We start from the raw sequence: 57,671 nt of genomic DNA, 5'->3' as shown, positions 1-57,671 counted from the left end.
TTTTCATTGATCTCTATAAGTGTTTTTTGTAATTCGGCTACCTTTTCGTAATTTTTTAATCCCGAATAAGCCATAATTTCTTTTTGCAATACCCCGGTATACTGGTGGTTTATGGTATCTTGTTGTCGTAACACTTTTTTGAAGTCTTCACAGTTGTCAAGAACCTCCTGAAATCTTTTTGTTATAAGTAGGTAAGGAGTGGCATCATATTTTCCGTCGGGAGTTGAAGCCATTTTGGTTTTCCGGTATTGATCGAAATATTTTTCAGCCTGGGAATATTGCTGGGTCATAAAGGCCGCATATGCCATTTTTGAATAAGTGTAAGCATATTGTTGGTCGGTATAACCGACCGGAATATTTGATAAAGAATGGATTTTATCGATTAATTTTTTTCGGTTCGTACCTATGGATAAAGCTTCTTCGTACTCTGAATCATCTATTAAATATCCCATTTTTACCCCATAGAAGTAAGATAACATGGCCATTTCTTCAATATCCTGTGTTTTTTGTAACAATTCGATGGCCTGGTTGATATATTGGTAACCTTCTTTTTTTAAAGACAGTATTCTTTTATTTTCTCCGATACTGAAAAGCAATTTACCTTCGGCTTTTCTGTCTCCTGTTTTTTGAGCCAGTTCTATACCTTGTGAAGCATATCTGAGACTTTCCTCATATTCGCTTAGCAAATAAGATAATTCAGCTAGTGATACAATCATTTTTAGCAAATGCTGAGGGTTATTATTGGATATAGAATCGCTGATATAAGATTTTCTTGCGTATTCGTATGATATTTTGTTCATATATAAAGTACGGTAGGACATACTCCGCAGGTCATTAATTGTTGATAAGGACATCGTTCCCAGAGCTTCGGCTTTGTTTAATAGTGAAAGGGCTCTTTCCGGTTCGGATATATAGATACTCATTATGTAAGGTTCTGTATAAAAAGAGAGACTATCGTCGTCTTTATTTTCTTTGGCCGATAGGGGAGATTGGAATATAGACGATAGGAAACAAATGAAAGAACACACGAGAAAATATTTCATTTTATAATTTTAATATGATGATATTCAAAGATAAATCAAATCCGGCGAATGACAAAATGGATAATCTCGTTGTTAGTGCGCTTTATGATTTTTTTAATAGAATAATATTTAGGAAAGCGGAAAAAGTAAATGAAGCTTATTTATTTCATAAAAACGAAATAAACCGCCAGGATGAGACAAACGAAAGCTGCTAAATGGTTCCAGTGCAATACTTCTCCCTTAAATAATAAAGTGGAAAATAAGGTAAAGATAATGAGAGTGATAACTTCCTGTATGACTTTTAACTGCATAAGACTGAAAGGTCCTCCGTTCCCCTGAAACCCGATTCGGTTGGCTGGTACTTGTGCGCAATATTCAAATAAAGCGATGGCCCAGGAAAGAAGGATTACCCCGAAGAGAGGCCAGTTCCCTATGACCTTTGTTTCTTGCAATTTAAGATGTCCGTACCAGGCAAATGTCATAAAAATATTCGATACTATAAGCAATAATATGGTATAAAGTCCCGACATAGTTTTCTTTTTTGGCTGCAAAAATACAACATTTGTAATGATTCTGGTCGTTTGTGCAGGAATTTATTATATGATGTTTTAAGGTAGCTTTTTTATCCTTATCTTTGATGGTATGATTACGACAGAATCTTATAAGCTTACAGGGAGCGAGTACTTTAAAATAATAATAAAGATGTGGCTGGGTAAGACCTGGTGGGCCATTGCTTTGATATTTCTTTTGCTGTTTGCTCTTTTGCCATACGATATGAACATAGTATATGTCATATTGATGGTTATATTTTTAATAATTCCTTCTGCCGTTTTTTACCTGTGGTTTGTTTATGCCCTGCGGCCTATGACACGCCTGATACTGTTAGATAAGCAAGTAAGAATAGATACGGACGGTTTTACCTGTTTGTTTGAAAACGTCCCTTCCCGTTTTATCCCCTGGGAATCGGTAATACGTTTGCGCACAACTTCGCGCTATATGCTTATTTATACCGGAAAACAGGATTTTTTCTATGTACCTTATTCCGCTTTTCGTTCACCGGAAGATAAAAAATGGTTTTTTTCCCGGGTCTTGCCGCATATAACCCGTTAATTTTGGGCAGTGGCTGTTCGTGTTTTTAAAAAATAATGTTATATTTGAATCTCTTAAAGTAAGAATGTTTATTAGTTTATAATAAGATGATGAGGACTAATATAAAGAAATATTTGTGCGCGGTATGGATTATGGCATTATCGTTTCCTGCTTTCGGACAAACGCTGAACGAAGCAAGAGAATTGTATAAAGCTGGAAAATATAAAGAAGCGGCTCCCGTATTTAAAGCTGAACTGAAAAAAAAGCCTCGTGACGGATCATTGAACCACTGGTACGGCGTTTGTCTTTTTGAAGAAGGAAAATATGAAGAAGCCGAGCCTTTCCTTAAAATAGGGGAACAGAGAAAAATTCAGGAATCTTCCCGTTATCTGGCGGAAGCATACATGAATCTCTATCGTTTCGATGAGGCGGTAAATAAGTTCGAAGCCTATAAAACGGCCCTTACTAAAAATAAAATGCAAATTCCGGAAACGTTAAACGGAAGACTGGAATCTGCCCGGAAAGCCGCTTCCATGATTAACCGGGTGGAGGCCGTACAGATTATAGACAGTCTCGAAGTAGATGCTGATGATTTTTTCCGGCACTATAAACTATCGCCTGAGTCAGGTACATTCTATAATTATAATGATCTGAAGAATACGGCGAAAAAAGTAAGTACGGCTGTATATATGCCCCAGCGCGCCGATAAAATGCTTTACGGGTATCCGACCGATACTGCCGGATATGAATTGTACCAGCAAAATAAACTGGTAGGTGACCAATGGAGCGAACCGGTTGCTTTGCCTTCTAATATAAACGGAAAAGGTGATCAGAATTATCCTTTCCTGATGTCCGATGGCCTGACATTGTATTATGCATCGAATGGTCCCGGATCTATAGGAGGATATGATATATTCGTGACACGTAACAGTCTGGATAAGGAAGCCTATTTATTACCTGAGAATGTAGGAATGCCTTTCAATTCTCCATATAATGATTATCTCATGGCCATTGACGAAATGCATAATGTGGGATGGTTCGTTACGGATCGTAAGCAAATACCGGGTAAACTTACAGTTTATCTTTTTATTCCTAATGAAGAAAAAAACTACTATGAAGGAAAAACCGCTGAAGAACTCCGGTCTTTGGCTCGTATCAATTCTATAAAAGATACCTGGCGTCCCGGCGCTGATTATTCGGCTTTGCTCGAAAGTATCCGGAATATGGATATCGAAAGTGTACAAAAAAAAGCGGATTTTTACTTTCCTCTCTATAATGGTATGATGTACCATTATTTGGATGATTTCAGAAGCAATGAGGCACGTAATTTGTATGTAAAAGCTCAAGAAACGAATAAGACTATCGATTCCCTTAATGAAAAACTTCGGGAATTGCGTCGCAGGTATATGAAATTTTCCGGATCGAAAAAACAGCAGACCGCTACGGAAATATTGACATTGGAAAATTCGCTGATACAACTTAACGGTGAGCTGGCCAGATATGAAAATGAAGCCCGAAAAGCCGAACAGAAATATATTATGAACAACCGTAAAAAGTAAATCATGGCACTTGATATCGTTATTGTAGCGGTACTTATCGCGTTGGCTGTGTTTCTTGTAGTGCTGGAATTGTTTTTTCTGCCCGGCATTACGATAGCAGGGATAAGTTCCATTTTGTTTTTCGGAGGAGGTATCTATTATGCTTTTGTGCAATTTGGCAGTAACGGAGGCTTCCTCACCCTCATTCTCTCGGCGATAATCACGCTCGTAGCCATTATATGGCTTATGCGTTCCCGGAGTCTCGACCGTATGGCTCTTCATACCGATATAGACTCTGTGGCTCCTACTCTTGTCAGCGACCAGATAAAAGAAGGAGATGAAGGTATTACCCTTTCCCGTGTAAATCCCATGGGGACGGTACTGATTAATGGTGTCACGGCAGAAGCACGTTCGAGGGACGAATTCATTGACGAGCAGACGCCCGTGGTCGTGGTACATGTGGATAAAACAACAGTGACTATTCGTAAAAAATAAAGGTAATTTTTTGTCGGATATTATGGATTAAAGGTGTGGTACAAATTATTTTTTTAGAAAAGAAAAATTAGATCATTAATAATAGTAATAAAAGAGTAGTATGGAAATCAGTATTTTTCTGTTAGCCGGTGTCATTATATTGATTACGGTGTTCTTTTACTTCGTTCCGTTCCTGCTGTGGATATCGGCGCGGGTATCGGGAGTGAGAATATCGCTCCTTCAATTGTTCCTTATGCGTATACGTAAAGTGCCGCCCCAAATTATCGTGAGAGCGATGATAGAAGCCCATAAAGCAGGCCTTAAGGCGGTTACCCGAGATGATCTGGAAGCTCATTATCTGGCAGGGGGACATGTAGAAAAGGTAGTGCATGCGCTCGTTTCCGCTTCAAAAGCCAATATCGATCTGGACCTGAAAATGGCAACCGCTATCGACCTGGCCGGGCGTGATGTTTTCCAGGCGGTGCAGATGTCCGTTAATCCTAAAGTTATCGATACTCCTCCTGTAACGGCTGTTGCAAAAGACGGGATTCAGCTTATCGCCAAAGCTCGTGTAACGGTTCGTGCCAGTATCCGCCAGTTGGTCGGAGGAGCAGGCGAAGACACTATCCTGGCTCGTGTGGGAGAAGGTATCGTTTCTTCTATAGGTTCTTCTGAGTCGCATAAACACGTATTGGAAAATCCCGATTCTATCTCTAAACTGGTATTGAAAAAAGGCCTCGATTCAGGTACGGCTTTTGAAATACTTTCTATCGACATCGCCGATATAGATATAGGAAAGAATATCGGTGCTACATTACAGATAGATCAGGCACAGGCCGATAAAAATATCGCCCAGGCTAAAGCTGAGGAAAGACGTGCGATGGCAATTGCCCTCGAGCAGGAAATGAAGGCCAAAGCGCAAGAAGCGCGTGCGAAAGTGATCGAGGCCGAAGCCCAGGTTCCCCAGGCTATGGCCGAAGCCTTCCGTTCGGGTAATCTCGGCATTATGGATTATTATAAAATGAGGAATATTGAAGCCGACACTTCCATGAGAGACGCTATTGCCAAACCGATGAAGAAAGATGATAAATAAAATGTAATATCGGAAAATATGAGGCCTCGTTATCTTAAACGATAACGAGGCTTTACTTTTGTAAAATTAAGAATGTCGGTGCCGCTGAATATGCTTATTTCTAAATAATTAACCGGAAATAAGATTCGCAAAAACTATATATGGTTTTATTCAGGACATGGAAAAATTATCTTTTTACTTTGTGTGACACTATAAAGTTCCCAAGGTTTTGCGTCTGTTTATTTCATCGGAAATTTCGCCGGGTACACATATCTTGTCGATCGGGTCGAATATCGCCGGTAATGATTTCGCCCACACCAGTGCACAGGGAATTCCTATGATCGAAAGAAAATCACTGACGATGGAAAATAAGAAAAGTATGGACAAGATAAGGCCTATCGGAAAATAAACGATACGCAACAGACATGAGTAGGTAACGACCAGAATATTACGGTTTTCTCCTTTCAAGCGTGCCAGATCGCCCCGGCTTACCAGAGCGTTACCGAACGGGCATAGCAGGAACCGGCCCATTTGTAGCAATCCTAACCCCAAAGGCATTCCGATAATGGTCAGGCATAAGATCAGTCCGCATAAAGCGTAAATGCCGGCGTAGATAAAGCCCAGAAACGGAATATGCCAGATAATATTCAATAATGTATTCATATATACACAATTTTATAGTCTGTTTGTTCCTAAATATAAAACATTGTGGTGAATAAATCAAATCTTCATCAGTCAGGCCCGTGAAGAACTATATCCACTTACGGGAGTATAAAACAACAAAAGCCCACGTACGAAGGCTTTTGTTGTAAAAAAATAAATATGTCAGATTATTTTTTCTATGCTCTCGAGGTTTTTGGCAACGTCTTCGTCGGTAACCTCATAGTTGGTCAGGTCGCCTGCCAGATATTGGTCATAAGCGGCCATATCGATAAGGCCGTGTCCCGAAAGATTGAACAAGATACATTTGCGTGTACCTTCTTCCTTTGCTATCAATGCTTCCTTAATCGCAGCGGCGATGGCGTGCGACGATTCCGGAGCAGGGATAATTCCTTCACATTGGGCGAATAAAGTCCCGGCTTTGAACGTGTCGAGTTGCTGTATATCCATAGCTTCCATCAGTCCGTCTTTCTTCAACTGGCTTACGATAGTCCCGGCCCCGTGGTAGCGCAGTCCGCCCGCGTGTATATTTGCCGGGGCAAAATTATGTCCTAACGTGTACATGGGCAGTAACGGCGTATAACCGGCCTCGTCGCCGAAGTCGTACTGGAATATTCCCCGGGTCAGTTTAGGACAGGAAGCAGGTTCTGCTGCGATCAGGCGTATATCTTTACCTTCGTTCAGCTTATGCCGCAGGAAAGGGAATGTAATTCCGGAAAAGTTAGATCCTCCGCCGAAACAGCCTATAACGATGTCGGGATATTCCCCCGCCATTTCCATTTGTTTTTCAGCTTCCAGCCCTATTACGGTTTGGTGGAGCGATACGTGGTTCAGTACGCTTCCCAGGGTATATTTACAATTGGGTGTACTCATTGCCAGCTCTATCGCCTCGGAGATAGCCGTCCCCAGGCTCCCCTGATAATTGGGATGGTCGGTCAGGATTTTGCGGCCCGCTTTCGTAGACATACTGGGAGACGCTATAACCTGTGCGCCGAATGTTTGCATAATAGAACGGCGGTACGGTTTCTGGTGATAACTCACTTTTACCATATATACGGCCAGTTCCAGACCGAAATGTTTTGCTGCCATCGACAAGGCTGCTCCCCACTGTCCTGCTCCGGTTTCGGTCGTGATATTGGTAACCCCTTCCTTTTTGCAATAGTAGGCCTGTGCTATCGCCGAGTTCAGTTTGTGGGAACCTACGGGGCTTACGCTCTCGTTCTTGAAATAAATATGTGCAGGAGTATCCAGCGCCTTTTCCAGTCCTAAAGCACGCACCAAAGGAGTGGGACGCCATATTTTGTACATTTCCCTTACTTCATCGGGTATCTCAATCCAGGCGTCCGTCATATTGAGTTCCTGACGTGCCAGCTCTTCGGCAAAAATAGGATACAGGTCTTCTGGTTTAAGCGCTTTTTTCGTGCCCGGATGCAATGGGTTCATGGGCTTGTTTTTCATGTCCGCCATTACATTGTACCAGGCTTGTGGAATATCTTTTTCCTGAAGGATAAATTTCTTTGTGTTCATGATCGGTATATATCAGATGTTTTGTAAAAATGTAATCGTTCTGTAAATTTGGATATTTATGTGATAGCAAAGTAAACAAAATTATTTCGGAAATTCAAAAAAAGCAATAAAATGCTTTTGGTATATATAACCTGATTATATATGTTTTCTGTCATATACTTAAAAAGACAAAGAGAGGGACCGCTCACGCGGCATGCCTCTCTTTTAGAATTCATCACATTATGCTTATTTTAAAGTGCTAGATAGAGTTACGCTCACGCGCGACTATTAGAAAAGTGCGAATTATAAGTATCTTGACTCGACTACTTTCCAGTCTACGATATCCCACAGTTTGTGGAGATGGTCGGCCCGCCGGTTTTGGTAGTCGAGGTAATATGCATGTTCCCACACATCAAAAGTCAGGATAGGAGTAAGTCCCTTTGTCATAGGATTACCGGCATTACTTTCTTTACTGATAACCAGTTTTCCGTCTTTATCTTTCGAAAGCCATACCCATCCCGAACCGAAGAGACCTGTTCCGGTTTCTTCAAATTCTTTTTTGAAGTGGTCTATACTTTCCCATTGCTTCTCGATGGCTTCGCGTAGTTTCCCTTCAGGTTCGCCTCCGCCATGAGGAGAGAAAGTAAAGAAATAGAAAATATGGTTCCACGCTTGTGACGCGTTATTGAATAATGCCCCTTCCGATTTTTTAATAATCGTTTCTATATTTTCATCCTCGTACGGAGTACCTGCGATCAATTTGTTCAGATTATTGATGTAGGTCTGTTCGTGACGGCCGAAGTGATATTCGATCGTCTCTTGGCTGATGACAGGAGCAAGTGCGTCGGCAGCGTAAGGAAGTTTGGGCAATTCGTATGTCATAATTTCTACACTTTTATTTTGTTTATATTATTAAAACAAAGATGTGCTTGAAAAGTTCAGCAAAATATGAAATTTTTTTTATTTAAGCACCAATTTTTGCTTTTAAATAAAACACATTAGCATTTTTTTTGTTCATTATTTATTCATTATTTTTTCTCGGTTCCGACGATAGGTTTAATAATCAAATAATTATCCTTATTTTTGCGTTCTTAAAATAAATTGAATGGAAAAAATAAAACCGTCATTCTGGGCATTAAGTCCTTTGCTCGTATTTTTAGTATTATATCTGGTCACTTCGTTGCTGATAAACGATTTTTATAAAGTACCCATATCGGTTGCCTTTATTATTTCATCAGTATATGCGGTATGTATTACCCGCCGGAAAAAGTTTAGCGAACGCGTCGCCCTGTTTTCCGAAGGAGCTTCCAATCCCAATGTCATGCTTATGATATGGATATTCATTCTCGCCGGAGCTTTTGCCAAATCGGCCGAAGCTATGGGTGCCATCGAAGCCACTGTAAACGCTACCTTGCATTTCCTGCCCGGTGAATTGCTTCTGGCGGGAATGTTCGTAGCCGCCTGTTTTATCTCCATGTCGGTAGGAACCTCCGTCGGTACGGTGGTCGCTCTTGTTCCGGTAGCCGTAGGACTGGCTGCCCGTACAGGTACCGAGATACCCTATATGGTCGCCATTGTGGTCGGAGGAGCTTTTTTTGGCGATAATCTATCTTTTATATCCGATACGACGATAGCTTCCACCCGTACGCAGGGGTGTGAACTGAGGGATAAATTTATAGTCAACAGCCGTATTGTTTTTCCTGTCGCCGTCGTTATGCTCGTATATTATATGCTGGCAGGTGTGCAGGTCGATACGGTGGATGCTCCGCCTGTGGACTGGATACGGATATTGCCCTATATATTGGTACTGGCGACGGCTATCGCCGGAATGAACGTGATGAAGGTGCTGACACTGGGCATCCTCTCGGCGGGAATCATAGGAATAGCCGACGGCGTAATAGATGTGTTCGGATGGTTCGGAGCAATGGGTGAAGGCGTTTCGGCTATGGGAGGGCTTATCATTATTACCCTGTTGGCAGGAGGAATGCTCGAGCTCATCCGGTATAATGGAGGAATAGATTATATCATTAACCTGCTTACCCGTCATGTCAGCGGGAAACGGGGAGCCGAATTCAGCATCGCCGCTTTGGTGGGGATTGCCAATATATGTACGGCGAACAATACCATCGCTATCATAACCGTAGGACCGATCGCCAGGAATATATCCGGGAAATTCGGGCTGGATTCCCGCAAGGTCGCCAGCCTCCTCGATACCTTCTCCTGTGTGGTACAGGGTATTATTCCTTACGGCGCCCAGCTCCTCATGGCTTCAGGTCTGGCAATAGTCTCTCCGCTCAGCATTATCCGGTATCTTTACTATCCTCTCGTACTTGCTTTGTTCGCTATATTGGCTATACTGTTCCGCTATCCTAGAAAATACTCATGATATTCCTGTTTTTAATGCGGAAGATGTTCGTCCTCATTTTCCGGTTTGTTTTTCGTTTTCAGCGATAACAGCCATTCGCGGTACATTTTTTCCGGCATTTTACGATATCCCAGTTTATGGATATGTGCATATAATTTGTCGATTTCCTTACGCAGGGACTCCGGCTTCTCTGCATTATGTTCATAGCGGAACCGTAACCCTTCCGCTTTTATCAGCAGGGCGTTGATATAATGAGGGAAATATTCCAGTGCTTTGTCACAACACCACAGGACGAAGTCGTCATATCCCGTTTCGGGAAATTTGTGGAGGTAGCTGTCTGCCAGATCGGTGAGGCACAGAGCAATGGATTCCTGTAAGGACAATGTATCCAAGTACATTTCGTTCTTGACCGCGTCGGTATGGATATATCCGCTCGCCATCAGCCATGCATCTGTTGGAAATACACCCGAAGTCAATTCTGTATTATACCAGCCGTTGGTTTTATTGTGCAGTTTGATATACAGGTGGTTGGGAGCCAATGCCAACCATGCCTTTACTCCCATTTCCCCGGCTATCAGTTTGTATAATATGGGCAGGGAGCGGCAGTTTCCCCGGTGGGTAACGAGCAGAGACGTTACCGATGTACGTCCCCAGTCTTTATTCTCCATAATATTTTCTTCTCCGTAAATGAAAGGAGGGTGGCTGACAAAGGTGGTATCGTCGATATATATCAGGGTAGTATCTGTCATAAAAGAGAATAAAGAAGCATGATTCCTGAAAGAGCGGATGTCGTCGAAATCATAGCGGATATCCATCATTTTTCCCTTCTCGGTACATAGCAGCGCGTAATTCCTGATGACGGAATAAAATTCGGTTTCGTCCAGCTTCCCGTCGTACCATGCATTTTCTACCTCATAAACTGCTTTTTTAAAACTGGTATCCTTCGTACCGTCAAGCATCGAGTCGATAATGTTGTAACATCGGATATAGTTCTCCCGGCCGGCTGAATATCCACAGAAATATCCTGCGAATAAAATGAAGAACAATATATTTATTTTTCTCATAAGCTTTGTTTGCAAGTTCCTTCCGTAAGTTCAATTTTATTTTTAACTACATATCGGTTATTTAAAATATCTACTTATTCGTCTTCGAGATAAGTCAGGGCTAATACCGTCCGTATCCTTTTTCTCCAGACCCAGATCATTAAACCTAAATCTTCAAAATCGTATACGTCGTAATTGCGTCCCCTGATTTTCGGTCCTACGGAATATAAATTATCATGTTTATCGGCTTTTAGCCCGAATGTTTCCAGAAATTCCGCATACGGCATCCCGATCAGTTCCGTTCCGTTCCAGATACAGGAGTCATCACATCTGATCGTTTCTATTTTTTTACCGGTCTCTTCGTCAGTCCAGATAATAACCGGAATTTCCCAGAAGTCATAAGAATCTGCGTCATATTCCAGATTCTTGTCTTTGGGCGTATAGTCATATTTTAGCCAGAAGTAATTGGAAATATCGTCACCTAGTTTAAACACAGAAACCGATTTATTCGGGACCAATATGGGTTTCAGGAGGCTTTTATCGTCTGTTGCCTCTTCCGTGTTCTTCCCCTTTGTTTTTTCTTTGTCCATCTCTACGTAAATTTTGAATTCTAGTTTTGATTTCTTTTTTCTCTTTTTTTGTTTTTGCGTTCTTTAACTGCTCCGACAGTTCCCCTATTCTTTTTTCACTCTTTGCCTGCTCCCTGCCCCCGTCCCCGTGCTTTTCGTTTTTACTGCTGTCCGAAGCCTGATCCTGTGACTGCGATGCTTCCGTCTGTTCTGGAATAAAGGTTACAAAAGGCGATAAATTTAAAGCCGCAGAAAACAAAAGCGCATCTTTAGACTGTTTTATTAGTTCTTTTACCTGAACAGATAAAAGCTTAATGTCCGGCAACGAACCCTCTTTGGGCGGCGAAGGCAGAACGACCGGAACGGGAATAGGCCCGGGTGCCGGCAAGACCACCTGTTTCCCGTCCTTATCCACATATTTCAAGGGATTGTTTGCGCAATAGGCATACGGGCTGATGGAGTAGTAGCGTTCCGCCTCGGGGTCGATGGATATATAGCGGCAGATGGCACGGGGAGGCGGAGCACAGGTATCGGTGCCGGCCCTTCCGGCCACTGTTTGCGTTTCCGTATCGAACAATACGGAGCCGATCACGACATATCTCTCCGTATCATGGAACTCTTCATATTTCCCGTTACTCATCGTAGCCACTTTTACCGGATATCCGTACCGGGCGAACGGGTTCTTTCCTTCGCCGGTACCGATGCAGGCCAGTATTATCCATAACAAAAAGATTCTTCTCATAATTCTGTTTTTTAATTTATTTTCTTTTTGTTTTTTTCGGTTTAGGCTTTTGAAACATCTTCTCAAGTTCCAGTCTTAGTTCGGAAGAGGTATCAAAGCGTTCGTTATTAATATCGGTGTATCTGTAATCAAGGCATATTTGTATAGTATCCTTACAACTGTATAAAAATAATTTTCCTCTGGTATCTAATATTCTATCGAAGTATTTATTTTCTGTATCTGCTTTATTTAGCCTGTTTAATATTCCTATCCATTTGATTATGGCTAAAGAATCAGTTAAATCATTATGTTGAACAATACTTCTGTGCCTGTTTTCAAAATTTTCGCAAGGAACATCGCATATTTCCATAATTGAGAAATTTTCGTAATAAATATCAACCTTCTCAAAATTATTATTTAATATTTGAGCCTGCAAAAGATTCATATAAAAGAAAGCCGTAATGAGTAATGTTATAAATCTTTTTTTCATAACGGATAAAATGAATATGGAAATTTATTTTCTATTGTTTTTTTTATGTTTATATGGTTTAGGCTTTTGAAAAGTCTTTTCCAAAGCTTGTTTCAGTTCGGAAGAAGTATTATAACATTGGTTGCAAATATCCGTATTCCAGTTATCGATGCAGATCATTATATTTTTATTATCTCCGTATAGAAATAACTTAGCCCTGGTATCTAATTTGTCTTTGCAACTTTCATTTACAGTATCTGTTTTTTTCAATCGGTTTAATATCCCTATCCATATCTCAATATCTAAAGAGTCTGTGATTGTTTTATGTTCATCACTGAATGCGATAAAATCGTGGCAAGGGATATTTACAGCAGTCATGATACTAAAATCGGCATAATAAATATCAATCTTCTCAAAATTATTATTTAATATTTGAGCCTGCAAAAGATGTATATAAAAGAAAGCCGTAATAAGTAATATTATAAATCTTTTTTTCATAACGGATAAAATAAATATGGAAATTTATTTTCTATTATTTTTTTTATGTTTATATGGTTTAGGCTTTTGAAACATCTTCTCAAGTTCCAGTCTTAGTTCGGGAGAGGTATCATAACGTTCGTTATTAATATCGGTATATCTGTAATCAAGGCATATTTGTATAGTATCCTTACAACTGTATAAAAATAATTTTCCTCTGGTATCTAATATTCTATCGAAGTATTTATTTTCTGTATCTGCTTTATTTAGCCTGTTTAATATTCCTATCCATATCTCAATATCTAAAGAGTCTGTGATTGTTTTATGTTCATCACTGAATACGATAAAATCGTGGCAAGGGATATTTACAGCAGTCATGATACTAAAATCGGCATAATAAATATCAATCTTCTCAAAATTATTATTTAATATTTGAGCCTGCAAAAGATTCATATAAAAGAAAGCCGTAATGAGTAATGTTATAAATCTTTTTTTCATAACGGATAAAATGAATATGGAAATTTATTTTCTATTGTTTTTTTTATGTTTATATGGTTTACACTTTTGAAAAGTCTTTTCCAAAGCTTGTTTCAGTTCGGAAGAAGTATTATAACATTGGTTGCAAATATCCGTATTCCAGTTATCGATGCAGATCATTATATTTTTATTATCTCCGTATAGAAATAACTTAGCCCTGGTATCTAATTTGTCTTTGCAACTTTCATTTATAGTATCCGTTTTTTCCAATCGGTTTAATATTTCTATCCATATTTCAATATCTAAAGAGTCTGTGATTGTTTTATGTTCTCTGCTGTAAGATAAGAAATCATCACAAGGTAGATTTATTACGGACATTATGTTGAAATCAGTATAATAAATATCAATCTTTTCAAAATTATTATTTAATATTTGAGCCTGCAAAAGATGCATATAAAAGAAAGCTGTAATAAGTAATATTATAAATCTTTTTTTCATAACGGATAAAATGAATATGGAAATTTATTTTCTATTGTTTTTTTTATGTTTATATGGTTTAGGCTTTTGAAACATCTTCTCAAGTTCCAGTCTTAGTTCGGGAGAGGTATCATAACGTTGGTTACAAATATCTGTATTCCAATAATCCAGACAGATAGATATGGTGTCGTTTATTCCATGTAAAAATAACTTTGCCCTGGTATCCAAACGTTTATTGTAATTTTCATCTGCAGTATCCGTTTTTTCCAATCGGTTTAATATTCCTATCCATATCTCAATATCTAAAGAGTCTGTGATTGTTTTATGTTCTCTGCTGTAAGATAAGAAATCATCACAAGGTAGATTTATTACGGACATTATGTTGAAATCAGTATAATAAATATCAATCTTCTCAAAATTATGATTTAATATTTGAGCCTGCAAAAGATTCATATAAAAGAAAGCCGTAATAAGTAATATTATAAATCTTTTTTTCATAACGGATAAAATGAATATGGAAATTTATTTTCTATTATTTTTTTTATGTTTATATGGTTTAGGCTTTTGAAACATCTTCTCAAGTTCCAGTCTTAGTTCGGGAGAGGTATCATAACGTTGGTTACAAATATCTGTATTCCAATAATCCAGACAGATAGATATAGTGTCGTTTGTTCCATGTAAAAATAACTTTGCCCTGGTATCCAAACGTTTATTGTAATTTTCATCTGTAGTATCCGTTTTTTTCAATCGGTTTAATATTCCTATCCATATTTTAATATCTAAAGAGTCTGTGATTATTTTATGTTCATCACTGAATGCAATAAAATCGTGGCAAGGGATATTTACAGCAGTCATAATACTAAAATCGGCATAATAAATATCAACCTTCTCAAAATTATGATTTAATATTTGAGCCTGCAAAAGATACATATAAAAGAAAGCTGTAATAAGTAATATTATAAATCTTTTTTTCATAACGGATAAAATGAATATGGAAATTTATTTTCTATTATTTTTTTTATGTTTTTTTTGGTTTAGGCTTTTGAAACATCTTCTCAAGTTCCAGTCTTAGTTCGGGAGAGGTATCATAACGTTGGTTACAAATATCTGTGTTCCAATAATCCAGACAGATAGATATAGTGTCGTTTATTCCATGTAAAAATAACTTTGCCCTGGTATCCAAACGTTTATTGTAATTTTCATCTGCAGTATCCGTTTTTTTTAATCGGTTTATTATTCCTATCCATTTGATTATGGCTAAAGAATCAGTTAAGTCTTTATGTTGAACAATACTTCCATGCCTGTTTTCAAAATTTTCGCAAGGAACATCGCATATTTCCATAATTGAGAAATTTTCGTAATAAATATCAATCTTCTCGAAATTATGATTTAAAATCTGAGCCTCTGTAAAAAAAGGAAAAAATCCCAGAACAGCCAGCGCAATTATAATTTGTTTTTTCATGTTTTTGATTGTTATTCTATTTATTTTAATCTGGGTGCGGTAACTATGATTTTGTTTTTCCTTTCCGTGGAAATGGGAGATGTCGTTTCGTATAAACTTCCGTAGTGGTCGGTGCGGGTGACTTCTCCTTCTTTTATTTCTCCTAAAGCCTTAGCCGTTTCTTGTTCCGAACCGGTTATGACTCTTTCTTCTTCCTTATTGCCGTAAGGAGTGTCTGTATTATTTTGATCTAAAGCTTGTTGCTTGGCATCGGTTTCATGCCGCACCGCATGGTCGAATTCATGGTTCAACAATGTAGCCGGCGATATTTCCGTACCGTTGGTGGTGATCATGGTCTGGCTGGGGTTCCATTCGATTGTTTGTATATCAGCATGGAAACGACTTCCATTGTCTGGAGATTCCTTGATATAATATATATTTTCCGTATCGTTTATTTTTTTAATTAATCCGCTGGCTCCATGTCGGTTCAGGTGTCGTACGGCTATGGAAAGTTCTTTCATAAATTGCTGAGACGTGCCCGGAGCCGGATATATTTTTTCCCGTCCTTATCCACATATTTCAAGGGATTGTTCGCGCAATAGGCATACGGGTTGATGGAGTAGTAGCGTTCCGCCTCGGGATCGATGGATATATAGCGGCAGATGGCACGGGGAGGCGGAGCACAGGTATCGGTGCCGGCCCTTCCGGCCACCGTCTGCGTTTCCGTATCGAACAATACGGAGCCGATCACGACATATCTCTCCGTATCATGGAACTCTTCATATTTCCCGTTACTCATCGTAGCCACTTTTACCGGATATCCGTACCGGGCGAACGGGTTCTTTCCTTCGCCGGTACCGATGCAGGCCAGTATTATCCATAACAAAAAGAGTCTTCTCATAGTTTATGTTTTTAAATTTATTTTCCGATCTGTTTTATGGGGGAAGGCCGGTTTTCCCGGTTGTCTTTTTCCGATTCCGTTTGTTTTATCCAGTTCCGGTACACCTCGTCCGGTATATCTTCATATCCCAGGCTGTCGAGAACGGCATAGGATTGCAGCATCGTATTGTACAGTTCGTAAACTTGCGGATAAAGCGGGAGCCTTTCTTTCGGGGGAGAACCGCAACAGCGGATGGCATGAAGCGCTCTTGCGGTATGGTAGTTGGACTCTATAAGCCGGGCATCTATATTATTGGGATGCCATTTCAGGACGGTGCCGAGGCTTTCTTTTACAAAACTGTCGAATCCGTATTTGCGAACGTAATAGAGAGTCAGGTCCGTGAGCATTTGTGCCGTAAGTTGTTTTTTATCCAGGGGCTGGAGGTATAGCCCGTTCCGTAAAGCTTCGGACTTGATGAATCCGCTGCTCATATAAAAATCGTCGCTGACTATCGCTCCTTGCGTAAGCTCCGCGTTATACCAGGTATTCCCATCCCTGAATTTCACAAAGAGATGGGAAGGAGAGGACGACAGATACGCTTCGGTTCCCAGTTCTTCCGCCAGGATGAGGAAGAGGAGGGGGAGTGAATGGCACTGTCCCGTATTTACAGATAATAGCTTGGATACCATATAATTTGTCATGTCGTTCCGGCAACGGTAATCTTCGAAATCGTATTTCATGGGGTAATGTACGAGTTGTTTTTCCGTCCCGGGTTCTTTTATCCGTACGACGTCGGTCATGACGCGGAATATCATCATAATTTTCGCCAGCGGGTCGTCGCTGTCCAGTTTTTCTTCTTTCATCTTGAGCAGGCATATCCTTTTCAGATTTTGTATTTCACTGTCGAACCGGTTATAGTCCAGCTTGTCTTCCAGATAAGCGTTCTCAATCAGATATACGGCGCTCTTCAGGTTCACCGGTTGTTCTCCCACGAGCATCTGTTCCAGTTTTTCCCGTACCGTTCGGAAATATTCGGTTCCGGGTATGCCGGAGAATTCAGGAAATGCGATTACTTCCCGGAAGTATAACAGTTCTTGCTGCTGTATCCTTTGCTTCCTTTCATGTTGCTCCATATCCCGTCGTACCATTTCATCGTTTCTGCGGTAGTTATCGTCCCAAGAGTGCCGACGGGACGGAGGCGGAGTATGGGGATTGAAATTGAGGTTAGGATTAAAAGATGCGGGAGCCGGAACGGGAGGCCGGAAGGAGGGTAGTTGCCCGGATAAAGGAAATGGAAGAAAATAAAAAATTATTCCCGTAATAAAAACGACAGTCCGTGACTGTACATATCTTATTTTCGGCATTATCATCAAGGTTTGAAATTATAAGTATTACAAATATATTTATTTATTTTTATTAACAAAACTATTCGTGTAATTTTTATGGAAGAAATTTTCTTGTGCTATGTTGCAATCAGGATTATTTCCGGATTACTTGCAGATATTTTTAAAAATACTTGTTCGTTTCGTCGAAAGCTGTTATTTTTGCATCGCTTTTCAAGAGAGTACGCATGGCGGTTTAGTGTAGTGGCCTAGCACGCAACCCTCTCACGGTTGAGACTCGGGTTCGATTCCCGGAATCGCTACAACGAAAGCAGGCAATGAACAAATTGTCTGCTTTTTTCTTTATATATAATTATTTAACTTCAATTGAAAAACGAAATGAAAAAAGTATGGTTTTCGCTTCTCGCAGCATGTGCGTGTATGATGTTTTCCTGTAATTCGAAAAAATCCGTATCGGTCGGAGACCTGGAAGGAGAATGGATAATTTCCGAGGTAGATGGTGCTCCTGTAACTTCATCGGGCGATATGCCGGCCCCTTTTATCGGATTCAATCTGGATGAAGACCGTTTGTACGGGAATAGCGGTTGTAACCTGATGATGGGCGCCTTTTCTGTAGATTCTCTTAACCCGGGCGTTATCATTCTGGGACCTGTAGCAACTACCCAGATGGCTTGTCCCGATATGGAGACGGAAGGAAAGGTATTGGGAGCGTTGAACAAAGTAAAATCGTTCGAAGATGCCGGAAAGGGGCGGATCGCCTTATGTGACGAGAACGGATCGCAGGTGATTATCCTTACCCGAAAAACGGAAAAAGACAGTACGGCTCAATGATTTTTCAGCTTCGGCAGATATACTGAATGTAAAAAGGCACCCGAATCCCGGGTGCCTTTTTTATTATGAACCTATAGATGTCAGATATTACTTCTTAATAATCTGTATCGTTTTCAGGTTATTTACTTTAAGGAGATATACTCCGGCAGGCAGGCGGCTTACGTCTACACTGGCACTGTTGGCTTCCATTACCAGAGATCCGGTAGCACTGAATATGCGTACAATAACGATTTCTTCAGGAGCGTTGATATGGATCATATCTTTAACAGGATTAGGATATGCGCTGACTTTGGTATTAGCAACGATATTATCCTCTAAAGATGTATCTAATGTGGAAGTTGCGGCTTCCGATTCGTTTTCTCCTATGTAAACGGCTGTTACTCCGAATACATGTCTACCGGCGCCGGGTGCTGCGAAATCATAAGAAGTGGCTGTAGCTTCGGCAGTTCCTACTTTCTCGTTATCGAGGTACAGGTTATAAGTGTACTCGAGATCGGTAACAGGTGCATCCCAGGTAAGAGTAACGGTTCCGTCTTCATTTTCAACAGCTGCAGCATTAGTCGGGGCAACGGCGGTTACGGTCCGTCCCTCGATAGCCATAGATTTCTTGGCAGGTACTGTCGTCTGGTTCTCGCTTGTAGGCAAAGAATAAATACCCAGATAAGCGCCTACGGCATACAAGTTTCCGGCTGCATCGCATGTCATTTGGTAAATATTGCCTGAACCTTCTCCTATGTCATGTTTGTATTTGTATTTGTAAGTCAGTACAGGCACACCTTCGTTCCAGGTAAGATCGAAGAACATGAATTCATTTACTTCGTTGTTGATGATCAGGGTCTTTCCATCGTTCGTGATCGTGAAACCGGAACCCCAGCATCCGTTCAGTTCTGCAGCCAGAGAAATACCTGAATTGTAAACCACGTTGCCTTCGGCGTTTACATAGATAAGAACCGGTACGGCATCCGTGTTGTTTCCGGAGCTACGCGTTTGTGCTACCCATACACCGCCGTTTTCGTCGGCGATAATATTACCGTTGGTATTAGCTTGCAATTTGCCGATAGGATAAACCTTATTGGGTGCTTCGTCCCAGGCATTTTTGTCGGTTCCTATATTATAAGTAACTACGTTATTTCCGTTACCGTTGACGATAATATCTTCGCTATAGCAGTACAATGTGGTATTTTCACCGGTTCCGAGAACATAAACGCCCGGAGAAGAACCACCGACAGCTACACCGTTGGTATTGGTAAATAGACCGTTCCCGTCACGGGTATTGTTGCGGAACAGGTTCAGGAATTCTCCTTCCAGATTAGCCGGGTCGGCGATATAAATACCGGAATTAGGATCGGACCAGTCCGGTATGTACACTTTACCGTCAGGACCTATACCTATACGATAGTTGGTTCCCAGGTATGAGCTTCCGTAAGCTACGGTGTTGATCGGTGTCCAGTCTGCGTTGAAAGCGAAAATACCGGAATTTGCACCATTGCTTTTATCATAATTATTGACATAGATTCTTCCGAAATAGTCCGATTCGGGAGAATTATCCACTACGACACCGGTTCCACGTACCAGTTTATAAGCATCGGATTTTTCGTTCAGTTTAGCAATTGTCGGTATGGCATTGCCTTCCAAACGAACCGCCCAGTTCAGCTTATTACCGTAAGGCAACTCGTTTTTGTTTACTGTTACGGAGTTCTCACCTTTTACAGGAGCAAACGATTTGCTGCCTGCTTCTTTTCCGGTTACAGCATCGGTAAATATGATCGCTCCGTTATGGGCGTTGTCGTTGGCTGTAAACTTGAATGTGTAAGCATCGGCTGTCGATTCTACGGAAAGTCCGTAAGCATACACACCTTTAACTACCGGCTGAGCTACGGATTTGGTCGTGTATTTAGCCATTTTTGTAGTGGCGCCTGCATTTACCAGGTATAAACTGATGTCGGCGTTTTCTACCTTAGCGGCTCCCATCGTGTAGTTTACTCCGTGAACTGCATTGAAATCCGGTCCTTCTATTTCGATGGAAATAGCATTATCCAGTCCGTTGGTGATATCGAACAGCTTAATGCCTGTGTTGTAGAATCCTGCATTTTCCTCAGCTTCTTTCGTATTGGACGGAACTACCATTAAGGCATGTTTACCATATTTGAAGTAATTAGCCCCTGTGGAGGTCGCAATCAGTTCGGCATTGTTCCAGTCTCCTACTTTTTCCATGGGAGCTACGTCGGCCGGAGAAGTTTTGAACTCGATAGGCGTAGTATTGGAACCGTCTACGATAATGTTATCATCGGCGCGCGGCGATACGGTGAAAGAGAAATCGGTACCCCACAGTACGGCAGTGTATTCGTTTGCATTCTGGTTACGTACGTCGACGGTATTCACACCGTCCTCAATTGTATATATAAGGACGCGTACCTGGAGAGAAGAACCGGTAGTAACGGCAGACGTGATAAGTTTACCGTTCTTAGATGTGCCGGTGTAAGCGATCGTTTGTCCGGTATTTGCATTATTGAAATTACCGCTCTTTTGAGAAGTAAACCATACGGCGGGAGCAGCGTCCAGATCATTCCATTTGTAAACGCGGAATGTTCCGGCAGGAGTAAACTGGGTTTCTTCCATGTTACAGCCGATGAGTACGTTGTCTGCTGTAAAGGTTATGTCGGAAATTGCGTATATACCGCCTTGTGTCCCGGTTGTATTGAGCGTCTTGATAACTGCCTGTGTTTCCGGATTGATGATATAAATATACGGAGCTTTTTGCGCATCTACAGCAAGCACGTATAAAGAATCGCCGCGAAGGATGGAACGACGTACGGTTTTATCGGCAAGTACATCGATAGCGTTGCCGTCGAACGCCGTTGTCATGTTGTATTGCGTTGCGGGTAAAAGGTATCCGTCCTGTACAGGATCGGGATAGTTATAATAAGTTATAGGATCGGGTACGGGAGGAACATAATTTTCCGATTCGAGAAATGCTTTTACATAAGTCGTTTCGTTCGCTTTAACGGTAACCGGCTTGGTATAGTCTTCGCCCGGAGCTTTGTATTCGTTAGCGATATAGTTGAGGGTATATTCCCCCGGTTCCAGGTTTTCAAATACGAAGATACCGTTATAATTGTTATCCACATTATAAGTATCCACTTTGGTTCCGTTCTTGTAGAGTTCAACAGTAGCTCCGTTGATAGGAAGCCATTGATCGTCGGAACCAACAGAATATTTGAACAAAGGATTATCGATCTTTTCATGCAGGTCTTTTACATACCCCATGATATAACCGGTATTTTCACCCGTAGCACCGAAATATTTGGCTATGCCCCGGGCATATCTTATACCTTCTTGTCCGCAATAGTCGCTGTTCAGAGCACGGTGGCGGGCCGGTTGGTATGTGTGAAAATATCCTTCGCTCAGGAATCCCGGGCATCCGTGTTTCAGTACGCCCAGATAACCGGTATAAGTTACTCCGTTGCTGCCTGTGCGATCGGATGAATCATGATAAAAATCGATATCTCCGCGTATGTTCATCGAGGTTGCATAAGCCGTCATCGGATCGAGCTCGTTGCTCTTGAGATAAGGCCACACTGTAGTAGCTTTTTCATAGCTGCTTTGCGCATATTCATCGGCATGACTGTCATAGCCGCGATACAGGAAAAGCGGGTAGTTTGTGTTCGTACCCTCACTGGCGGCATTGGAGTGAACCGACAGGAAGAAGTCCATATTGTTTGCATCTACTTCTTCGCATATCTCGCTCAGGTTACGGTTATATTTTTCTGCGTCGGCAGCTCCTTTAACGTAAGGGAACGGTCCGTTTGCAGTACGGGAGTACATGATATTCTCGTGTCTTGCGCCCATTTTTTCCAATGTCTTACCGAGCTTCAGTACCTTCCACAGGTTAGTATTGGATTCATAGAAACCGCATGTATCAGGCATTCCGGTCTCTGCCAGGTTCGGGTAGGGGATAGTAGCCATCGGGCGGTCGTTAGGTCCCCAACTGCCGTGCCCCGGGTTCAGGTATATTCTTGCTTCGTCAAGATTCTTGGCACCAAGGCTACCTGCAGCCATGACCAAGGCAATTGCTGAAATAAATAGTTTCCTCATAGCTGTTATTTTTTGACGTTTACGTTAATGATATAAGTTTTACCTACAGGAGTGGTAAAAGAGATTTTATCTCCTTTTGCCGATGCGGTAGGATACATGGCGATTACGGAAGGACCGGTAAGAGTCTGGCGGGTTTTTCCGTCGGCAGTTACCGCTACGATAGAAGATTCTATCGTGTCGTATTCGCCGTCTTTATCGTTCATCCCGATGATAATGCCATTGTTATACCATTTCGGGGCGCGAACGATTCCTAAAGAAGTAATGTTGGAACCGTCGAGGTTACATACATACGCGCCCACACCTGTTACATAATAGAGGACTTTCGTTCCGTCAGGCGAAACGGACGGCCAAATGTAACGAACATTTGTTCCGTTGGGAGAGAACGTTTTAGTTTGTCCGTTCCGGGTCATCATAAGCTGTCCGTTGTTAATGGACATAACCGGTGTAGAAGATACCCCTCTTTGTTTGGAAGTAACAGCTTTGGATGCCAGTTTTCCGTTCTCAACAGTATAAACAGCTCCGTCTTTGGCCGTAACACCTTGTAAATCGCGGGTCGCTTTAACGATAGTGGATTTAGCTCCGGTGTTCAGATTTGCCGATTTCAGGGTTGTTTTTCTCAGGTTATCCTTCGTAAAGGACGCTTCTCTATATACGACAGTATTGCCGTCGTCCATGATTTTTACATCATATCCGGCTCCGGGAGCGGATGAGATAGTTTTTACCTCACCGGTAGACAGGTCGTACCTATGAAGTCCTTTTTTACCGAAATCAGTTACCAACAGATAATCACCATTGGGACTGATTGTGGAAAATCCGGCACTTATGTTAGCCGGGATGTTCACTTCTTTGACAGAAGCTACATCAATTACCTGCGCAAATCCAATAGAACTGAAGCAAATTGCAAATGCGAAAAGTACTTTTTTCATGCAGTCTAGATTTAAAATTAGTAATTGGGTTAATTTGATATTAATAATATATTTTTCAAAGTGTATATAGAATGACGAATCTATTTCTCTCATAAGCTTCTGTACCCTTGATTAATAATGCTCTATAGTTTAAGATTAATGCGTGGTAAAATTAAAAAAACATTTTATTGTAACAAAAAAATATTGGATAAAATATAAAATGAATGAAATTTTTCGGGATGTGTTTATTGTTTTTTAATGGTTTGAATATAACTTTCCGAGTTTAAAGAAGATAGATTAAAAAAATGATAAAACAGAATAAATATAGGTTATTGACAGGAAAAATAATCTATTGTTTTTGTTGTAAATTAGTATTGTGAATTTTTAAAATATGTTGTAATAATTTATTTTTCTTTTATTATATATTGTATATATAATTTATGAATTTCATTTTTGGTGATGATAAACACCTGCATTCAGAGAAGTAAATATACAGGAGGTCTCCAACCGGGAAATCAATGAATTTTTAGTTTTCCCGGGTATCAGGAATTTTTATGAGTCATAATGTCCAGAACCAGACGATCTGTTTCATTCATTCCGTTAGAGCCTATGAGTGTGAGATTCCGGATGCACTGATCTACGTCTTCGTCGATAATACCTTCTACCGAAGTGACGAACTTATTCTCCATAGCCATGATAGCCGATAATACAGCCGTGGAAACTCCGCTGCTCAATTTTAATGCGCAGCTGGGTTTGGCTCCGTCGCATATCATGCCGGTGAGATTGGCGATCATATTTTTAACGGCATAGGATATCTGGGTATAGTTTCCTCCCATCAGATAGGTGATACCGCAACTTGAACCGGTTGCAGCCACTACGCAACCACATAAGGCGGACAAACATCCCAGGCTTTGTTTAATATAAATAACGGTCAGATGGCTGAGCATAAGTCCGCGTATGAGTTCTTCTTCACTTTTGTGAGTTTCTTCGGCATAGATAGTCACGGGTAGAGTCGCCGCAATACCCTGGTTGCCGCTGCCCGAATTGCTCATGACGGGTATCATGGCTCCTGCCATGCGGGCGTCGCAGGCGGCAGACGTGTAAGAAAGGATATGTGAAAAAACACTGTCACCCATAATGAGTCGTTCATATTTTCCTTTCATCGTTTTACCCAACTGGTGTCCGTATGTTCCGCAAAAAGATTGTTCAGCAGCGGCCTTGTTCAGGTGTGCTGTTTCCAGGATAAAAGATATTTCTTCCAGAGGTGTATTCATAGAAAAATCATATATCTTCTTTAATGTAAGTTCCTGTTTTACTTCCGTATTTTTAAGGGTATGGCCTTCGTTTTCTTCCAGCAGGATTTTATCGTTCAGACTCATATGAGTGAAGTGGGTATGAGTTCCCGTGATAACTGTACGGCTTTTATCCTGTCCGTGTTCACATATGGTTTCTATATAAAGTTTTTCTTCAGTGTTATATTTAAGTTTTATATCGATACGTTTTTCTTCTAAATATCGTTTCCCTTTTTCTACGGCTTCGGGTGTACATTCTTTGAGAACTTCCAGCTTATAGGCCGATTTGCCGATAAGAGCCCCTAAAGCCACTGCGATAGGCAGTCCTATCATACCGGTACCCGGAATACCAACTCCCATGGCGTTTTTCAGAATATTGGCACTTAAATAGACATGGATATGTTCCGGTTGGTTTCCCAGAATTTCGGTTGCCTTGGCAACGCCCAGAGCGACAGCGACGGGTTCGGTACAACCTATTGCCGGTACGACTTCCTGGCGGACGAGTTCGATAATCTTTGTTCTTTCCTTCCGGTTCATGAGTTATTTGAAGTTTTCATAATTTGTTTTTCCAGGTATTCCAGATAAAGCAGGGCACATCCGCGTGCGTCCGAAAGGGCTTCGTGATGATTCAGGGGTATGTTCATTTTTTCACAGCAGGCGTTCAATGTTGCCGGTTTGAAGCCTATAGAACGGTATATCCGGCATGTACATTGCCATTTTTCTGCGATCATCAGTTCGTCGTAATCGAGTTGATACATGCGCATGGTTTTTTTTAGGACAGTGCGGTCGAAAGATTCGTTGTGAGCCACAACAGTTCGACCGTACAAGCGTTCTTTTATATCGGGGTATATAGCATGGAAGCCGGGAGAATGCTGTGTCATTTCCGGAGTGATTCCATGTACTTTGATATTTGAATTCCAATATATGTTTTCGGGAGGCTGTATGAGCGTATGATATTCGTCTGTGATCCTGCCGTTTTCCACTGTTATTATACCTATTGCACAAGCGCTGTCCATATACCCGGTAGCTGTTTCAAAATCGATGGCTGTGAACGTGTTCATATATCTCTCTCTTTTTCAGTTTGCAAAATAACGGTTTTATCCTGATTTTGCAAATACGGACCGGTTTTATTTTTTATGTGTTTTTAGAGTCTGCGACAGACAAAATGCAGATTAAAGATAACTCGTTCCGAAGTTCTGGTATTTGGTTTTCTATCATTACAGGCTTTTTCGTAGCGTATGGTTGGAATACTTACGGATTTTGTTCCTATCTTTGCCGTTCAAAACGAAAACCGAAACGAATAGAACATGGAATGGCTATATAGTTTATTCTGCGAACACTCCGCTTTACAGGCAGTCGTCGTTATTTCCCTTATATCGGCCCTGGGGCTCGGGTTGGGAAAGATACGAATTTTTGGTATATCATTAGGGGTTACCTTTGTCTTCTTTATCGGTATTATGGCCGGACATCTGGGACTTTCGGTTGATACGCAGATGCTTAATTATGCTGAAAGTTTCGGTCTGGTAATGTTCGTGTACGCATTAGGACTGCAGGTCGGTCCGGGCTTTTTCAGTTCATTCCGCTCCGGAGGAGTACGTCTGGTAGAATTAGCGTTAGGCGTAGTTTTTCTGGGTACGTTGATGACGGTTATATTTCATCTGACTACAGGAGTCAGTATGCCTGATATGGTAGGTCTTTTGTGCGGAGCGACTACCAATACACCTGCATTGGGAGCCGCCCAGCAGGCTATGAAGCAATTCGGATTACCTGTAAGCGGGCCGGCCCTTAGTTGTGCGGTCGCCTATCCGTTAGGCGTCGTAGGAGTTATCCTGGCAATAGCGTTTGTACGCAAGATATTCGTTCGTCCTTCCGACCTTCCTAATCCGGATAAAGAGCATAAGAACCAGGCTTATATCGTAAGTTTCCAGATAACCAATCCGGCTATATACGGAAGAAGCATTCGTGATGTAGCACATCTTACTACGCATAAATTTGTTATATCCCGGTTGTGGCGTGACGGTAAAGTGAGTATTCCTACTTCCGAAATGACTTTGCGTAAAGGTGATAAATTGCTTGTAATCACGACGTCCGAAAAGGATGTCAGCGCTTTGACCGTTATTTTCGGAGAGCATGAGGAAAAAGACTGGAATACAGATAGTATAGACTGGAATGCCATAGACAGTCAGTTGATCTCACAGCGTATCGTGGTGACAAGGCCTGAAATAAATGGAAAAAAATTAAGCTCGTTGAGGCTGCGCAATCATTACGGCATCAATATAAGCCGGGTATACCGCTCGGGGGTACAATTGCTGGCGACCCCGGATCTGACACTTCAGATGGGCGACCGGCTGACTGTTGTGGGAGAAGCGGCTGCTATTCAAAATGTATCTAAGATACTCGGGAATGCGGTGAAAAGCCTGAACGAACCGAACCTTATATCGGTTTTTGTAGGTATTATACTGGGGCTTGCCGTAGGAGCGGTTCCTTTCAGCATACCGGGCATAAGCGTACCGGTTCGTCTCGGCCTGGCGGGAGGCCCTATTATCGTAGGTATTTTGATAGGGACATTCGGTCCCCGCTTACATATGATTACTTATACGACCCGGAGTGCCAATCTTATGTTACGGGCTTTGGGTATATCTATGTATCTGGCTTGTCTGGGACTGGATGCCGGTGCTCATTTTTTCGAAACCGTAGTGCGTCCCGAAGGCCTGCTTTGGATTTTACTGGGTTTTTCTATCACTTTTGTTCCTGTGGTTATTATGGCCTTGTGGGCATTGAAAATCAATAAACTCGATTTCGGTTCCGTATCGGGAATGCTATGCGGCAGTATGGCCAATCCGATGGCGCTCGATTATGCCAATGATACGATAGAAGGAGATAATCCTTCGGTTTCCTATGCTACGGTATATCCGGTGTGCATGTTCCTGCGCGTGATTATCGCACAGGTCATCCTGATGTTTTTTCTGTAATGATAAAATATAAAGAAAAGGGATGACATTTTGTTATCCCATTCTGTTTTTGTAATCTTCATATCCGAATTCCCTCCATATTTCTATTTCCCCGTTTTGACGAAGAAGGGCAACGGCCGGGTGAGGAATTCCGTTAAACATGGTAGTCTTTACCGTGGTATAATGTATCATATCTTCAAATACGATACGTTCACCTACTTTTAGTTCATGGTCGAAATACCAGTCTCCCATGTAGTCTCCGCTCAGGCAGGAATTGCCTCCCATGCGATAAGCATGCAGCCCGGTAGCCGGCTCTTTTGAACCGCGTATGGCAGGTTTATACGGCATTTCAAGACAATCGGGCATATGGCACGCGAAAGAAACATCCAAAATCGCAGTACGTATACCGTGATTTTCTACTATATCGGTAACCGTTGAGACCAGTACACCGGTTTGCCAGGCGAAAGCACTTCCCGGTTCCATAATGATTTCGAGATTAGGATGTCTGAGTTTGAATGTCGTGAGTAACTCTATAAGATGCTCCGTATCATAATCTTTACGGGTCATCAGATGTCCTCCTCCCATGTTCAGCCATTTTACCTGGGGGAGAAGGTGACCGAATTTTTTTTCGACTTGCATTAATGTCTTTTCCAGATCGTAGGAAGAAGATTCGCATAGGGTATGAAAATGCAGACCTTCTATTCCGGAAGGCAACCGTTCGCCAAGCAGGTCCGAAATAACACCCAGGCGTGAACCCGGCGCACAAGGATTGTACAAGTCTGTTTCCACCTCCGAAAATTCCGGGTTGATTCTAATGCCGCATGAAACTTTCTTTCCGTTTGCTTTTACCAATGGATAGAACCTCTCAAACTGGGATAAGGAATTGAACGTAATGTGGCTGCTGTATTTAAGAAATACAGGGAAATTCTCTTCTGTATAAGCCGGAGAGTAAGTATGTGCCGGACTGCCCATTTCTTCGTAGGCCAGTTGTGCTTCGTTTACCGAACTTGCGGTAGAATAAGGTATATATTCCCGTATAATGGGAAAAGCATGCCAGTTGGCAAAGGCTTTGAAAGCCAGTATGATGTTGACTCCGGCACGTTCCTTAACCGATTTTATCAAAGAAAGATTTTTTCTTAATAGCCCTTCATCCAGCAAATAGCAGGGTGAGGGAACCTTTTGTATGGGGGTATTCATTTTTTGACAAATTATTTGATGATAGTAAAACGGGCGAACTTCAATAAAAGTTGTTTACGTCCGACATGTTGAAACTCTACTCCTATTTTGCAATTGTCACCGTTTCCTTCTATACTGACTACTTCTCCTGTACCGAAGCGTTCGTGTCTTATATGACATCCGACGGTAAGATCTCCTACGCTTTGCAGGGAAGGTGCCGGATCGTTTGTTTTCGTTATGCGTGTCAGCCGTTTTTTAGGTTCGGGAGAATATATTTCAGGTTTGGGCTGTCTGTGTTCCCGTATGGGATGTTCCGCCGGAGTCGTATAGCTGCGGTCACTATGTTCCCAAGGGGGAACAATAGTTTCTTCTTTGCCGGTGGAGCCGGGTCTTAAACGTTCGGGCATAGTGATATATTGCGGATCGAGGTCTTTCAGGAATCTGCTGGGCGGACATGCCGTGGTCTGCCCGTTACGGAAACGGGTAGATGCGTATGTGAGGATACAATTTATTTCGGCTCTCGTAATAGCTACATAGAGTAATCTCCTTTCTTCCTCTATCTCTCTTTCGCTATTCTTACTCATGGAAGAGGGGAACAGGTCTTCTTCCACTCCTACGATAATTACATTTTTGAATTCCAGACCTTTTGCCGCATGCACGGTCATCATGGTCACTTTTTCACTCTCTTTATCATCTTCGCTGTCCTGATCGGTCGCCAGAGATATTTCGGCTAAAAAATCGTTTAATGACACATGTTCTTCTCCCTCTTCTTCCCGCAAAGAACAAAATTCGGAAATACCGTTCAGTAACTCCTGTATATTTTCCTGGCGGCTTATATTTTCAGGGGTGTTGTCGCTATGTATATCTTGGAACAAGCCCGATTGTCTGATAATTATTTCTGCCAGTTCTGTCGCGGTTTTTGTCTGCATCTCCGACCGGAATCCTTCAATAAGATCCCTGAATCGCAGTAATTTGCTTATAGTTCCGTTATTGACCGGCAACGCGTATGACACTGGGTCGGAAACAACTTGCCAAAGGCTTATCCCCTGAGTTATGGCACATTGAACGATCTTTTTTATGGTCGTATCCCCAATACCTCTGGCAGGATAGTTGATAACCCGTTTCAACGCTTCTTCGTCGTCCGGGTTAATGGTGATACGAAAGTATGATACGGCATCTTTGATCTCTTTACGTTGGTAAAAAGACAGTCCGCCGTATATGCGGTAGGGTATATTTCTTTTTCGCAGCGATTCTTCCAGAATACGGGACTGGGCATTGGTACGGTAAAGGATTGCGAAATCGTTGAAAGAAAATCCTCCCAGGATACGCATTTCCGATATCTGGTTCGCGACGATAAAGCCTTCTTCAAAATCTGAATAAGCATTTAAAATTGCTACTTTACTGCCCGGTTCCTTTTCTGAGAAAACATGTTTGCGGATTTGTTCTTTATTCTTACTGATAAGGCTGTTGGCGGTATTTACTATATTTTGGGTAGAACGGTAATTTTGCTCCAGTTTAAAAGTTTTCAGTCCGGGATACTCTTCTTTCAGATTCAGTATGTTATTGATGCTGGCTCCCCGGAACGAATAAATGCTCTGTGCATCGTCACCTACCACGCAGATGCGGCCGTGCCCTTTGCAAAGTTGGTTTACGATAAGGTGTTGAGCGAAGTTGGTATCTTGGTACTCGTCTACCAGGACATACCGGAAAATTTCCTGATAACGGTGCAACACATCTTCATGATCCCTGAATAATATATTGGTATATAACAGTAGATCATCGAAATCCATCGCTCCCGATATGAAACAGCGATGCCAGTATGTACGGTATATCTCGTGTATCAAAGGACGTTTGGACCGGGCATCCGTTTCGCGTATCTCTTTATTGGATTCGTATGAGGAAGGAGTGATAAGCGCGTTCTTTGCATTTGAAATGATCGCCTGTACCGTGGCCGGTTTATATATCTTATCGTCCAATTGCATTTCTTTGATAATGCTTTTCAGTAAAGAGCGGGAATCGGATGTATCGTAAATGGTAAAATCGGATTTGAATCCCAAGCGCTCGGCATTGGAGCGCAATATACGGGAGAAAACAGAGTGGAAAGTTCCCATCCACAAGCGAGCTGCAGTAGGTACGTCAATCAGACGGGCAATGCGTTCTTTCATTTCCCGGGCAGCTTTGTTGGTGAAGGTCAGAGCCAGCAATCGATACGGTTCATATCCCGATTGTAACAGATATGCAATTTTGTAGGTGAGTACGCGGGTTTTCCCCGAACCTGCTCCTGCGATAACCAAAGACGGTCCGTCGTTATAGGTTACGGCGGCCCGCTGAGGCTCGTTCAGGTTTTGTAATATTTCTTCCACGTTCCGTTGTTTCTTCTTTCCTGCAAAATTACACATAAAAACAGAGATAGCCAATATGTATATACTATACTTCTCGAATGTGAAAATCGTTATTGATTTGCCGGATGGTTATAAGGAGGGTGATTATTGAATAATGTTTACTGCATAATTATGAAGAGCTATTTATAACATTGGAGCGATAAGTATTAAAAAATAACACAGTCCGGTTATAAATTAGAACTGTGTTATTTTTTATGAATGGAATGATTAGTTTTGTTCTGCTATCGGACTTATTCCTTATAAAGACGTTTTCGGGCTTCCTGTACTTTTTCATCGGTAATATAGTCGTCATAGTCCATCATTTTGTCGATTATACCATTAGGAGTAAGTTCTATGACCCGATTACATACCGTTTCAATAAATTCGTGGTCATGCGACGACAGCAGGATATTTCCTTTAAACGTGCGCAGCGTATTGTTAAATGCCTGAATGGATTCCAGGTCAAGATGATTGGTCGGTGAATCCAGGATAAGAGTGTTTGCATTTTTCATCATCATCCGGGCGATCATGCAGCGCATTTTTTCGCCTCCCGAGAGAACCGATGCGCTTTTAAGAAGCTCTTCTCCTGAGAATAACATTTTACCCAAGAAACCTTTCAGATAAAGCTCGCTTGTGTCTTCGGAAAATTGAGAGAGCCATTCCAGCAGATTCATATCGGTATTGAAGAAGTTCGAATTATCAAGGGGAAGATAAGCCGTGGTGATGGTTTGTCCCCATTCGAATGTACCGGCATCCGCTTTTGTTTGTTCATTGATAATGTCGAACAATGCCGTCATAGCCCTCGGATCCCGTGAAATGAAAACGACTTTATCGTCTTTTTCGATAGCGAAATTCACATCCCGGAATAATAATTTTCCTTCGATAGATTTTTCCAGTCCTTTTACTTCCAGAATTTTATTACCCGGTTCCCGTGACGGAGTGAATATAATACCCGGATATCGGCGCGACGAAGGTTGTATCTCTTCGATATTCAGTTTTTCGAGCATCTTTTTCCGGCTTGTCGTTTGTTTCGATTTTGCTACGTTGGCACTGAAACGCCGGATAAATTCCTGTAATTCCTTTTTCTTTTCTTCTGCTTTTTTATTCTGTTGTTGCTGTTGGCGCAGGGCTAGCTGACTGGATTCGTACCAGAAACTGTAGTTACCTGCGAAAAGCTGTACTTTACCGAAGTCGATATCAACGGTATGGGTACATACGGAATCCAGGAAGTGACGGTCGTGCGACACGACCAACACGGTATTTTCAAAATTAGCCAGATAGTTTTCCAGCCACATTACTGTTTCGAGGTCAAGGTCGTTTGTGGGTTCGTCCAGTAGTAAATTATCCGGTTTTCCGAAAAGGGCTTTTGCCAGCAGGACACGTACCTTTTCTTTTCCGCTCAAATCTTTCATGAGCATATAATGTTTATTCTCTTTGATTCCTAACCCGCTGAGCAGGTTGGCAGCATCACTTTCGGCATTCCAGCCTTCCAATTCCGCGAATTTCTCTTCCAGTTCCGAAACCCTTATGCCGTCTTCATCGCTGAAATCCGGTTTAGAATAAAGCCGGTCCTTTTCTTCCATGATATCCCACAGTACTGTATGCCCCATAAGTACGGTATTGATAACGGTGCACTCGTCAAAAGCGAAATGGTCTTGGCTTAATACGGAAAGGCGTTCACCGGAACCTAACGTAATTGTTCCGTGCGAAGGATCGAGCTGATTACTGAGGATACGCATCAGGGTGGATTTTCCCGCTCCGTTCGCTCCGATGATTCCATAGCAGTTTCCCGGTGTGAATTTTAAATTTACCTCTTGAAAGAGAACTCTTTTACCAAATTGAATACCTAAATTATTAACCGTTATCATAACCTTTTATTTTTCGAGGTGCAAAGGTAGTGATTTTTACCGATAAAAAGAATTTTGCGGTCATATCCGTGCATATAAAGAATTTGTTTGCCCTGTTTAATATGTTTCTTACCGGACAGGTACGGATGCTCAGGTAGTCTTATACAAAGAATATATTTTACTTCCGGTTAAAAAATATCGTGTTTTTGTTACTTGTAATCTTTGTTAATACTATTTTTGTAAACGCAATGAATGATTAAAAATATAAATTATGATCAAGCACATAGTACTGTTCAAATTAAAGGAGATGGAAACGCCGGAAGCGAAACTGGCTGTTATGAACCGTTTTAAGTCCGCATTGGAAGCGTTGAAAGGAAAGATAGAGGTTTTGCGGTTTATCGAAGTAGGGCTGAATTGTAATCCTAATGAAGATTTCGATATTGCTTTGACAACAGAATTCGATAATATGGAAGACTTGGCATTCTATGCAACCCATCCCGACCATGTGGCTGCGGGTGGTATTATAAAAGATGTAAAAGTTGCCCGTTCCTGTGTGGATTACGAGTTTTAAAAAGAATGTTTTAATAGCTCATTGAATAAACCAGAAGAGAAAAGGCTCTCAGGATGAATTCATCCTGAGAGCCTTTTCTCTTTATTTATAGGTAAATATTGAATATTAAATTATTTTAAATATATGTTTGACCCCATACTGAAATAGTTCTGTAATATCTTTATCTGTACTATATTCTATATTTGCAGTTTTAACCGATAATTTTAAGCGATAGATAACAATATGGAATATGTTCAGTTCCTTTTCGATTTCATTATTCATATAGATGTGCATTTGGCTCAATTGGTTTCTGAGTATGGGATTTGGATATACGCTATACTTTTCATTATTATTTTTTGTGAGACAGGTCTGGTGGTAACTCCTTTTTTACCCGGGGATTCACTTTTGTTCGTGGCAGGGGCATTATGTGCGTTGCCGGATAATGGAATGAATGTGCACCTGATAGTTCTGTTACTTGTTCTGGCCGCTATATTGGGTGATTTGTCAAACTATTTAATAGGACGTTTATTCGGCCGAAAATTATTTTCTAAGCCTGATTCTAAAATATTTAAACAAAGTTATTTGGAAAAAACTCATCGCTTTTATGAAAAGTACGGGGGCAAGACAATAATTTTGGCCCGTTTTGTCCCTATAGTCCGTACATTTGCTCCGTTTGTGGCCGGAATGGGACATATGAGTTATCGACATTTTTCGTTATATAATGTGACAGGAGGAATCGTGTGGGTAGCTTTGTTTATTTATGCCGGTTATATCTTCGGAGGAATGGATCTTGTACAAGAAAACCTGAAACTACTCATAGTAGGTATAATTTTTGTCTCCATTTTGCCTGCCGTGATAGAGGTATGGAGGAATAAAAGGAAAGCGGCCCGTCGTTCTTAGAAAAACAGCAGGACCGGTTCGTATTTTACAGATTATAAGTCTTTCTATTTATTCTTTTGCATAGAGTATTTTTCAATACCCAGACTTTCATAAGTTTTTTTCAGTTCTTCATCGTTATCCGATATGACAAGCAGTTTATCTGCCGGTTCCAGCCTGGTATGGCCTTTCGGGACGAAGTAACGGTTTTCCCTTTTTACCATGACTACCAAAGTATTGTCTGGTAGTTGCAGATTCATGAGTTTATTGCCTTCTCTTAGTACGGAGGGGGTAACTTCTATCTCGCTCATGGCCGATTTTATTTCATCGGGGAGATCTACATTGAATTCTTTTTTCCGTTCGCATTCTTCCGAAAGTCCCAACCAGTTTGCCATAGCATGGACGGTCGTGCCTTGCACTATTAAGGAGATGATCGTAATAAAGAATACGATATTGAACATGAGGCGGGAGTTTTGTATCTCAGGGGAAATAAGAGGGTAAGTGGCGAAAATAATAGGGACAGCCCCCCTTAATCCTACCCATGAAATATAGGTCCTGGCTTTAGTAGAGAATTGACGAAAGGGCAGCAGACAAAAAAAGACGGTTACCGGCCGGGCTATGATTATCATAAAGAAGCCTATCAATAATCCCATGCCTGTTACGTCCAATAATTCTTTAGGGTTTACCAGTAATCCCAGAGTAAGGAACATGACTATCTGGCATAACCACGTAAAACCGTCGAAAAACGTTGTGAGGCTTTTCTTGTGGACAAGTTTGTGATTCCCTACGACAAGTCCGGCTATATATACGGCCAGGTAACCGTTCCCGTGTAAAATGTCGGTAAAGGCGAAAATAAAGAAAACGAATGCCAGTAAAAGTACGGGATAAAGTGACTCGTTACTAACATTTATCCGGTTAATGATCCATACACCGCAATATCCCATAATAAGTCCCGAAATGGTACCTATACTCAGTTGCATGAGCAGTAACATGACCGATTGCGCCCAGTTTACCTCTCCCATTCCTATGATTTGTATCAACAATATCGTTAACATGTAGGCCATAGGATCGTTACTGCCGCTTTCGAGTTCCAGGGTGGGACGTAATTTCTCTTTCAGGCAAATCCCTTTGGAACGCAGGATGGAAAAGACCGACGCAGAGTCGGTAGAGGACATGACCGCCGCCAGAAGCATGGATTCTAATAGACTAAGAGTCCAGCCGTTCGGAAGAAGTCCCGATATATAATATATGAACAATCCGGTAATGACCGTAGTCATGAGCACGCCTATTGTTGCCAGTACGATACCGGGACCCATAATAGGCCTTATTTCTTTGTAGCTGGTATCCATACCGCCCGAAAAGAGGATGATGCTCAAAGCTATCATACCTATGAACTGGGCTATTTGAGGGCTGTTGAATTGTAATCCGAAACCATCGCTTCCCGCCAGCATTCCTACTCCCAGGAACAGAAGGAGGGCTGGCATCCCGTATTTGGCACCGGCTTTTCCGACAAGGACGCTTATAAAGAGTAACAATGAACCTATTAATAGAATATTTCCTCCGTTTATTTCCATGAGTATATTATATAGTTGGTCTTTTAATTGTGAATATTACCTTATTTTATCCCATAAAGGTACAAAAAAATATCGAATTTGAAAAAACTTCTTACAACCGCTCCGGATGTATCTTTTGTCTCCGAACAAATAAGCCGTTCGCTTGGTTTTATAGGACAGACTAAATGTATTGAATAATATGGAAAAATCGAATATAGGATTAATAGGACTGGCAGTTATGGGAGAAAACCTGGCGCTCAATATTGAAGGTCATGGTTATCAGGTGAGTCTGTATAATCGTCCTCATAGGTCGGGACCCGAGATGGTGGATGTCTTTTTGGAAAACAGAGGAAATGGAAAAAAATTTGTTGCGACGTATACTATATCCGACTTTGTCGGTTCATTAGAACGTCCCCGTAAAATCATGATGATGATTAAGGCCGGAGAACCGGTAGAAGAGATGATTGAACAACTTATTCCTTATCTGGAACCTGGCGATGTTATTATAGATGGGGGAAATTCCGATTTCAGAGACACGGAGCGACGGTACAGGTATCTTTTGTCGAAAGGAATATGGTTTGTCGGAGCAGGCGTTTCGGGAGGTGAGACGGGTGCATTGCACGGGCCGTCCATAATGCCTGGAGGAGCACCTGAAGCCTGGGAAATTGTTCGTCCTTTTCTACAAGACATAGCTGCACATCTCGATGACGGCACACCGTGTTGCAGCTGGATGGGGAGCGGAGGGGCCGGACATTTTGTCAAGATGGTGCATAACGGGATAGAATACGGTGATATGCAACTGATAGCCGAAGCATATATGATATTGAAAAGCCATGCAAAAATGAATAATGAAATCATGGCCGATATTTTTGAACAATGGAACCGGGGAGAGCTTAACAGCTATCTGATAGGTATCACTTCACATATACTTCGGTTTAAGGATTCGGACGGCTCTTTCCTGATAGAACATATCCGGGACAGCGCCGGGCAGAAAGGAACCGGAAAATGGAGCGTGGAAGCTGCGCTGGATGTGGATGAACCTTTGTCCCTGATTAGTGAGGCTGTTTTTGCACGGTTTATATCCCGGTGGAAAGAAGTAAGGGAGAAAGCTTCCGTATTATATCCTCCCGAAAAAAAAGAGGGAAAAGAACACGACCTGCCATCCGAATCGGTAAGACAGGCTCTTTTTGCTGCCAAACTGGTTTCTTATGCCCAGGGATTTTCTTTGCTGAAAAACGCCTCCGAATTATATGGATGGAATATAGATCTGTCATCCGTTGCTACGATATGGAGAAAAGGTTGTATTATACGTGCCGGTTTTTTGAAAGAGATAGCACATGCTTACTCGGGGATGGAAAAACCCGAAAATTTGTTGTTTAACGACTGGTTCCGTGACCATGTGAACAATGCTTTGCCTGCCTGGCGTAAAATTGTTTCCCGGTCGGCTATGTCCGGTATTCCGGTACCGTGCATGAGTTCGGCTTTGGTTTATTTCGATATGCTTCGGCAGAAACGCTCCGGAGCTGCCCTTATACAAGCCCAGAGAGATTATTTCGGGGCTCATACTTATGAAAGAACAGATGCTCCTCAAGGCGAATTTTTTCATACCGATTGGACCGGTACCGGAGGAAATACGGTATCCGGTTCCTATACGGTTTAATGTAATTGTTATGAATAAAATACCTGAGAATCAGATTTTAGTAATCTTTGGAGCATCCGGCGATCTGACACGCCGTAAATTATTACCCTCGCTTTTCGAGTTATTCTTAAGAAAATTATTACCGAAGCGTTTTCTTATCGTAGGGGTTGCCCGTACCAAACAAAATACCGAGGAATATCGGACAAAACTTAGGGAAGCTATAATCGACAGCCGTAAATCCAGTGTGGTAGACGGCCCTGCTATGGATGGTTTTCTCAAGCATATTTATTATATAAGTATGGATACCACGACCCCTGGCCAATATCCCTGGCTGGCCCGGCAGATAGACCAGATGAGGGTTGCTTCCGACATTGACGATAATATACTCTATTATCTCGCAACACCTCCTACGATGTATGCACTCATTCCCCGGTTTATCCAGGACGCCGGAATGAACCGTTCTTCCAGGGGCTGGCGGCGTATCATCGTAGAGAAGCCTTATGGCAGGGATGAAGAAAGTGCGCGGGAACTCGATCTTGTATTACGTTCGGTCTTTCCCGAAAAAGAGATTTATCGTATCGATCATTTCTTGGGAAAGGAAACCGTGCAGAATATTTTGGTTCTTCGGTTTTCCAACGGGATATGGGAGCCTTTGTGGAATCACCATTATATAGATCGGGTCGAGATTACGGCGGCTGAAACACTGGGAATGGAGGGTCGCGGAGGTTATTACGAAACGGCCGGAGCTTTACGGGACATGGTACAAAACCACCTGATGCAGTTGATGGCTTTTATAGCGATGGAACCGCCCTCGGGATTTGATACCGAAGCGATAAGGGATGAAATCGTGAAGGTATTCCGCTCGTTACGTCCCCTGACCCCCGGAAGCGGTGCTGTAGAGGCTGTTCGTGCACAATATAAGTCCGGTACGCTGAACGGAAAGAGAGTGGGTGCATACCGGGAAGAGCCGGGGGTTGCATCCGATTCTTCAGTAGAGACTTACGTAGCTCTGAAGTTCTTTATCGATAACTGGCGCTGGAGCGGGGTTCCTTTCTATTTCTATACCGGAAAACGGCTTTGTTCCAAACGTTCGGAAATAGTAATTTATTTTAAGAGCACTCCCCAGCATTTTTTCGAAGGGGAGTGTGAAGGTACTTCCTGTAATCGCCTGACCATCACGTTACAGCCAGACGAAAGTATCCGGCTCAGCTTCGGCTTGAAACAGCCGGGAGAAGGGTTTGTCGTGCGCCAGGTGAGTATGGATTTCTTTTATAATTCATTGCTCAGGGTCAGGCTTCCCGATGCCTATGAACGCTTGCTGCTCGATGCTATGATAGGCGATTCTTTGTTATATGCGAGGAGCGATTCTCTGGAAGCGAGCTGGCATTTTCTGGCTCCGTTGCTACATTACTGGGAAAAACATCCTCAGGAAGATCTGGTCTTTTATGAACCGGGTAGCGGGGGACCTGCGGAAGTAAGCAGTATTTCTGATACGCCTTTCTTTTTTTCCGATTCGATATGTTCTGTAGAGAAAATAAAAGAAAAAGATGAAAACTAAAGTGAATATACAGTCCTTTTATACGGCAAACGAGGCTTTGGAAGCTTTAACGGATACATTGCTGGCCGAAGTGAGAACGAAAGGTAAGTCTCCTTTTTATCTGGCCGTTTCAGGGGGAGAAACAGGGAAAGAACTTTTTCGTCTGTGGGCTTCGCTCTACCCATATCAAAAGGAATGGGGGCAGGTACGTTTTTATTTCACAGATGAACGTTGTGTTTCTCCGAACGGAGAAGATAGTAATTATTACTGGGCTGAAAAAGAGTTCTTTCAACCTGTAGGAATAGAATCCCGTCATGTGCACCGCATCCGCGGTGAAGAGTCTCCCGAAGGAGAAGCTTTCCGCTATGGCAGAGTGGTACAGGATGATCTTCCCGGAGAGAACGGATTACCCCGTTTCGATGCGATAATTCTGGGAATAGGAGAAGACGGCCATATAGCGTCGATTTTTCCCGAGTCATGTAACCTGCTTACCGATAGTGATATATATGCCGTATCGAATAATCCTTCTAACGGTCAGATGCGTATCACCCTTACCGGGGATGTTATACTGACAGCCGGTAAGATATACATTCCCGTGACAGGAAAACGGAAAGAAGAACGCTTGAGAGAATTACTGACCGGAGAAGATATATCTTCTCCGGCCGCTTATCTTTTAAAGAATGCCCCTCAGGCGGTTATATTTACCGAAAAAAAGTTGTGGGAAGCATACCAGTTATTCATCGAGGAGATCCGGACGTAAACGCCGTGTACGTTCCAGGGCCTGGTCGTGTTTCCATTCGTCTATTTTGCGCTGATGTCCCGATAGCAGGATATCCGGGACTTTCCATCCTTTGTATTCCGCCGGACGTGTATAAACAGGCGGAGCCAGCAGATTATCCTGAAAAGAATCTGACAGAGCCGATTGTTCGTCACCGATGGCTCCGGGGATAAGCCGTACGATAGCGTCACACATAATGGCTGCTGCCAGTTCACCGCCCGTAAGCACATAGTCGCCTATAGTCACTTCCCGGGTAATAAGATGTTCTCGTATCCGGTAATCTATCCCTTTATAATGTCCGCACAAGAAGATCAGGTTTCCGGACATGGACAGGTTGTTTGCCATGCGCTGGTCGAATTTTTCTCCGTCCGGGGTGGTAAATATCACTTCGTCGTAGTTTCTTTGGCTTTTCAAGTATGAAATAGCTCTGTCAATAGGTTCAATTTGCATCACCATACCCGCTTCTCCACCAAAAGGATAATCATCGACGCGACGATGCTTATCCAGCGTATAATCTCGCAGATTGTGCACGACGATCTCCGCCAGGTTCTTGTCCTGGGCCCGTTTCAATATCGAATGGTTTAGCGGACTTTCCAGTAGTTCGGGGAGTACGGTGATAATATCTATACGCATGAATTTATTTTTTTGCAAAAATAGCTCATTGCAGGCTTTTCTGCAACTTTTTCTTACAGGCAGCAAAAGAACCGCTGTTAAAATAAGAAAGAACTATTAGCCGAGTAAAAATATATATGATGACTGAGCAGGATTTAAAAGTAGATGTTTTTTCATCAAAAATCTTTACATAAGTTTTTTCAACCATTTTATTTTCTTATTGTATGGAGCGAATTTCATGCCGATATTATACAAATTGGTTGTGGTGACGATACTGCGGGCATGGCTGAAAGTCTCAAAACTGTAACGCCCGTGGTAAGCACCCATTCCGCTGTTTCCTATTCCCCCGAAAGGGAGCCGGTTGTTTGCCACATGTGAAACCGTGTCGTTTATACATACTCCTCCCGAAGTCGTGTGTTGTATCATATACCGGGCATTATTTTTACCGGACGTAAAATAATAAAGGGCCAGAGGTTTATCCCGTTCATTGATATATTCCACGCAATCGTCTATATCGGAAAAGCTGAGTATAGGGAGAACAGGCCCGAATATTTCTTCGGACAACAGGGGTGAATCCGGCTTTTCTTCCAGTTTTCCCATTTCGATAAGAGTGGGGGATATATATAGATCTTTCTTATCGTATGTGCCACCGAAAAGGATATTGCCGTTATTAAGCATGGATACCAGACGATTGAAATGGCGTTCGTTTATAATGCGGGGATAGTCGGGGTTTAAACGGGGATCTTCACTATATTGCCGGATAATCTCTTTTTTCAGGAATTCGGTAACTTTATCTTTGACCGATTCGTGAACCAACAGATAGTCGGGTGCCACGCATGTTTGCCCGCAGTTAAGCAATTTTCCCCATACGATGCGTCTGGCAGCTTTTGGGATATCTGCGTCTTTATCAACGATACAAGGGCTTTTTCCTCCTAATTCCAGTGTGACAGGAGTAAGATGCCGGCTTGCTGCTGTCAATACCTGCCGCCCATATTCCATACCTCCCGTATAAAAGATATAATCGAATTTTTCCTGAAGAACTTTTCCTGTCTCTTCGTTACTGCCGTTTATGAGAGCTATATATTCCGGTTCAAAGCATTCTGAGATGAGGACCGATAGAATGTGACTTACATGAGGCGAGTCCGGCGATGGTTTTAAAACAGAACAGTTCCCGGCACATATAGAGCCTATAAGCGGAGATAGACAGAGCTGGAACGGATAGTTCCAGGGGGCAATGATAAGTGCGATGCCTCTCGGCTCATAATGGATTGTACTACGTGAACCTATAAGGAAAAGAGGTGTATAAATGTGTTTATCTTTTGCCCATTCTTTCAAATTTCGTTTGGCATAACGAATTTCATTCAGTATCAATCCGATTTCGCTCAGGTAACTTTCAAAAGGTGATTTTCCCAGGTCTTTTTTCAGTGCTTCCGTTATTTCCTGTTCGTGGGTTTTTATTCCTTCTTCCAAGCGGTCCAGTGCACATAACCGGAAAGGTATTTCCCGGGTAATATGTTCCGTGTAGAATTCTCTTTGTAACCGGACAAGTTCGCTGTAATTCATATACTGCCTTTATTATATTTTTGGTAAAAATAAATCTTTTCGGGAAAAGCGGCAAATACCTGTTTGTTAATATTTTCTGTTAATTGAAAATTCTTTATGATAGTGATCGGAAAAATAGCCCTGCCGAAAATAATTACGGCAGGGAGTCAATTAATTAAATGAAACAAATACCACACAAGAGTGGAATTTAAAGATACCTTGAACATCACGCCCGGATATCTGTTTTTTGAATTTATTTTTTTAGAATTGATGAGTTTCTATAATTTAATAATTATAATATATCATATCCTATTTTACTTTCAGCCGAAAAACTTTAATATAATAATATATTATCATGTTATTGCAAATATAGTTAATTAAAATTGAATTATAAACTATTTATTGATATTATCTTATAAATAATATATATTCTATGCATTTTTTCTTTATTAAGAAAGAAACGGAGTAATAAAAAAAGATAATAAATGTTTCGGCATTTTTTTCGATATTCTGTGTGTTTATATATGTGAACTATCATTTGAGTTTGCTTGTTATTTTTCTAAATTAAAATTGTGATGAGTAAACTCTATTCTTTTCGCTCCGGAGTGTTATTGTTTCTCTGGCTCTGTATTTTGCCCGTTATGGCTCAAAACAGGGAAAATGAATATCTATCGGCCCCTATGCCTGCTACCTGGACCACCGATTCTCTTTTTATACAGACGTTACCCGCCGATGACCGGTGGTGGCAGGAGTTAAACGATCCGGTTCTTGATTCCCTGATTATGGTAGCTGTTGCTAATAATCATAATTTGTTGGTAGCTGCAGACCGTATTCGTATAGCAAAAGCAGCATTACGCATGCAACAAAGTTATTATTATCCCGGTATCGATTTTTCTGCAGGATGGACTAAATCCAGGCAAAGCGGGAATTTGGTCAAAGGGGGAAATCCGAACGATGAATCTCAATATGCTTCCGCCGATCTGTCAGTAAGCTGGGAAATAGACTTGTTTGGTTCCATCCGGCAACGGGCGAAATCCCAAAAAGAACTTTACAGAGCTTCCCGGGAAGAATATAACGGGGCTATGGTTACATTATGTGCCCAGGTTGCCCAGATGTATGCGGCTCTGCGTACTTATCAGCAACAGTATTTGGTTGCCGAACGTAATATCGCTTCTCAAAAAGTAATATTGCATATCACTGAAGTCAGGCATAATACCGGACTGGCATCGATGCTTGATGTATCACAGGCGAGTACGGTCTACTATAGCACTGTGGCATCTTTGCCTTCATTAAAAGCTGCCATTGACAAACAAATAAACGCGTTGGCAGTTCTTTTGGGATTGTATCCCTCGGAATTGAGGGAGGCTTTGATCCATCCGGCACCGCTGCCCGAATATTATAAACTGGTATCGGTAGGTATTCCATTGAATATTATTCGCCGCCGTCCCGATGTTCGTTCCGCCGAATATACAGTTGCTTCTTATGCTGCTGCCGCAGGTGCAGCTAAGAGTGATTTTCTTCCTAAATTGTACTTGAAAGGGAGCGTGGGATTTGCCGCACGTGATATGGACCATTTTTTTAAGAAAAAAAGTTTTACTTATCAGATTGCCCCGACATTGACCTGGACTCTTTTCCAGGGTATGGAGAGAACACAGGCTTTGGTATCGGCAAAAGCTCAGTTGGATGCCGGGATAGAGCAATATAACCAGACGGTACTGACGGCTGTACAGGAAGTGGAAAATGCGATGACCGGCTATTCGCATGCTGTGGAACAGATATCTTCGTTGCAACAGTTGGTTGCTCAGGGCACTAAAACGCTGGATTTATCTCTTGATTTATACAAGCGGGGATTAAGCAATTTCCAAAATGTGCTGGACGCACAGCGGTCCCTCCTTTCTTATCAGAATTCTTTAGTATCGGCACAAGGCGGTGCTTTGAATTCCCTTATATCGCTTTATGAAGCTCTCGGAGGAGGCTGGGAAAGCGAACCGAATCGTTAAATGAAAAAACCTCTTTAATGTTATGAGAAAATATTTCTTTATGACCATGATGTTGTTATTGGTGATGTCATGCAGCAAGTCCCGAAAACAGACCGAAACCGCTCCTGTAGTTCCTGAAATCTCGGTAGCTTATCCTGTTGTAGATTCGGTTGTACTACATAAAGTCTATCCCGGGTATTTAACTTCTTTACAAACGGTAGAACTCGTGGCCCGCGTGAGCGGATATTTGCAGAAAATAGATTATACGCCCGGGGAAATCGTGCCGAAAGGGAAGTTGTTGTTCGTTATAGAACCTACTCAGTATCAGGATGCGGTAACTCAGGCCGAAGCGACGCTTAACACGGCAAATGCCCAATTGGATTATGCCCAGAATAATTATGTACGTATGAAAGAAGCTTCGTTGAGCGATGCTATAAGTGAGATCGATCTGATAAAATCGGAGTCTTCGCTGGACCAGGCGAAAGCTTCGGTAAGTAATGCAGAGGCTGCGTTGTCGGCAGCTAAGACGAAACTCAGCTATTGTTATGTGAGAGCTCCTTTTACTGGACGGGTTTCCCGTAGCCAATATGATGTGGGAAACTATATCAACGGTTCTATACAATCTACGACATTAGCTACTATATATCAGGATACCAAGATGTATGCATACTTTAATATAGAAGATAACCAGTATCTGCGAATGGTAATCAACCAGAATAAAAAACTGGCGAAGGAGGCTTTACCAGACAGGGTACAGGTGAACTTTAAAGAGCCTCTTCCTGATGTATATTACGGACGCATGGACTATCTTTCGCCGAATGTGGACTTATCTACCGGAACGCTGACTGTCCGGGCCGAGGTGGATAATACGAAAGGTGACCTGAAAAGCGGTTTATATGTTTCTGTATCGTTGCCTTACGGATTCCGTAGCAAAGCTGTGCTTGTAAGAGATGCCTCTATTGCTACCGACCAGTTGGGGAAATATGTGTATGTCGTGAATGATTCCAATAAAGTAGTATATAGGCCGGTAGAAGTAGGACAGTTGTACAATGATACTTTACGGCTCATTAATAAAGGACTTACAGCTAATGAACGCTATGTGACCCGTGCCTTGCTGAAAGTCCATGACGGAATGGAAGTGAAACCCGTCGTGGAAAAAAACTAATTTGCTAAATCTTAATCGTCATGATTTCAAAATTTTTTATTGAAAGACCTATTTTTGCCACAGTGCTCGCCATTATCATGGTAGTGGCCGGACTGGTAACGCTATATACACTTCCGGTTGCGCAATTTCCGGATATAACACCTCCTACGGTGCAAGTAACGGCTATATATCCGGGGGCCAGTGCCGAGACCGTAGCCAAGACGGTCGGGGCTCCTATCGAAGAACAGGTGAACGGTGTGGACGGTATGTTATATATGAGCAGTTCTTCTTCCTCATCGGGGCAGTACACTCTGACGATAACTTTCGAAGTGGGTACCGATATAGATATGGCTACTGTACTGGTTCAGAACCGGGTGAATATAGCACAGGGAAATTTGCCCGAAGCGGTGATACAGCAAGGTATAACGACACGCAAACAGTCTACTAATATCGTGATGTTTTTGTCTTTAGGTTCGGATAATCCGTTGTATAACGGATTGTACTTATCCAATTACGCTAAACTGAATATTACCGATGAATTGTCCCGGCTTCCCGGTGTGGGCGGGGTTACTGTTTTCGGTGCCGATAATTATAGCATGCGTGTTTGGCTGGATCCTGAAGTGATGAGGATACGTAATCTTACCCCTGCCGATGTGTATTCATCCATACGTTCCCAGAATATGGAAGTTTCGGCCGGTAGCGTGGGAGAGCCTCCTACAAATACCGATGAAGCATTTCAGTTCACCCTTACTTCCCAGGGACGTTTATCAACGCCGGAAGAATTTGGTAATATTGTTATAAAGGCCCTCCCACAAGGAGGATATTTGCGGCTGAAAGATGTGGCTACCATAGATATGGGAAGTGCTTCGTATAACGTAACGGCCACTATAGACGGAAAAGAAGCGGCAACAATCGCCATATATCAATTGCCCGGCTCCAATTCGCTTGACGTAGCGAAAGAGGTACGTGCCAAAATGGACGAACTGAGCCGTTATTTCCCGCAGGATATAAGCTATAAGGTAGTGCTTGATACGACCGAATTCGTGACTGCTTCTATCGATGAAGTCCTTAAAACATTTGTCGAAACGACATTGATCGTGATGTTGGTAATATTGTTATTCTTACAAAGTTTCAGGGCTGTTATTATTCCTTCGCTTACCATTCCTGTTTCCCTGATAGGTACGTTTGCCGTTATGAAGTTATTAGGTTTCTCTATCAATACGCTTACTTTATTCGGTTTAGTGCTGGCTATCGCTATAGTGGTAGATGATGCTATAGTCGTAGTGGAAAATTCCAGCAGGCTGATAGATTCCGGTAAATATACCCGTAAAGCGGCAGTTGAAAAGGCGATGGAAGAGATTACCGGACCAGTAATAGGGGTGGTTCTGGTATTGCTGGCGGTGTTTATTCCTACTGCATTTATCAGCGGTATTACAGGTCAATTGTATAAACAATTCGCTTTAACGATAGCAGTCGCCACTGTATTTAGCGGATTTAATTCGTTGACCTTGACCCCGGCTTTATGTGCGCTGTTTCTGAAGCCGACCAAAGAATCTTCTTTCTTTCTTTATAAATGGTTTAATAAAGGATATGAGGCTACGCTGCACAGATATGTGCAGCTAATAGGTTCGATGTTGCGTAAACCTGTGATTTCGCTGGCTGTTTTCATTGTACTGTCGGTGGTCGCTTTTTGGGGATTTCTTAAATGGCCGACCTCTTTCATACCCCAGGAGGATCAAGGATATTTTATCGTATCGGTACAATTGCCTAATGCAGCCTCAATGGAACGTACCCAAGTGATAAGTAAAAAACTAAGTGATATAATATCTTCTTACCCCGAAGTGGAAACGATGGTAAATATAAATGGTTTCTCTGCTTTGCAAGGAGGTAATGCTTCCAATATGGCGACATTTTTTGTCGTGCTGAAAAACTGGAATGAACGAAAAGGAAAAGAACACAGTGTTTTCGACATTGTGAACCGTGTGAACCGGGATGCAGCGTCCATACAGGAAGCTATTGTTTTTGCTGTAAATCCTCCGGCTATTTCGGGGTTAGGAATGTCCGGAGGTCTTGAATTTGAGTTGCAGGACCGTAAGAATCTCGGAGCAGGTGAATTACAGAAGGCTATTAAGGATTTACAGGACAATATGCATACTCAACCCGATTTAATGATGCTTTCTTCTCTTTTCCAGGGAAATACTCCGCAATATTTTCTGAATATTGATAGAGACAAAGTTAAAATGCAAGGGTTGACACTAAGCGATGTTTTTTCTACTTTGTCGTATTATATGGGATCCGCGTATGTAAATGATTTTATTCAGTTCGGTCGTATTTATCAGGTAAAACTGGGAGCCGAAGCGTCAGCCCGGGCAACAGTGAACGATGTTATGAAATTAAGCGTACGGAATAGTAACGGGCAAATGGTTCCTTTTTCTTCATTTACCGAAATAAAAGAACAGATGGGACAAAATCTTGTTTCTAGGTACAATATGTATACAGCAGCAGCAATTACTTGTATTCCCAAACCAGGTGTAAGTTCGGCGAAAGCGATCGAAGCTATGGAAAATCTTACGCAGGAGACTCTGGGAAATAATTTCGGGTATAGCTGGACTTCCGAGGCTTTCCAGGAAACACGTTCTGGTTCTACTATATCAATAATATTCGCACTGGCTATAATTATTGTAGTTCTGGTATTAGCGGCACAGTATGAGAGCTGGACGAATCCGATAGCTGTAATCCTGAGTTTGCCTATTGCCATCTTAGGTACGGTATTAGGGTGTATGGTTATGAATCTGCCCATTAGCATATATAGCCAGATAGGTATTATACTTTTAATAGCCCTTTCGGCAAAGAATGCTATTCTCATTGTAGAATTTGCCATTGATTACAGGAAAGAAGGTCAACCAGTCCGAAGGGCGGCTTTGGAAGCCGGGCGGTTGCGTCTGCGTCCTATATTGATGACTTCGTTCGCATTCGTATTCGGTGTATTGCCATTGATGTTTGCAACCGGAGCGGGAGCGGAGAGCCGGATATCATTAGGCACAGCAGTCGTTTTCGGTATGGCTATGAATACCATATTGGGTACTTTGTTTGTACCTAACTTCTGGGAATTAATGGAGAATTTGCAGGAAAAATATTTGTCTAAGTTATTTAAAGACGATGATGCTCCGCCTGTCGATACATCTAATAAGAGTAATGGCGAAAGCGTGTGATAAGAAAAGCCGTTCAGATATTTCTGAACGGCTTTTCTTATTATTGGTTTGGTGGTATGTAAGCTATTGATATATAGATGTATGTATAGTATAAATGAGTATAATTAAATTAAAATTTAATTATACTTTCCAAGTATAACTCAAAACTAATTCTTAAACAGAGGAAATAAACAGATTAATGCTCTTTCATTTTTAGGATAAATGCATTGTTATTAATCAAAACGAGCATATTACAGAGAAGTGAAATGATACTTATAAGTACGCTTCGCGGTCTTCAGTGTCATACTGAAGAACCTAAATCGTTTATTAATGACCGTGCAAAAATAGTATTTATTATATAGATAACAAAAAAATATTTGAGTTTTTTTATATATTAAAACATCTATAATCGATTGAATATTTTATGTATTTATTTATCAATATTTTACATTTTTGTCTTTAATGGAATGCCTTCAAATTTCAAATATTTGTAAAGCGTATTTTTACTTTTAATATCCAGTTTTGAGCATATATGCCGGACAGGTTCTCCTTTTTGATAAAGTATAGCAACTTGTTTTGCTTTTTCAAGAGCTTTCTTACTTAATCCTTTTGGTCTTCCAAAAATACGTCCTCTTTTTTTAGCTGCAGCTCTACCTTCCTGCGTACGTTCCACTATTACATTTCTCTCAAATTCGGCCAATGCAGCAAATATATGCATTGCGAATTTTCCAATATAATCGGTTGTATCAATATTATCTCGTATAGATTTTATTCTAATTCCTCTTCGCTCTAATTCCGCGCATATTTTTACGATTTCTACTAACGAACGGGCAAGTCTGTCTAATTTATAAATAACAAGAATATCTCCTTTATTCATTATTGTCAAGCATTTTTCTAATTCTGGTCTGTCTCTCAATCCTGATTTTTTCTCACAAAATATACGGTTACAGCCATGGTTTTGAAGTTCATCTATTTGCATATCAAGATTTTGCTCACGTGTACTTACTCTAGCATAACCGTAAATTATACCCAATTCTTGTTTTTCCATTTATCTAAATAATTTGATTATTTATCCAAATTTACCGAAAAGAGACAAGATATAATATACCGGAAAAAGACATATTTTTCTTAAATCATGTTGAGATAAAAAAACAGTTCCAAAATTATTCAATACAAATACGAGTATAATTAAATTTTAATTTTTCTATACCCCCTTATTTATATAATGAAGAATTGGTATGCCATATATACTTTTGCACGTTCAGAAAAGAGAGTTTACAGCCGTTTGGTCGATCGCGGAATAGAGTGTTACATACCGATACAGAACTGCACCAGACAATGGTGTGACCGTAAGAAAAAGGTGGACATGGTAGTTATACCTTCTTATCTTTTTGTACACATGGAGAATACGGAACAAAATTTCCGCGATATTAAATATATACCGGGAGTGGCAGATATACTTCGTTTTGGTTCGGCCCCCTATATTATACCGGATAAGATTATTGATGATATTAACAAAATGCTTCAGGCTTCTGAGCAGCCTTGTAATTTGGTATACGATTACATTCCCGGTGACAAAGTACGGGTCATTGGAGGAAAACTTCGTGGACTTACAGGTGATGTTATAGAGGTCTCAGGTCAATATCATTTACGTGTTTCCCTGGATAAACTGGGTACTCTTGAAACGGTTGTTCCCAAAAGTTGCGTGCAAATAGTTGAATTGTCATAATTAACAAAATCAAAGTAATGAAAGTATTAGTAACGGGAGGAGCCGGATTTATAGGTTCCAATTTATGTGAACGCTTACTGAAAGATGGAAATGAGGTTGTTTGCCTGGATAATTTTGCCACTGGACATATTGAAAATCTGTTGCCATTAATTAATGCATATCCTCAGACCTTTAAGTTGCAAGTCGGCGATATAAGGAATATAAACGACTGTAGGAAGGCTGTGGAAGGGATGGAATATGTTCTGCATGAAGGAGCTTTAGGATCAGTTCCCCGGAGCATTAAGGATCCGGTAACTACTAATGAGACAAATATATCAGGTTTTTTAAATATGCTGGTTGCTTCGCGTGATGCAGGTATCAAACGATTTATTTATGCCGCCAGTTCTTCGACATATGGAGATAGTAAAAGCCTGCCGAAAGTAGAAGATGTAATAGGAAAGCCTCTTTCCCCTTATGCCATTACAAAGTATGTTAACGAATTGTATGCCGATGTTTTCTCCCGTACCTATGGAATGGAAACGATAGGATTACGATATTTTAATGTATTTGGCCGCCGTCAGGATCCCAACGGTGCATATGCGGCGGTGATACCTTTATTCGTAAAGAAATTTATGGCGCATGAAAGTCCGGTAATAAACGGTGACGGAGAATATAGTCGTGATTTTACGTATATAGAAAATGTCGTTCAGATGAATATGTGTGCTTTAGCCGCCACAAATCCCGATGCTATAAACCAGGTGTATAATACTGCTTTTGGAGAACGTACGACTCTTAATCAATTGGTGAATTATTTAAAAGAATTTTTGAGTCAGTATGATCCTGAGATCGCAAATATAGAAGTTTTACATGGGCCTAATAGGGCCGGGGATATACCTCATTCTCTCGCTAGCATTGAAAAAGCGCGTACACTTTTAGGATATGATCCTCAATATAGTATGAAAGATGGTTTGCGTGAAGCAGTCAAATGGTACTGGGAAAATCTATGATGATTGAATTATAAAAATATATCGTTATGCATGAGATAAAAATATGTGTAATAGGACTGGGGTATGTAGGATTACCTTTGGCTCGTTTGTTTTCAACGAAATATAAAACTGTTGGATTCGATATGAACCAGCAGAGAGTCTCCGCTCTTATGGCAGGTCATGATGCGACATTGGAAGTAAGCGACGAATTACTCCAAAGCGCACTTAAAAATGGATTTGTTTGTACTTCCGATATAGAAGCGATACGCGATTGTAATTTTTACGTAGTGGCAGTTCCTACCCCGGTGGATGAAAATAATAATCCCGATTTGACGCCTCTTTACGGAGCCAGTACGACCGTAGGAAAAGTTATCGGTAAAGGTGATATTGTGGTTTATGAATCCACGGTTTATCCCGGTGTAACAGAAGATGAGTGTATACCGGTCGTAGAAAAAATATCCGGGCTCAAATTAAACCGGGATTTTTTTGCCGGGTATAGTCCTGAACGTATAAATCCGGGAGATAAACAACATACGGTAGAACATATTAAAAAAGTTACATCCGGTTCCACTCCTGAGATCGGAAAAAAAGTGAATGAAGTATATGCTTCAGTAATTACGGCGGGTACGCATTTGGCTCCGACGATAAAAGTTGCAGAAGCTGCTAAGGTGATTGAAAATTCGCAAAGGGATATCAATATCGCGTTTGTGAACGAGTTATCCAAAATTTTCACCAAAATGGGAATCGATACTCAGGATGTATTAGAAGCGGCATCAACCAAGTGGAATTTCCTTCCTTTCAAGCCGGGGCTGGTGGGGGGACATTGTATAGGTGTAGATCCCTATTATTTGGCGCAGTGTGCTCAGCGCCATGGATATAACCCTGAAATTATTCTGGCAGGACGGCGTATGAACGACGGAATGGGTGAATATGTTGCCACCGAAGTTATTAAGCTCATGTTGAAGAAGGGTATTCAGGTACTGGGTTCAGATATTCTTATATTGGGCTTCACTTTCAAGGAAAATTGTCCCGATGTACGCAATACCAAAGTAATAGATATTTATAAAGCTTTGCAGGAATATAATGTGCATGTAACTGTTTATGATCCTTGGGCACATCCCGCTATTGTCGCGCATGAATATGGTATAGAGGTGATAAATACCTTGCCGAAAGAGAAATTTGATACTATCATATTAGCGGTTGCTCATGATAAATTCAATGAGCTGGATGTACAATCATTGGCGGAAGATAATCATATTATTTATGATGTGAAGGCTTTTCTCGATAGAGGTTTGATTGACGGTAGACTGTGATGAATCGGCAAGAGATAAAATACATTGGATTTTATGATGTACGCAATGCGGGAGAAGATAGAGCTTGTGCTTTGTCGGCTTGTAATAAGATGGATTATATCGTATCTGTAATGCAAAGGACCGGACATGATGTTAAACTTATTTCTCCCGCCTGGAGAACTTCGGCAAAAAGGAAGAACAAAAACATAGAAAAGCTTCGAAAAAAAAGAAATCTTTATATTGCTCCTGGATTTCCTGCTTATAACAAGTTCTTTTCGTATATCAATATTTTTATCTCTCTTTTATGGTTGTTTATAGAATTGGTGATTCATTCCCGTAAGAATGAAAAAATATTGGTATATCATAGCGAATGGTTATCTATACCTCTTCGATATGCGAAAAAAATCAAAAAATATAAAATTGTTTTGCAAATAGAAGAAATATATACCGAAGTCTGGAAGAAGAAAAAATACCTTAGAAGATGGGAAAAAGCTCTTATTGAGGATGCAGATGAATATATATTGGTCTCCAGTTTATTAGCGAAAAGGTTTTCTGATAAAGCCGTTTCTTCGATATTATACGGAAGTTATATTCCCGTTTTTGGGGAAAATATTCAGGATAAAGATAACATTAACATTGTTTATGCAGGAGGAATTGAAATAACACGGGGAGGAGCTTTTGGTGCAGTGGGGTGTATATGCCATTTACCTTCGAATTATACGATGCATATTTGTGGCTACGGGACTCCGGCTGTAGTAGAAAAACTGAAAAGAGAAATAACTGTTGTGAACGATAAATTAAAAAGAGAAGCCTGCGTTTTTCATGGGATTTTGTATGAAAAAGATTTATCAAATCTTTTGTTTTCATGCCAAATTGCCGTTAATCCTCAGGTCGTGGGAGATTATATGTCTTCTGCATTCCCTTCTAAAATTATAACTTATTTATCTCATAATTTAAGGGTAGTCACAACAAAAATAGAAAGTATTGAAAAATCCCCTTTCGCTAAAATAATTTATTTTTCTTCTTCAGCAAAAGAGCAAGATCTGGCAGAGAGTATATTATCCGTTGATGTTAATGTGCCATACGATAGCCGGGCTTTGATATGTCAAAAAGATCGGGAATTTTTCGAAGAAATAAAAACAATATTTTCTTAATTAAATATGGTAATTCTTCAGATTAATACCGTTTGCGGCCGTGGTAGTACAGGTTCCATCTGCGTAGATATTGCCTCCCAATTGGAAAAAATGGGACATACTTGTTATATTGCTTATGGACAAGGAAATACCGATTATGAGAAAAGTTATAAAATAGGAAGTAAACTTGAAAATTATTTGCATAATATTGGTTCCCGGTTATTGGGCAATCAAGGATATTATACGGCAAAAGGAACGAGACGGCTGGTCAAGTATATTGAACATGTAAAACCTGATATTATACATTTACATAATTTACATGGGAATTATCTCAACTTACGAATCATATTTAATTTTTTGTCAATGGCCGGTATTCCGGTAGTTTGGACATTGCACGATTGCTGGGCTTTTACTGGAAAATGCGCTCATTACACCTCGGCAGGTTGCTATAAATGGGAGAAACAGTGCGGACATTGTCCCCAATTCAGAAGTTATCCTTCTTCTTTATTTTTGGATAGGAGCAGACGATTGTATACAGATAAAAAGAAATGGTTTACTTCTATCGATAATATGGCCATCGTTTCTGTCTCCCGATGGTTGCAAAAAGAAGCATCCCGTTCATTTTTGTCGAAATACCCTGTTTCTTATATATATAATTGGGTAGATTATAAAAAATTCTTTCCCCAGCCCGAAGATATCCGAAAAAAATATCAAATACCTGAAGATAAATTTATTTTATTGAGTGTAAGCGCAGGGTGGAATAAAAATACTTCTCGCTATAAAGATGCTATGGAGTTAATGAAAATGCTCCCCGAAGACATGCACCTTGTTATGGTAGGACAATGTTATAAAGACACTGAAATACCCCCGTCCATTACACATATACCCTATATTCAGGGAGCGGAAGAATTAGCAAAAGTATATTCTGCGGCCGATGTTTATGTGCACCTTTCTGTTGAAGATACATTTGGAAAAGTCATAGCAGAGGCTATGGCCTGCGGAACTCCATCTATCGTTTTCGATTCTACTGCTTGCCCCGAATTAATTGGCAATAATTGTGGATACGTAGTCAGGCCCCATAATGTATCAGATATTATTGCAAAGGCAAATATAATTAAGAAAAATGGTAAAAAATATTTTTCTACTCCTGCTATTAACTATGTAAAAGAAAACTTTGATTATGAACGTAATGTAATGCAAATTATTCGTTTATATGAAAAATTAATCAGTCGATGATCGTTCAGCTCGTTCTTATATTTATTATATTTTTTTCTGCATTATTATTTGGTTCCGGGAGTCACGGGCAAGAATATAATGTTTCATTGAGGAGAAAATGGTTTGTTGTTTTCATCTGTTTCCTTTTTATTTTACAGTCCGGACTTCGAAATTTTGCGGTAGGAGCGGATACCTATGCTTATTATCTTAAATTTGAAAATATAAAGTATGAAAGCTGGGACTCTATATTAAAGAATTTTTATGAAGTATATATCGGTAAGGAAGGAAAAGATGCCGGATATCCGTTATTGCAAAAAATCTTTCAGGTTTTCTGTGAAGATTATCAGACATTCTTATTTTTAGTCGCCGTTTTCTTTTTTGGAGCTTTAGGACATTTTATATATAAAAATACGGAACACATCCGGGATGCTGTTTTTGCATTTATATTATATCAGGCGTTATTCTATTCTTTTTTCTCAATTACAGGTACCCGGCAAACCATTGCAACGGCATTTACTTTGTTAAGTTTTGAATTTATAAAACGGCGAAAATTAATTCCGTTTATATTTTTGATCTTCTGCGGAATGTTTGTTCATAAATCGGCATTATTGTTTTTCCCTTTCTACTTTATTGCTAATGTAAAACAATCCAGGTTATTGTACTGGTCGAGTATTCTATCTTTTCCCGTACTGGTAGTATTGGGCCGTCAGTTTGCTTTGCAACTGGCAATATTATCAGGTAGTGACAATTATCTGGGATATGCGGAAGATACGACCCGCGGAGCCTGGGGATTCACTACACTTTTCATGGGTATAGTATTGTTAGGGCTGATGATGTATAAAAAAGCAATAACATATTATCCTTTTGCAAACAGATTTTACAATGCTATAAGTATGGCTGTGCTTTTTGTTCCCCTCACTTTTACAAGTGCGGCGTTAATGAGAGTGGTCCAATACTATTCTATATTTTTGTTATTGTTTGTTCCCGTCTTATTAAATACGATAAGTATACAAAATCCGCGAATCAAATATTTGATATTTATCGTAGTCGTAGCTATTCTGATAATGAAAATAATATCGAGTAATTATACATACGGCTTTTTTTGGGATTCAATGGTTTTAACTAATTATGTATGATCGATTCTAATAAACAGATAAAGTTAGGGGCTTTTCTTTCTTATTTCGCCATATTTTTCAATATAATAGCCGGATTGCTATATACTCCCTGGATGATCTCTAAAATCGGAAAAGCCGATTATGGTTTATATATGCTGGTTACATCGTTTCTTACTTACTTTATCGTAGATTTTGGCTTATGGCAGGCTATATCGCGGTATATCACGAAATACCGGGCGGAAGGCAAAGAAAACGAGGTTCAGAATATTATTGGATTGTCGGCAAAGATATATTTGGTTTTGGATATTATTGTTTGCATTATTTTATTTATTCTTTATTTTTTTCTGGACCGGATATTCGTAAAACTTACACCCGAGGAGCTGGTTAAATTCAGGCATATTTATTTAATCGCCGCTTCCGCAAGTGTAATATCCTTGCCTTTCATCTTTGTGAAAGGTATATATATGTCTTATGAATTATTTATTCAAACAAAGTTATTCGATGTTTCTGTAAAATTTTTCTCGATAGTCTTTACAGTGGTAGCATTATCTTTAGGGTATAAATTATATATGCTGGTTCTTATATATGCTTGTGTACCTTGTATAATTAATTTCATCCGGGTTATATATCTGATAAAAAGAAATGTTACGGGAATCAACTGGAAATATTATGATAAAAAATTATTGGGAGGTTTATTTAATGTCTCTTTTTGGTTGGTTTTGATAGTTTTGGGAGAATTATTTATTAAAAATATAGCACCTTCTATTTTAGGAATTTTTTCCGGTACCGAAGAAATAGCTGTATTTGCCATCGGTTCTACCATAGACGGGTATATATATGTATTTGCCGGAGCTTTAAACGGATTATTTTTACCGAAAGTGTCGCAATTAATCGCGCAGGAAAAAGATACAAAAGCTCTGTCATCTTTAATGTTAAGAGTAGGCCGTATCCAGGCGTATATCGTGGGATTTTTAATTTTAGGTGTATTTTTGATAGGTTCCGATTTTATACAAATATGGGTGGGTAGTTCATTTTCTAAGTCTTATTATGTCGCATGTTTACTGATTTTACCCAATTTTATTTTTTTATCGCAACAAATAGGTGCTACGATTCTGTTAGCTCAGAATAAATTGAAATATAATGCATATATGTATTTATTTGCTGCAATTATAAGTTCGTCTTTATCCGTTTTATTAGCTCCTTCTATGGGGGCGGTGGGGGCAGCTTTGGGAATTTGTATAGGAACATTTTTATTTTTCGATATAGGATTGACAATTATATATCAAAAGAGCATTCATTTAGACATGAGAGCGTTTTTGAAGGATGGGATATTAAGTATAATCCTTCGTTTTATTCCGATCATTATATTGTTTTTGGTTTTTAGTAAGATTGTGCAGATTGATAATCTTTTGATATCCTTTATCTATAAAGGGATATTATTTTCCCTATTATATATCGTTGTAATGTATTTTTTTAGTTTTAATAAAGAAGAGAAACATTTGTTTTTTTCGTTCTTTAAAAAGAATAAACATATAATTAAATAAATAAACCAACAAAAGAATACAGTTATGAGCATATTCAGCGACAAAGTATTATTAATTACGGGAGGAACCGGAAGTTTCGGTAACGCCGTATTGCGAAGATTTATAGACAGCGACCTCCGTGAAATCCGGATTTTCAGCCGTGATGAAAAAAAACAAGACGACATGCGTCACCACCT

52 protein-coding genes and 1 tRNA gene (1 of these 53 running past the window's edge) are annotated in these 57,671 nt (G+C 40.8%); 24 read left to right on the top strand and 29 right to left on the bottom strand.

The window, feature by feature from the left end:
- Both OCV73_RS09395 and OCV73_RS09390 read right to left on the bottom strand, forming a co-directional pair.
- Nucleotides 1–1,043, bottom strand: partial view of a helix-turn-helix domain-containing protein gene (locus tag OCV73_RS09395; protein ID WP_147551605.1) — the 5' portion only. It extends 691 nt beyond the left edge of the window; the window shows 1,043 of its 1,734 coding nt (coding positions 1–1,043); it begins with the start codon at nucleotides 1,041–1,043; its stop codon lies off the left edge, out of view.
- 140 nt (nucleotides 1,044–1,183) lie between these two features.
- A complete protein-coding gene (locus OCV73_RS09390; RefSeq protein ID WP_147551603.1) occupies nucleotides 1,184–1,552 on the bottom strand; it encodes a DMT family protein in 369 nt (122 codons plus the stop codon).
- A gap of 112 nt (nucleotides 1,553–1,664) precedes the next feature.
- On the opposite strand from OCV73_RS09390, the gene OCV73_RS09385 reads away from it, so the two are divergent.
- The 4 genes from OCV73_RS09385 to floA all read left to right on the top strand — a co-directional run bounded on the left by OCV73_RS09385 (nucleotide 1,665) and on the right by floA (nucleotide 5,216).
- A complete protein-coding gene (locus OCV73_RS09385) occupies nucleotides 1,665–2,132 on the top strand; it encodes a YcxB family protein (RefSeq protein WP_147551601.1) in 468 nt (155 codons plus the stop codon).
- Nucleotides 2,133–2,218: 86 nt separating this feature from the next.
- Complete coding sequence (locus tag OCV73_RS09380) at nucleotides 2,219–3,670, top strand: tetratricopeptide repeat protein (RefSeq protein ID WP_147551599.1); 1,452 nt, start codon at nucleotides 2,219–2,221, stop codon at nucleotides 3,668–3,670.
- A 3-nt stretch (nucleotides 3,671–3,673) separates the two neighbouring features.
- The gene (locus OCV73_RS09375; protein WP_147551597.1) at nucleotides 3,674–4,144 is read left to right on the top strand and encodes an NfeD family protein; all 471 of its coding nucleotides are present in this window, start codon (nucleotides 3,674–3,676) and stop codon (nucleotides 4,142–4,144) included.
- A gap of 100 nt (nucleotides 4,145–4,244) precedes the next feature.
- Nucleotides 4,245–5,216 (top strand): flotillin-like protein FloA, encoded by a 972-nt coding sequence (floA, locus tag OCV73_RS09370; protein ID WP_147551595.1) that lies wholly within the window; start codon nucleotides 4,245–4,247, stop codon nucleotides 5,214–5,216.
- Nucleotides 5,217–5,405: 189 nt separating this feature from the next.
- Here the strand turns inward: floA and OCV73_RS09365 are convergent, their stop codons facing one another.
- From OCV73_RS09365 to OCV73_RS09355, 3 genes are all read right to left on the bottom strand, one after another.
- A complete protein-coding gene (locus OCV73_RS09365; protein ID WP_147551594.1) occupies nucleotides 5,406–5,858 on the bottom strand; it encodes a YccF domain-containing protein in 453 nt (150 codons plus the stop codon).
- Between the two features lie 162 nt (nucleotides 5,859–6,020).
- Nucleotides 6,021–7,382: a TrpB-like pyridoxal phosphate-dependent enzyme gene (locus tag OCV73_RS09360; RefSeq protein WP_147551592.1), complete on the bottom strand. Its 1,362-nt coding sequence runs from the start codon at nucleotides 7,380–7,382 to the stop codon at nucleotides 6,021–6,023.
- Between the two features lie 282 nt (nucleotides 7,383–7,664).
- Nucleotides 7,665–8,243 (bottom strand): superoxide dismutase, encoded by a 579-nt coding sequence (locus tag OCV73_RS09355; protein ID WP_147551590.1) that lies wholly within the window; start codon nucleotides 8,241–8,243, stop codon nucleotides 7,665–7,667.
- A 223-nt stretch (nucleotides 8,244–8,466) separates the two neighbouring features.
- On the opposite strand from OCV73_RS09355, the gene OCV73_RS09350 reads away from it, so the two are divergent.
- Nucleotides 8,467–9,747, top strand: coding sequence for a Na+/H+ antiporter NhaC family protein (locus OCV73_RS09350; RefSeq protein WP_147551588.1), 1,281 nt, complete (start codon nucleotides 8,467–8,469; stop codon nucleotides 9,745–9,747).
- 11 nt (nucleotides 9,748–9,758) lie between these two features.
- Here OCV73_RS09350 and OCV73_RS09345 read toward each other — a convergent pair whose 3' ends face one another.
- The 13 genes from OCV73_RS09345 to OCV73_RS09285 all read right to left on the bottom strand — a co-directional run bounded on the left by OCV73_RS09345 (nucleotide 9,759) and on the right by OCV73_RS09285 (nucleotide 17,644).
- Complete coding sequence (locus OCV73_RS09345; RefSeq protein ID WP_147551586.1) at nucleotides 9,759–10,790, bottom strand: delta-60 repeat domain-containing protein; 1,032 nt, start codon at nucleotides 10,788–10,790, stop codon at nucleotides 9,759–9,761.
- A 74-nt stretch (nucleotides 10,791–10,864) separates the two neighbouring features.
- Nucleotides 10,865–11,359, bottom strand: coding sequence for a hypothetical protein (locus tag OCV73_RS09340; RefSeq protein ID WP_147551584.1), 495 nt, complete (start codon nucleotides 11,357–11,359; stop codon nucleotides 10,865–10,867).
- Nucleotides 11,307–12,080 (bottom strand): RHS repeat-associated core domain-containing protein, encoded by a 774-nt coding sequence (locus OCV73_RS09335; protein WP_147551582.1) that lies wholly within the window; start codon nucleotides 12,078–12,080, stop codon nucleotides 11,307–11,309. The genes OCV73_RS09340 and OCV73_RS09335 overlap by 53 nt, the downstream gene beginning before the upstream one ends.
- Before the next feature lie 16 nt (nucleotides 12,081–12,096).
- Nucleotides 12,097–12,549: a hypothetical protein gene (locus OCV73_RS09330; protein WP_147551580.1), complete on the bottom strand. Its 453-nt coding sequence runs from the start codon at nucleotides 12,547–12,549 to the stop codon at nucleotides 12,097–12,099.
- Nucleotides 12,550–12,573: 24 nt separating this feature from the next.
- On the bottom strand, nucleotides 12,574–13,026 hold the full coding sequence (locus OCV73_RS09325) for a hypothetical protein (protein WP_147551579.1): 453 nt from the start codon (nucleotides 13,024–13,026) through the stop codon (nucleotides 12,574–12,576).
- Between the two features lie 24 nt (nucleotides 13,027–13,050).
- Nucleotides 13,051–13,503, bottom strand: coding sequence for a hypothetical protein (locus tag OCV73_RS09320; RefSeq protein WP_147551578.1), 453 nt, complete (start codon nucleotides 13,501–13,503; stop codon nucleotides 13,051–13,053).
- A 24-nt stretch (nucleotides 13,504–13,527) separates the two neighbouring features.
- Nucleotides 13,528–13,980 (bottom strand): hypothetical protein, encoded by a 453-nt coding sequence (locus tag OCV73_RS09315; protein WP_147551576.1) that lies wholly within the window; start codon nucleotides 13,978–13,980, stop codon nucleotides 13,528–13,530.
- A 24-nt stretch (nucleotides 13,981–14,004) separates the two neighbouring features.
- A complete protein-coding gene (locus OCV73_RS09310; RefSeq protein ID WP_147551574.1) occupies nucleotides 14,005–14,457 on the bottom strand; it encodes a hypothetical protein in 453 nt (150 codons plus the stop codon).
- A 24-nt stretch (nucleotides 14,458–14,481) separates the two neighbouring features.
- Entirely contained in the window at nucleotides 14,482–14,934 is a 453-nt protein-coding gene (locus tag OCV73_RS09305) for a hypothetical protein (RefSeq protein ID WP_147551572.1), read from the bottom strand.
- A 43-nt stretch (nucleotides 14,935–14,977) separates the two neighbouring features.
- Nucleotides 14,978–15,421, bottom strand: a complete 444-nt coding sequence (locus OCV73_RS09300; RefSeq protein ID WP_147551570.1) for a hypothetical protein — start codon at nucleotides 15,419–15,421, stop codon at nucleotides 14,978–14,980.
- A gap of 20 nt (nucleotides 15,422–15,441) precedes the next feature.
- Complete coding sequence (locus OCV73_RS09295; protein WP_147551569.1) at nucleotides 15,442–15,921, bottom strand: M91 family zinc metallopeptidase; 480 nt, start codon at nucleotides 15,919–15,921, stop codon at nucleotides 15,442–15,444.
- On the bottom strand, nucleotides 15,918–16,301 hold the full coding sequence (locus OCV73_RS09290; RefSeq protein WP_147551568.1) for an RHS repeat-associated core domain-containing protein: 384 nt from the start codon (nucleotides 16,299–16,301) through the stop codon (nucleotides 15,918–15,920). Before OCV73_RS09290 ends, OCV73_RS09295 begins: the two co-directional genes overlap by 4 nt.
- Nucleotides 16,302–16,318: 17 nt before the next feature.
- On the bottom strand, nucleotides 16,319–17,644 hold the full coding sequence (locus OCV73_RS09285) for a hypothetical protein (protein ID WP_147551566.1): 1,326 nt from the start codon (nucleotides 17,642–17,644) through the stop codon (nucleotides 16,319–16,321).
- Between the two features lie 208 nt (nucleotides 17,645–17,852).
- Here OCV73_RS09285 and OCV73_RS09280 point away from each other — a divergent pair.
- Both OCV73_RS09280 and OCV73_RS09275 read left to right on the top strand, forming a co-directional pair.
- Nucleotides 17,853–17,925: transfer RNA gene (locus tag OCV73_RS09280), tRNA-Glu, on the top strand.
- Nucleotides 17,926–18,001: 76 nt separating this feature from the next.
- A complete protein-coding gene (locus tag OCV73_RS09275; protein WP_147551565.1) occupies nucleotides 18,002–18,454 on the top strand; it encodes an META domain-containing protein in 453 nt (150 codons plus the stop codon).
- 87 nt (nucleotides 18,455–18,541) lie between these two features.
- On the opposite strand, the gene OCV73_RS09270 is transcribed toward OCV73_RS09275, so the two are convergent.
- The 4 genes from OCV73_RS09270 to OCV73_RS09255 all read right to left on the bottom strand — a co-directional run bounded on the left by OCV73_RS09270 (nucleotide 18,542) and on the right by OCV73_RS09255 (nucleotide 25,807).
- Nucleotides 18,542–22,549 (bottom strand): T9SS type A sorting domain-containing protein, encoded by a 4,008-nt coding sequence (locus OCV73_RS09270; RefSeq protein ID WP_147551563.1) that lies wholly within the window; start codon nucleotides 22,547–22,549, stop codon nucleotides 18,542–18,544.
- A gap of 5 nt (nucleotides 22,550–22,554) precedes the next feature.
- Nucleotides 22,555–23,475: a TolB-like translocation protein gene (locus tag OCV73_RS09265; protein WP_147551561.1), complete on the bottom strand. Its 921-nt coding sequence runs from the start codon at nucleotides 23,473–23,475 to the stop codon at nucleotides 22,555–22,557.
- 521 nt (nucleotides 23,476–23,996) lie between these two features.
- Nucleotides 23,997–25,283, bottom strand: coding sequence for an L-cysteine desulfidase family protein (locus tag OCV73_RS09260; protein WP_147551559.1), 1,287 nt, complete (start codon nucleotides 25,281–25,283; stop codon nucleotides 23,997–23,999).
- The gene (locus OCV73_RS09255) at nucleotides 25,280–25,807 is read right to left on the bottom strand and encodes a 3'-5' exonuclease (protein ID WP_147551558.1); all 528 of its coding nucleotides are present in this window, start codon (nucleotides 25,805–25,807) and stop codon (nucleotides 25,280–25,282) included. Before OCV73_RS09255 ends, OCV73_RS09260 begins: the two co-directional genes overlap by 4 nt.
- 246 nt (nucleotides 25,808–26,053) lie before the next feature.
- Here OCV73_RS09255 and OCV73_RS09250 point away from each other — a divergent pair, with 246 nt between their 5' ends.
- Nucleotides 26,054–27,718 (top strand): putative transporter, encoded by a 1,665-nt coding sequence (locus tag OCV73_RS09250; RefSeq protein ID WP_147551556.1) that lies wholly within the window; start codon nucleotides 26,054–26,056, stop codon nucleotides 27,716–27,718.
- A gap of 33 nt (nucleotides 27,719–27,751) precedes the next feature.
- Here OCV73_RS09250 and nspC read toward each other — a convergent pair whose 3' ends face one another.
- The 3 genes from nspC to OCV73_RS09235 all read right to left on the bottom strand — a co-directional run bounded on the left by nspC (nucleotide 27,752) and on the right by OCV73_RS09235 (nucleotide 33,122).
- Nucleotides 27,752–28,894, bottom strand: a complete 1,143-nt coding sequence (gene nspC, locus OCV73_RS09245; RefSeq protein ID WP_147551554.1) for a carboxynorspermidine decarboxylase — start codon at nucleotides 28,892–28,894, stop codon at nucleotides 27,752–27,754.
- Between the two features lie 11 nt (nucleotides 28,895–28,905).
- Entirely contained in the window at nucleotides 28,906–31,272 is a 2,367-nt protein-coding gene (locus tag OCV73_RS09240; protein ID WP_262512937.1) for an ATP-dependent helicase, read from the bottom strand.
- A gap of 233 nt (nucleotides 31,273–31,505) precedes the next feature.
- Nucleotides 31,506–33,122: an ABC-F family ATP-binding cassette domain-containing protein gene (locus OCV73_RS09235; protein ID WP_147551552.1), complete on the bottom strand. Its 1,617-nt coding sequence runs from the start codon at nucleotides 33,120–33,122 to the stop codon at nucleotides 31,506–31,508.
- A 250-nt stretch (nucleotides 33,123–33,372) separates the two neighbouring features.
- On the opposite strand from OCV73_RS09235, the gene OCV73_RS09230 reads away from it, so the two are divergent.
- Both OCV73_RS09230 and OCV73_RS09225 read left to right on the top strand, forming a co-directional pair.
- The gene (locus tag OCV73_RS09230; RefSeq protein ID WP_147551550.1) at nucleotides 33,373–33,672 is read left to right on the top strand and encodes a Dabb family protein; all 300 of its coding nucleotides are present in this window, start codon (nucleotides 33,373–33,375) and stop codon (nucleotides 33,670–33,672) included.
- 222 nt (nucleotides 33,673–33,894) lie between these two features.
- Entirely contained in the window at nucleotides 33,895–34,551 is a 657-nt protein-coding gene (locus OCV73_RS09225; protein ID WP_147551549.1) for a DedA family protein, read from the top strand.
- A gap of 44 nt (nucleotides 34,552–34,595) precedes the next feature.
- Here OCV73_RS09225 and OCV73_RS09220 read toward each other — a convergent pair whose 3' ends face one another.
- The gene (locus OCV73_RS09220) at nucleotides 34,596–36,101 is read right to left on the bottom strand and encodes a potassium/proton antiporter (RefSeq protein ID WP_147551547.1); all 1,506 of its coding nucleotides are present in this window, start codon (nucleotides 36,099–36,101) and stop codon (nucleotides 34,596–34,598) included.
- Between the two features lie 178 nt (nucleotides 36,102–36,279).
- Between OCV73_RS09220 and gnd the strand changes: the two genes are divergently transcribed.
- The 3 genes from gnd to pgl are packed head-to-tail and all read left to right on the top strand — an operon-like array spanning nucleotide 36,280 to nucleotide 40,016.
- Nucleotides 36,280–37,740 carry a decarboxylating NADP(+)-dependent phosphogluconate dehydrogenase gene (gnd, locus tag OCV73_RS09215; protein ID WP_147551545.1) on the top strand — a complete coding sequence of 487 codons (1,461 nt, stop codon included), beginning with the start codon at nucleotides 36,280–36,282 and terminating at the stop codon, nucleotides 37,738–37,740.
- Between the two features lie 10 nt (nucleotides 37,741–37,750).
- On the top strand, nucleotides 37,751–39,277 hold the full coding sequence (gene zwf, locus OCV73_RS09210) for a glucose-6-phosphate dehydrogenase (protein WP_147551543.1): 1,527 nt from the start codon (nucleotides 37,751–37,753) through the stop codon (nucleotides 39,275–39,277).
- Entirely contained in the window at nucleotides 39,267–40,016 is a 750-nt protein-coding gene (pgl, locus tag OCV73_RS09205; RefSeq protein WP_147551541.1) for a 6-phosphogluconolactonase, read from the top strand. Before zwf ends, pgl begins: the two co-directional genes overlap by 11 nt.
- Here the strand turns inward: pgl and trmD are convergent.
- Entirely contained in the window at nucleotides 39,990–40,667 is a 678-nt protein-coding gene (trmD, locus tag OCV73_RS09200; protein WP_147551540.1) for a tRNA (guanosine(37)-N1)-methyltransferase TrmD, read from the bottom strand. The genes pgl and trmD overlap by 27 nt on opposite strands.
- Nucleotides 40,668–40,832: 165 nt before the next feature.
- A complete protein-coding gene (locus OCV73_RS09195; RefSeq protein ID WP_147551538.1) occupies nucleotides 40,833–42,209 on the bottom strand; it encodes an aldehyde dehydrogenase in 1,377 nt (458 codons plus the stop codon).
- Nucleotides 42,210–42,763: 554 nt separating this feature from the next.
- On the opposite strand from OCV73_RS09195, the gene OCV73_RS09190 reads away from it, so the two are divergent.
- From OCV73_RS09190 to OCV73_RS09180, 3 genes are read left to right on the top strand one after another with little or no spacing between them, the layout of a single operon-like run.
- The gene (locus OCV73_RS09190) at nucleotides 42,764–44,188 is read left to right on the top strand and encodes an efflux transporter outer membrane subunit (protein WP_147551536.1); all 1,425 of its coding nucleotides are present in this window, start codon (nucleotides 42,764–42,766) and stop codon (nucleotides 44,186–44,188) included.
- Nucleotides 44,189–44,210: 22 nt separating this feature from the next.
- Nucleotides 44,211–45,332, top strand: coding sequence for an efflux RND transporter periplasmic adaptor subunit (locus OCV73_RS09185; RefSeq protein WP_147551534.1), 1,122 nt, complete (start codon nucleotides 44,211–44,213; stop codon nucleotides 45,330–45,332).
- Nucleotides 45,333–45,352: 20 nt separating this feature from the next.
- Complete coding sequence (locus OCV73_RS09180; RefSeq protein ID WP_147551533.1) at nucleotides 45,353–48,523, top strand: efflux RND transporter permease subunit; 3,171 nt, start codon at nucleotides 45,353–45,355, stop codon at nucleotides 48,521–48,523.
- A 424-nt stretch (nucleotides 48,524–48,947) separates the two neighbouring features.
- On the opposite strand, the gene OCV73_RS09175 is transcribed toward OCV73_RS09180, so the two are convergent.
- On the bottom strand, nucleotides 48,948–49,550 hold the full coding sequence (locus OCV73_RS09175) for a recombinase family protein (protein WP_147551531.1): 603 nt from the start codon (nucleotides 49,548–49,550) through the stop codon (nucleotides 48,948–48,950).
- A 177-nt stretch (nucleotides 49,551–49,727) separates the two neighbouring features.
- Here OCV73_RS09175 and OCV73_RS09170 point away from each other — a divergent pair, with 177 nt between their 5' ends.
- From OCV73_RS09170 to OCV73_RS09135, 8 genes are all read left to right on the top strand, one after another.
- Nucleotides 49,728–50,231, top strand: coding sequence for a UpxY family transcription antiterminator (locus OCV73_RS09170; protein ID WP_147551530.1), 504 nt, complete (start codon nucleotides 49,728–49,730; stop codon nucleotides 50,229–50,231).
- Nucleotides 50,232–50,248: 17 nt separating this feature from the next.
- A complete protein-coding gene (locus OCV73_RS09165) occupies nucleotides 50,249–51,217 on the top strand; it encodes an SDR family oxidoreductase (RefSeq protein WP_147551528.1) in 969 nt (322 codons plus the stop codon).
- Nucleotides 51,218–51,243: 26 nt separating this feature from the next.
- Entirely contained in the window at nucleotides 51,244–52,509 is a 1,266-nt protein-coding gene (locus OCV73_RS09160) for a nucleotide sugar dehydrogenase (protein WP_147551526.1), read from the top strand.
- Nucleotides 52,509–53,642, top strand: coding sequence for a glycosyltransferase family 4 protein (locus tag OCV73_RS09155; protein ID WP_147551524.1), 1,134 nt, complete (start codon nucleotides 52,509–52,511; stop codon nucleotides 53,640–53,642). The genes OCV73_RS09160 and OCV73_RS09155 overlap by 1 nt, the downstream gene beginning before the upstream one ends.
- Nucleotides 53,643–53,648: 6 nt before the next feature.
- Complete coding sequence (locus tag OCV73_RS09150) at nucleotides 53,649–54,857, top strand: glycosyltransferase (RefSeq protein WP_147551522.1); 1,209 nt, start codon at nucleotides 53,649–53,651, stop codon at nucleotides 54,855–54,857.
- Complete coding sequence (locus OCV73_RS09145) at nucleotides 54,854–55,972, top strand: EpsG family protein (RefSeq protein ID WP_147551520.1); 1,119 nt, start codon at nucleotides 54,854–54,856, stop codon at nucleotides 55,970–55,972. Before OCV73_RS09150 ends, OCV73_RS09145 begins: the two co-directional genes overlap by 4 nt.
- Nucleotides 55,969–57,495 carry a lipopolysaccharide biosynthesis protein gene (locus tag OCV73_RS09140; protein ID WP_147551518.1) on the top strand — a complete coding sequence of 509 codons (1,527 nt, stop codon included), beginning with the start codon at nucleotides 55,969–55,971 and terminating at the stop codon, nucleotides 57,493–57,495. The genes OCV73_RS09145 and OCV73_RS09140 overlap by 4 nt, the downstream gene beginning before the upstream one ends.
- Before the next feature lie 24 nt (nucleotides 57,496–57,519).
- On the top strand, nucleotides 57,520–57,671 hold a 152-nt coding region (locus OCV73_RS09135), incomplete at its 3' end, for a polysaccharide biosynthesis protein (protein ID WP_167551241.1).

This window comes from Barnesiella propionica (assembly GCF_025567045.1).
Lineage (GTDB): Bacteria > Bacteroidota > Bacteroidia > Bacteroidales > Barnesiellaceae > Barnesiella_B > Barnesiella_B propionica.
This window is presented reverse-complemented; position numbering and strand designations above follow the sequence as displayed.

Excerpts from the sequence above, each read along its gene's own strand:
- OCV73_RS09300 (WP_147551570.1), bottom strand. The coding sequence starts at position 15,421 with ATGAAAAAACAAATTATAATTGCGCTGGCTGTTCTGGGATTTTTTCCT.
- OCV73_RS09195 (WP_147551538.1), bottom strand. The coding sequence starts at position 42,209 with ATGAATTACAGCGAACTTGTCCGGTTACAAAGAGAATTCTACACGGAA.
- OCV73_RS09230 (WP_147551550.1), top strand. The coding sequence starts at position 33,373 with ATGATCAAGCACATAGTACTGTTCAAATTAAAGGAGATGGAAACGCCG.
- OCV73_RS09140 (WP_147551518.1), top strand. The coding sequence starts at position 55,969 with ATGATCGATTCTAATAAACAGATAAAGTTAGGGGCTTTTCTTTCTTAT.
- OCV73_RS09145 (WP_147551520.1), top strand. The coding sequence starts at position 54,854 with ATGATCGTTCAGCTCGTTCTTATATTTATTATATTTTTTTCTGCATTA.
- OCV73_RS09305 (WP_147551572.1), bottom strand. The coding sequence starts at position 14,934 with ATGAAAAAAAGATTTATAATATTACTTATTACAGCTTTCTTTTATATG.
- OCV73_RS09275 (WP_147551565.1), top strand. The coding sequence starts at position 18,002 with ATGAAAAAAGTATGGTTTTCGCTTCTCGCAGCATGTGCGTGTATGATG.
- OCV73_RS09390 (WP_147551603.1), bottom strand. The coding sequence starts at position 1,552 with ATGTCGGGACTTTATACCATATTATTGCTTATAGTATCGAATATTTTT.
- OCV73_RS09235 (WP_147551552.1), bottom strand. The coding sequence starts at position 33,122 with ATGATAACGGTTAATAATTTAGGTATTCAATTTGGTAAAAGAGTTCTC.
- OCV73_RS09350 (WP_147551588.1), top strand. The coding sequence starts at position 8,467 with ATGGAAAAAATAAAACCGTCATTCTGGGCATTAAGTCCTTTGCTCGTA.
- OCV73_RS09360 (WP_147551592.1), bottom strand. The coding sequence starts at position 7,382 with ATGAACACAAAGAAATTTATCCTTCAGGAAAAAGATATTCCACAAGCC.
- OCV73_RS09240 (WP_262512937.1), bottom strand. The coding sequence starts at position 31,272 with ATGTGTAATTTTGCAGGAAAGAAGAAACAACGGAACGTGGAAGAAATA.
- OCV73_RS09190 (WP_147551536.1), top strand. The coding sequence starts at position 42,764 with ATGAGTAAACTCTATTCTTTTCGCTCCGGAGTGTTATTGTTTCTCTGG.
- OCV73_RS09270 (WP_147551563.1), bottom strand. The coding sequence starts at position 22,549 with ATGAGGAAACTATTTATTTCAGCAATTGCCTTGGTCATGGCTGCAGGT.
- OCV73_RS09335 (WP_147551582.1), bottom strand. The coding sequence starts at position 12,080 with ATGAGAAGAATCTTTTTGTTATGGATAATACTGGCCTGCATCGGTACC.
- OCV73_RS09225 (WP_147551549.1), top strand. The coding sequence starts at position 33,895 with ATGGAATATGTTCAGTTCCTTTTCGATTTCATTATTCATATAGATGTG.
- OCV73_RS09345 (WP_147551586.1), bottom strand. The coding sequence starts at position 10,790 with ATGAGAAAAATAAATATATTGTTCTTCATTTTATTCGCAGGATATTTC.
- OCV73_RS09295 (WP_147551569.1), bottom strand. The coding sequence starts at position 15,921 with ATGAAAGAACTTTCCATAGCCGTACGACACCTGAACCGACATGGAGCC.
- OCV73_RS09150 (WP_147551522.1), top strand. The coding sequence starts at position 53,649 with ATGGTAATTCTTCAGATTAATACCGTTTGCGGCCGTGGTAGTACAGGT.
- OCV73_RS09385 (WP_147551601.1), top strand. The coding sequence starts at position 1,665 with ATGATTACGACAGAATCTTATAAGCTTACAGGGAGCGAGTACTTTAAA.
- OCV73_RS09255 (WP_147551558.1), bottom strand. The coding sequence starts at position 25,807 with ATGAACACGTTCACAGCCATCGATTTTGAAACAGCTACCGGGTATATG.
- OCV73_RS09165 (WP_147551528.1), top strand. The coding sequence starts at position 50,249 with ATGAAAGTATTAGTAACGGGAGGAGCCGGATTTATAGGTTCCAATTTA.
- OCV73_RS09250 (WP_147551556.1), top strand. The coding sequence starts at position 26,054 with ATGGAATGGCTATATAGTTTATTCTGCGAACACTCCGCTTTACAGGCA.
- OCV73_RS09220 (WP_147551547.1), bottom strand. The coding sequence starts at position 36,101 with ATGGAAATAAACGGAGGAAATATTCTATTAATAGGTTCATTGTTACTC.
- OCV73_RS09380 (WP_147551599.1), top strand. The coding sequence starts at position 2,219 with ATGATGAGGACTAATATAAAGAAATATTTGTGCGCGGTATGGATTATG.
- trmD (WP_147551540.1), bottom strand. The coding sequence starts at position 40,667 with ATGCGTATAGATATTATCACCGTACTCCCCGAACTACTGGAAAGTCCG.
- OCV73_RS09175 (WP_147551531.1), bottom strand. The coding sequence starts at position 49,550 with ATGGAAAAACAAGAATTGGGTATAATTTACGGTTATGCTAGAGTAAGT.
- OCV73_RS09320 (WP_147551578.1), bottom strand. The coding sequence starts at position 13,503 with ATGAAAAAAAGATTTATAACATTACTCATTACGGCTTTCTTTTATATG.
- zwf (WP_147551543.1), top strand. The coding sequence starts at position 37,751 with ATGAATAAAATACCTGAGAATCAGATTTTAGTAATCTTTGGAGCATCC.
- OCV73_RS09160 (WP_147551526.1), top strand. The coding sequence starts at position 51,244 with ATGCATGAGATAAAAATATGTGTAATAGGACTGGGGTATGTAGGATTA.
- OCV73_RS09340 (WP_147551584.1), bottom strand. The coding sequence starts at position 11,359 with ATGGACAAAGAAAAAACAAAGGGGAAGAACACGGAAGAGGCAACAGAC.
- OCV73_RS09170 (WP_147551530.1), top strand. The coding sequence starts at position 49,728 with ATGAAGAATTGGTATGCCATATATACTTTTGCACGTTCAGAAAAGAGA.
- OCV73_RS09265 (WP_147551561.1), bottom strand. The coding sequence starts at position 23,475 with ATGAAAAAAGTACTTTTCGCATTTGCAATTTGCTTCAGTTCTATTGGA.
- OCV73_RS09310 (WP_147551574.1), bottom strand. The coding sequence starts at position 14,457 with ATGAAAAAAAGATTTATAATATTACTTATTACGGCTTTCTTTTATATG.
- OCV73_RS09315 (WP_147551576.1), bottom strand. The coding sequence starts at position 13,980 with ATGAAAAAAAGATTTATAATATTACTTATTACAGCTTTCTTTTATATG.
- OCV73_RS09325 (WP_147551579.1), bottom strand. The coding sequence starts at position 13,026 with ATGAAAAAAAGATTTATAATATTACTTATTACGGCTTTCTTTTATATA.
- floA (WP_147551595.1), top strand. The coding sequence starts at position 4,245 with ATGGAAATCAGTATTTTTCTGTTAGCCGGTGTCATTATATTGATTACG.
- nspC (WP_147551554.1), bottom strand. The coding sequence starts at position 28,894 with ATGAATACCCCCATACAAAAGGTTCCCTCACCCTGCTATTTGCTGGAT.
- OCV73_RS09155 (WP_147551524.1), top strand. The coding sequence starts at position 52,509 with ATGAATCGGCAAGAGATAAAATACATTGGATTTTATGATGTACGCAAT.
- OCV73_RS09290 (WP_147551568.1), bottom strand. The coding sequence starts at position 16,301 with ATGAGAAGACTCTTTTTGTTATGGATAATACTGGCCTGCATCGGTACC.
- pgl (WP_147551541.1), top strand. The coding sequence starts at position 39,267 with ATGAAAACTAAAGTGAATATACAGTCCTTTTATACGGCAAACGAGGCT.
- OCV73_RS09365 (WP_147551594.1), bottom strand. The coding sequence starts at position 5,858 with ATGAATACATTATTGAATATTATCTGGCATATTCCGTTTCTGGGCTTT.
- OCV73_RS09180 (WP_147551533.1), top strand. The coding sequence starts at position 45,353 with ATGATTTCAAAATTTTTTATTGAAAGACCTATTTTTGCCACAGTGCTC.
- OCV73_RS09260 (WP_147551559.1), bottom strand. The coding sequence starts at position 25,283 with ATGAACCGGAAGGAAAGAACAAAGATTATCGAACTCGTCCGCCAGGAA.
- OCV73_RS09330 (WP_147551580.1), bottom strand. The coding sequence starts at position 12,549 with ATGAAAAAAAGATTTATAACATTACTCATTACGGCTTTCTTTTATATG.
- OCV73_RS09355 (WP_147551590.1), bottom strand. The coding sequence starts at position 8,243 with ATGACATACGAATTGCCCAAACTTCCTTACGCTGCCGACGCACTTGCT.
- OCV73_RS09375 (WP_147551597.1), top strand. The coding sequence starts at position 3,674 with ATGGCACTTGATATCGTTATTGTAGCGGTACTTATCGCGTTGGCTGTG.
- OCV73_RS09285 (WP_147551566.1), bottom strand. The coding sequence starts at position 17,644 with ATGCCGAAAATAAGATATGTACAGTCACGGACTGTCGTTTTTATTACG.
- gnd (WP_147551545.1), top strand. The coding sequence starts at position 36,280 with ATGGAAAAATCGAATATAGGATTAATAGGACTGGCAGTTATGGGAGAA.
- OCV73_RS09185 (WP_147551534.1), top strand. The coding sequence starts at position 44,211 with ATGAGAAAATATTTCTTTATGACCATGATGTTGTTATTGGTGATGTCA.